Genomic DNA, 55,438 nt, shown 5'->3' on the forward strand with positions numbered 1-55,438 from the left:
TTGACAAGTGCACGCTGTTGAGTTCTCAAAGATCGGACGCACCCACGCTCCGGCTTCACAACCATCACCGCAGGGCAACTTCACTATCTTATCCCGCCCGACCCGTCTGTCAAACCGACACGCCGTGATCTTCAGATCATCTGGCTCGTCGGTGACCGCGGTCTCCGAGGCAGGAACCCCATCCTCGACCCGCATGCGGGACGCTCGAACGAGCGTGTAAGGAAGGGGGTTGGTTCTCCACTTGAGGGGGGTAAGGCTCTCGGCCTCTCCGCTTCCCTGTGGGGCGAACAAGTAATACTTTACGTGCGTCCCGGTGTCTCGTCGAATCGGGGTCGCGCCCCGGGCGTGTCGCATGCCCGCACCCGCGGAATCACGCGGGAATCGTCACTCCCGCGGTGCGGCGCCGGAGTACCTGCACCACAACGCACAGCGCGATGGTGATCGCGCCCCACACCGCGCACGCCGGCGGAAGCACGCGATAGCCCAGGTGGGCGACGGTGAACTCCGCGTCGAGCGGGCCGAAGACGGCGAGTCCCCACACCCACATCGCCAGCAGCATCACCGGCAGCGACACCCACCACGCCCAGCGAACCCAAGAGGGGATCACACGCGCAGCGGGTGCCTCGGGGTCCCGGCGCACCAGCCACACCAGCATCCAGATCCCGATGATCGCCAGTCCGATCGCGCTCGAGCCGTGCTGCAGCCACTTGTAACCCGGGAGCGGTCCCCACTCGGACTCCAGTGCGGGGATCGCGGTCATCCCCCATCGCCCCTCATGGGTGAACAGGTCCCACACGATGTGGCTCATGACACCGAGCGCCAGTGAGAGGACGAGCAGCAGCATCCCGCTCCACGACACCCGCGCGGGTGATCCCGAGATCGCGAGCGTCTCCCGGAGGGCCGGGCCGGCGCCGGCGTCCCACTCCCCCGGCAGCCGCGCCGCCAGCCACCGCGGCGAGAGCTCGCGGACTGCCGGCCGCAGCAGCACACGCCAGACCAGGAGCAGCCCGAATGCCAGCATGATCGTGGCCGGCAGCCACCCGAACGCATGCGTGACGCCGTAGTGCAGCGGCAGTCCGCGGACGAACAGCGGCAGGTCCGGCGCCATCGCGCCGATCGCGATCGCCGCCGGCACCAGTGGGGTGCGCACGAACGGCAGCGCGACGACGGCGTGACTGGGGGTGAACGGCATCCGTCAGCCGCCCATCCGCAGAGCCACGCCGCTCGTCACCGCGCGTCAGCCGACGAACACGCCCGCGAGCGTCTTCTTGCCGCGCCGCAGCACCGAGACTCCGCCGGGCAGGGCGCCGGACACGGTCGCCGACTCGTCCTCGACCTTGGAGCCGTCGAGCGAGACACCGCCCTGGGCGATCGCCCGCCGGCCCTCCGACAGGCTCGAGACGAGGCCGGTGTCGACGAGCGCCTGCACCACGTTCGTCCCCGAGGCGACGGTGGCGTTGGGCAGCTCTTCGAGCGCGTGACGCAGTGTGATCGCGTCGAGCGCGGCGAGGTCGCCCTGGCCGAACAAGGCCTCGGAGGCGGCGATGACGGCGGCCGCAGCATCCGTCCCGTGCACGAAAGCCGTGACCTCGAGAGCCAGGCGCTTCTGCGCGGCGCGGCGGAACGGCTCGTCGGCGACCAGGCGCTCGTAGTCCTCGATCTCGGCGCGCGTGAGGAACGTGAAGATCTTGAGCCGCTGGATCACATCGGCGTCGTCGGTGTTCAGCCAGAACTGGTACATGCGGTACGGGCTGCACATCGCGGCGTCGAGCCAGATCGCGTTGCCCTCGCTCTTGCCGAACTTCGTTCCGTCGCTGTTGGTGATCAGCGGGGTGCCGATCGCGTGCACCGACACGCCCTCGACGCGGTGGATGAGGTCGGTGCCGCTGGTGAGGTTGCCCCACTGGTCGCTGCCGCCGGTCTGCAGCACGCAGCCGTACTGACGGTAGAGCTCGAGGAAGTCCATCCCCTGCAGGATTTGGTAGCTGAACTCGGTGTAGCTGATGCCGGCCTCGGAGTTCAGGCGCGCCGCGACGGCGTCCTTCTTGAGCATCGTGCCGACGCGGTAGTGCTTGCCGATCTCGCGCAGGAAGTCGATCGCGCTCATCGGCGCGGTCCAGTCCAGGTTGTTCACGATGCGTGCGGCGTTGTCGCCCTCGAAGCTCAGGAATCGCTCGACCTGCGAGCGCAGGTAGCCGACCCACTCGGCCACCGTCTCGCGTGTGTTGAGCGTGCGCTCGGCGGAGGGACGCGGATCGCCCACGAGTCCGGTCGAGCCGCCGACGAGTCCGAGCGGCTTGTGGCCCGCGAGCTGCAGGCGGCGCATCGTCAGAAGCTGCACGAGGTTTCCGAGGTGCAGACTCGGCGCGGTCGGGTCGAAGCCGCAGTAATACGTGATCGGGTCCCCGGCGAGAAGGGCGCGCAGCGCCTCCTGATCGGTGGACACATGCACGAGCCCACGCCACACGATCTCGTCCCACACGTTCTCGAACGTCGGGTCGATCGCAGGCGCAGTCGCGCTCACGACGGTTTCAGACACGCCCGCCAGGCTATCAGCGACGGATGCCTCGCCCCGCCCGCGCACGGTCGGCGCGGCGGTCCGCCCGCCTGACGGGAGACACACATCAGTGTTCGAGCTTCTGGGCTAAATACCGAGCATATTTAGCCTACAGGCTTGTGTTACTGAGGCCCTCAACCTAAACTTGGTCTCACTTAAGCTCTCACGCATAAGGAACGCCCCATGTTTGTGATCACCAGCGACCAGCGCGACAGCCGGAGCAGCGCAGACCTCGTACCTGCGGCTCTGGCATCCGTCCACGCGAAGGGACACCAGGGCCTCGCGCTGGCTCCGGAGCGGACCGCGGGCGACGAGGTCCAGGTCGCGGTGGCCGACGCTGCAGCGCTGCTCGAGATCGTGCTCGACCTGACCCGCTCAGGTACATGGAGCGTCGGGGTCGGCGCCGGCGAGGTCGAATCACCGCTGCCCGACAGCGTCCGGGCCGCGCGCGGCGAGGCCTTCGTGAACGCGCGCGATGCGGTCGACCGCGCGAAGAAGGCCGCCACCCGCGTCGCGATCACCGCGCCGGAGGGCGGGGCCGACGCCGAGGCGCTCGTGCGACTGCTGGTCGAGCTGCGCGATCGACGCACCGCCGAGGGGTGGGAGATCTACGACCTGCTCGCCGAGGGGATCACGCAGCGCGAAGCCGCCGCGCGCCTGGGCATCTCGGAGGGCGCGGTCAGCCTGCGCGTGAAGTCGGCGGGGCTTCGGACCGAGGAGGCAGCGGTGCCCGCGCTCGTCCGCGTGCTCGCGCGGCTGAGTCCGGGGCCCGTGCCAGACTGACGCCATGGTCTCCCCGGACGTGATCCTCGTCGCCGCGCTCACGATCTTCCTGTTCCTCGCGCTCTGCGGCGCACTCGTGCTGGTGGTGATCAGCCTCCGCAAGCCCTCGACCATCCCGCTGGTGGTCGCGGGCGTGCTCGTCGTCCTGTGCCTGCTCGCGGTGACGGTGTCCCCCGTCAACGTGCCGCTGCTCCTCGGGCTGGGCATCGCCATGCTCGGCACCGCCCTCGGAGTACTGGGCGGCAACCCGATCACGCGGCGCATCCTCGAGATCGCGAGCCACGGGCGCGTCGAGGAAGGCGACAACGGAGGCATCCTCCTGCGCGCGCCGTCGCTGCCGGGAGCCGTCGCCGGCGAGGGCGCCGTCCGCGAGGTGATGCGCGGCGGCACGACGATCGGCTATCTCGAGCGTCTCGCGGTGACGCTCGGGATCGTCGCCGGATTCCCCGAGGCGATCGCCGTGGTGGTGGCGCTCAAGGGCATCGGCCGGTTCTCGGAGCTCGCGACAGCCGAGGCGCGCGAGCGCTTCATCATCGGCACGCTCTCGAGCCTCGTGTGGGCGTGCGTCGTCGCGGCCTTGGTGCGCCTCGCCATCTGGTGATCGCGAGGGCTTTCGCTGCTGAGGCTCAGAGTCCGAGGGCGTGTGCCGCGTCCTGGACGCGCTGGACCAGCTCGGCCCGCTGCTCGGCGACCCGGACGGGCGCCGTGCCGCCGACGCCGGTGCGGCTCGCGACCGAGCCCTCCACGCTCAGCACCTCGCGGACCTCGGGCGTGAGGTGCTCGGAGACGCCGGCGAGCTGAGCGTCGGAGACCTCGTGCAGCTCGAGGCCGTTCTCCTCGCACACGCGGACCAGGTGCCCCGAGATCTCGTGAGCGTCGCGGAACGGGACGCCCCGCTTCACGAGCCACTCGGCGACGTCGGTCGCGAGCGAGAACCCCTGCGGAGCGAGCGCCGCCATGCGGTCGGTGTGGAAGCGCATGGTCGCGACCATGCCGGCGAATGCGGGCAGCACCGTCTCGAGGGTGCGGACGGAGTCGAACACCGGCTCCTTGTCCTCCTGCAGGTCGCGGTTGTACGCGAGCGGGAGGGCCTTGAGGGTCGCGAGCAGTCCGCTGAGGTTGCCGATGAGGCGGCCCGCCTTGCCGCGTGCCAGCTCGGCGATGTCGGGGTTCTTCTTCTGCGGCATGATGCTCGAGCCGGTCGAGTAGCCGTCGTCGAGGGTCACGAAGCCGAACTCGCGCGTGTTCCAGAGGATGATCTCCTCGGCGAAGCGCGAGACGTCGATCCCGATCATGGCCGTGATGAACGCGAACTCGGCGACCACGTCGCGCGAGGACGTGCCGTCGAGCGAGTTCTCCGCCGGACGGTCGAGCCCGAGCTCGCGTGCGACGAGCTGCGGGTCGAGGCCGAGCGTCGAGCCGGCGAGCGCTCCGCCGCCGTACGGCGACACCGCCGCGCGGGCCGACCAGTCGCGCAGGCGCTCGAGGTCGCGCACCAGCGGCCACGCGTGGGCCTGCAGGTGGTGCGCGAGGAGCACGGGCTGTGCGTGCTGCAGGTGGGTACGGCCCGGCATGATCGCCTCGGGGTGGGCGTCGGCCTGGGCCACGAGCGCGTCGACGAGGCGGAGGATCTCGCGCGCGATCGTGCGCGAGTGGTCGAGCAGATACATCCGCACGAGCGTCGCGATCTGGTCGTTGCGGCTGCGACCGGCGCGCAGCTTTCCGCCGAGCTCGGCACCGACGACGCCGATCAGCGCCTGCTCGAGAGCGCCGTGGACGTCTTCATCGGATGCCGCGGGCCGAAGGGTCCCGTCGGTCACGCCCCGTGCGAGCTCATCGAGGCCCTCGTGCATGGACTGCTCTTCGTCGGCCGTGAGATACCCGGCCGCGGCGAGCGCCTTCGCGTGGGCGTGGGAGCCGGCGATGTCGTACAGCGCGAGATCCCAGTCGAAGTGGGTCGATCGACTCAGCTCGGCGAGCGCCGGGGACGGCCCCGATGCGAAGCGGGCCCCCCACAGTGCGCCTTCGTTGGTCCCGCCGTCGCCCTTCGATTCACTCACCCGACCAGCCTACCGACGCGCCGCCCGCCCGACCGCCGCCATGTCATCGTCTCCGATCGGCGGGAACGGCGAAGCGCGCGGCCGAATCGAGCAGCGTCTCGAGCGGGCCGCGGCCGACGAGGAGCGCCCACGCGGTGCACAGGAGGACGGTGCCGATGGAGAGCGGCCAGAAGGGCAGCAGCGCGCGGAAGCCGATGAGGTCGCCGACCCGGTCGAGCACCGCGGCGGCGACGGCGGCCCACACCAGGAGCTGCAGCGTGTACGCGGTCAGCGGCATCGCTCCGACGGCCCGCAGCGGCAGCACCACCCACACGAGGAAGGTGCGGCACGCGAGCAGGCACACCCCGAGGACCGCGAGCGCGAAGCCGCCGGAGCCGATCACCTCGAGCAGACCGGTGGAGTGCGGGCGAACGGTCCAGAGCGCTCCGAGATACGTCGCTGCTTCGGCCTCGGGGTCTGCGCCGGTCGCGGCACCGAGCCCATAGCCGACCGCGGCGAGCAGCGTTCCGACGACGACGAGCCGCAAATGCACCCGCAGCCGGGTCACGCCCGCGCGCGCGACGCCGAGGCCGGCCACGACGAACACGATCCAGGTCGTGAACGGGTAGTGCCACCCGAGTCCGAGCGACACCGGGCCCCCGATCGAGGTGCTCCAGAACGGGAGCGCGTCGAGGACGACCTGGACGAACGGCATGACCAGTGCCAGCCCCGCGGCGAGCGGCAGCAGCACACGCGCCGGCAGGGACGTCAGCGGCAGCGCCAGCAGGAACATCAGCGCATAAGCCGGAAGGATCACGAACACGGGCACGCCGGTGGCGATGAGCAGGATGCCGAGCACCCAGAGCAGTCCCGCCCGGACGGCGAGCCGCCCGCGCGCCGTGCTCATCGCGTTGCCCGTGAGCGGCGCCCGCGCTCCGGTGACCAGGCCGATCGACACCCCGGCGAGCGTCGCGAACAGGATCGACGACCGGCCCGAGACGACGGCGACCCAGGTATCGGGCTCGAGCACGTCGAACGGCTCGGTGATCCAGAGCAGGTGCGCGGCGAACATGCCGAGCACCGCGAGACCGCGCGCGAGATCGACCCCGCCGATGCGAGCGGGACCGTTCAGGCGCTCCCAGCGCGTGGCGAGCCAGCCGTCGGCGCGCGGCACGGAGCGCTCGGTGTCACTCAGCTCCCGCCCGCTCACCGACCGGGCGCTCTCAGCCCTGGCGGAGGAGCCAGACGAGCAGTGCCTTCTGTGCGTGGAGCCGGTTCTCGGCCTCGTCCCACACGACGCTCTGCGGACCGTCGATCACCTCGGCGTCGACCTCGTAGCCGCGGTCGGCAGGCAGGCAGTGGATGAAGATCGCGTCGTCCTTCGCGAGCCCCATGAGCTCCTGGGTCACCTTGTACCCGCCGAGGTCGCGGAGGCGCTCGAGCTTCTCCTCCTCCTTGCCCATCGACACCCACGTGTCGGTGACGATGACGTCGGCACCGGCCGCCGCCTCGTTGGCGTCGGTGTAGAGGGTGACCGAGCCGCCGGTCTCGGCCGCGCGGCGGTCGGCGTCGGCGATCACGTCGTCGCGCGGGGCGTACGCCTCGGGTGACGCGACGCGCACATGCATGCCGGCGGTCACGCCGGCCAGCACGTACGAGTGGGCCATGTTCGACTTGCCGTCGCCGAAGAACGAGAGGGTGAGCCCGGCCAGGTCGCCCTTGTGCTCCTTGATGGTGAGCAGGTCGGCGAGCAGCTGGCACGGGTGGAAGTCGTCGCTCAACGCGTTGACGACCGGCACACGTGTGCCCTCGGCCATCTGCTCGAGGCCGGCCTGCGCGTACGTGCGCCACACGATGGCCGCCACCTGGCGCTCGAGCACGCGGGCCGTGTCGGCAGGGGTCTCCTTGCCGCCGAGCTGGCTGTTCGCGGTCGAGATGATGAGCGGCGAGCCGCCGAGGTCGGCGATGCCGACCGCGAACGAGACGCGCGTGCGGGTCGACGACTTGTCGAAGATGACGGCGACGGTCTGCGGACCCTCGAGGGGCTTGAGCTTCCAGCGGTCCTTCTTGAGCGAGACCGCGAGGTCGAGGATCTCGTCCTGCTCGGCCTGCGTCAGATCGTCGTCGCGCAGCAGGTGGCGGGTCATGCGGGAACCTCCGTGGGGGTGTCGAGCACGAGCGCATCCTCGACGGTACGGAGCGTCGCGGTGAAGAGCTCGACGAACTCGTCGATCTCGACGTCGCCGATCGTGAGGGCGGGGACGAGGCGGATGGTCTCGTCGTTCGGGGCGTTGATCACGAGACCGTGCTCCTGCGCGGCGGCCACGAGGGCCTTCGAGACGGGATGCGCCAGCCCGATGCCGATCAGCAGGCCCGAGCCGCGGCATCCGTCGATCAGATCCGAGTCGATGCCCTCGATCGCCGCGCGCAGCTGGGCACCGCGCTCCGCAGCGTTGCGCACCAGCTCCGCCCGCTCGATCTCGCCGAGCACGGCGCCGGCGACCGCGGTGCCGAGCGCGTTGCCGCCGAACGTCGAGCCGTGCGTGCCCGGGTAGAACAGCTCGCTCGCGGCGCCGAAGGTGATGAGCGCGCCGATCGGGAAGCCCCCGCCGATGCCCTTGGCGACGGTGATCGCGTCGGGGGTGATGCCCTCGTGCTGGAAGGCGAACCACTCCCCCGTGCGACCGGCGCCGGTCTGGATCTCATCGATGATGAGGAGCGCCCCGTGGCGTTCGGTGATCTCGCGCGCGGCGGCGAGGTAGCCCTCGGGCAGCGGGATCACGCCGGCCTCGCCCTTGACGGGCTCGACGAACAGGGCGGCCACGCGGTCGTCGATCGCCGCCTCGAGCGCCTCGACCGTCGAGTCGATGAACTCGACGCCCGGCGTCATCGGCAGGAAGGGCTCCTGCATGTACGGCTTGCCGGTGAGGGCGAGCGTGCCCATCGTGCGGCCGTGGAACGCGTCCGTGAGCGCGAGGATGCGCGGGCGCTCGGTGCCGCCGTGGAGGCGGGCGAGTTTGAACGCCGCCTCGTTCGCCTCGGCGCCGGAGTTGCCGAAGTACACGCGACCCTCGTCGCCGGTGCCGGCGAGACGCTTCAGCGTGGCCGCGAGTTCGAGCTGCGGCGGGGTCGCGAAGTAGTTCGAGACGTGCGCCAGCGTCGCGGCCTGCGTGGCGATCGCGTCGACGAACACCGGGTGGGCGTGGCCCAGCGAGTCGACCGCGATCCCCGCAAGGAAGTCGAGGTAGCGCTTGCCGTCGGCGTCCCACAAGTACGAGCCCTCGCCCCGCACGAACATCTGCATGCGAGCACCGAAGCTCTTCACGAGGTCGCGCCCCGCATCGTCCTGCCACGTCATCCGAGCACCACCTCTGTTCCGATTCCCTTGCTGGTGAAGATCTCCACGAGTACCGAGTGCGGCACCCGCCCGTCGATGATGGCCGCGGTCTCGACGCCGCCCTCGACCGCCTCCAGGCACGCCGCCATCTTCGGGATCATGCCCGACTCGAGCGTCGGCAGCATCGCCTTCAGCTCCGTCGAGGTCAGGTGCGACACGAGCGAGTCGCGGTTGGGCCAGTCGGCATAGAGCCCCGCGACGTCGGTGAGCACCACGAGCTTCGCCGCACCGAGTGCGACGGCGAGAGCGGATGCTGCAGCATCCGCGTTCACGTTCAGCGAGTGTCCCGGGTGGTCGAGGTCGGGGGCGATGCTCGAGACGACGGGGATGCGCCCCGCCTCGATCTGATCGAGCACCGGCTGCGGATCGACCTCGACGACGTCGCCGACGCGCCCCAGGTCGTGCTCGACGCCCTCGATGACGACGCCGCGGCGACGGCCGCCGAAGAGGCCCGCATCTTCGCCGCTGAGGCCGGTCGCGACCGGGCCGTGCGCGTTGATCTTCGACACGAGCTGCGGGTTGATCTGACCGGTGAGCACCATGCGCACCACCGAGATCGCCTCTGTCGAGGTGACGCGGTAGCCGCCCTTGAACTCGCTCGGGATCGCGAGGCGGTCGAGCATCGATGAGATCTGCGGGCCGCCGCCGTGCACCACGACGGGCTTGACCCCGACGTAGCGGAGGTAGGCGATGTCGGCGGCGAAGGCGTCCTGCAGCTCCTCGCTCACCATCGCGTTGCCGCCGTACTTCACGACGACAATCTGGTCGCGGAAGCGCTTGAGCCACGGCAGCGACTCGATGAGGGTCACCGCCCGGGCGCTGGCTTCGCCGGGATCGGTCTCTTGCAGGTCGGTCATGAGGAGTACGCGCTGTTCTCGTGGACGTAGTCGTGGGTGAGGTCGTTCGTGAGGATCGTCGCCGTCGCCGCGCCGACCTTCAGGTCGATCACGAGGTGCGTCGCGCGCGGCGTCAGGTCGACCGCCTCGCGCGGCGCGTCGGGACCGCCGGCGCTGCACACGCGCACGCCGTTCATCCACACGTCGACGTCATACGGGTCGAACGCGGCCTCGGTCGTGCCGATCGCGGCGAGCACACGACCCCAGTTCGGGTCGTTGCCGAAGATCGCCGCCTTGAACAGGTTGTTGCGCGCGACCGACCGGCCGACCTCGACCGCGTCCTCCTCGGACGCGGCGCCTGCGACCTCGATCGTGATGTCGTGGCTCGCGCCCTCGGCGTCGCCCTGCAGCTGCTGTGCGAGGTCCTGGCAGACCTCGGCGAGCGCCGCGGCGAACGCGTCCGGGTCGGGGGTGACACCGGAGGCACCGCTCACCATCAGGGTGACCTGGTCGTTCGTCGACATGCAGCCGTCCGAGTCGAGCCGGTCGAAGGTGCGGCCGGTGGCGGCGCGCAGCGCCGCGTCGGCCTGTGCCGAGTCCAGCACGGCGTCGGTCGTGATCACCACGAGCATCGTGGCGAGGCCGGGTGCCAGCATCCCGGCGCCCTTCGCCATGCCGCCGATGGCCCAGCCGTCGCCGGTCGCGACCGCACGCTTCGGCTTCGAATCCGTCGTCATGATGGCGAGGGATGCTGCCTCCCCGCCGTCGGCGGAGAGCTCAGCGATGCCCTGCTCGGTGCCGGCGAGCACCTTAGCGCGGAACACCTCGTCGCCGGTGCCGATGAGCCCCGTGGAGCACACGAGGATGTCGCCGGCGCTCACATCGAGCAGCTCGGCGGCCTTCTCGGCCGTCTGGTGGGTCGTCTGGAAGCCGAAGGACCCCGTGAAGCAGTTCGCCCCGCCGGAGTTGAGGACGATCGCCTCGACCACGCCGTCGCGGATGACCTCCTGCGACCACATGATCGGGTTCGCCTTCGCCCGGTTGCTCGTGAACACCGCGGCGCCGACCTTCAGCGGGCCTCGGTTGACGACGACCGCCACATCGGGCTTGCCGGTCGACTTGAGGCCGACGGCGACGCCTGCCGCCTCGAATCCCTGGGGCGCGGTGACGCTCACGGCGCGACTCCGTTCACGGTGAGCGCGGTGCCCTCGGCGAGCCCCAGCGCGATGTTCATGGACTGCACGGCGGCTCCGGCCGTGCCCTTGACGAGGTTGTCGACCGCCGTGACGACCGTCACGCGGTTCGCGGCACGGTCGATGGCGAGGCCCATCAGCGCGGTGTTCGCACCCAGGACGTCGGCCGTGCGGGGGAAGTGGCCCGCCGGCAGCAGCTGTACGAACGTCTCGTCGCCGTATGCGGACTCCCACGCGGCGCGGATCTCCTCGTCCGTCGCGCCCGGCGCGATCGGCGCCGTCGACGTCGCGAGGATCCCCCGCGACATCGGCACCAGGACCGGGGTGAACGAGATGCGGATGCCTTCGTCGGCGGTGGCGCCGGGGGCGGCGCCCGAAGCGCGCGCCGCGGCGAGCGCCTGGCGGATCTCGGGGATGTGCCGATGCGATCCGCCTACCGCGTAGGGGTTCGCCGACCCCAGGATCTCGGCGGCGAGCAGGTTCGTCTTCAGGCTCTTCCCGGCACCCGAAGGACCGACGGCGAGCACCGTCACGATGTCGGACGGATCGATGACACCCGCGGCCACGCCCGGCGCGAGGCTCAGGCTCACGGTGGAGGCGTTGCAGCCGGGTGCCGCGATGCGGGACGCTCCGACCAGCCGCTCGCGCTGCTTCGAACCCGCCACCGGAAGCTCGGGGACGCCGTAGACCCAGGGGTCGTGGAAGTCGCCGCCGTAGAAGCGATCCCAGTCGGCGACCGACTCGAGCCGGTGATCGGCGCCGGCGTCGATGACCAGCGGCGTGTCGCCGAGGGCGTCGGTGTACTGCCCGGACTGGCCGTGCGGCAACGCCAGGAAGACGATGTCGTGACCGGCGAGCACCTCGGGCGAGGTCGCGGCGAGGGTCAGGTGCGCGAGGGAGCGCAGGTGGGGCTGGTGCTGGATGAGCGGCTGTCCCGCGTTGGAGTGCGCGGTCACGGTGCGGATCTCGACGTCGGGATGCGCGGCGAGGATCCGCAGGATCTCGCCGCCCGCATAGCCGGATGCGCCGGAGACGGCGACCGAATATGTCATGGATTCCACCTTAGAGTCTGGGCGCTTCGACGAAGCTCAGCAGAGGGCCGGAGACGGCGACGCCCACTCGCGACGGTCCATGACAGGACGGCGTGCGGGGTCGCCTAGAGTCGGCGCTCGCCCAGACGGCGTCGGCGCGCGGGAGCGGCGCTCGGAACGAGCGTCGAGAGTCCCTGGGTCGCCGAAGGCATGCGCCGACGATAGCCGCCGTGTCGCAGCATCCGCAAATCGGTCCGTCATGATGACCCTTGACGCAAAGTACTTTGTGTTACAAACTACTTTGCATGAACGAGGAATTGGATGCCGCGAACGATCCGCGACAGATGCTCGACCTCATCGACACGACACGTCGTGAGGCCGTCCGTCGCATCACGGGTCGTTACGCCGGGCTGCTGGTGCTCTGGGCGGTCGCCTGGGGCGTCGGGTTCGCCGCACTCTGGCTGACCCGCGGGGTCGGAGGCGTCGACCTCCTGCCCACCGCTGTCGGCTGGTGGATCTTCGCGGCTGCGCTCGTGATCGCGATCGTGTGGTCGGCTGTGGTCGGCATCCGCGCGGGCAGCGACGGGATCCGCGGGCGCAGCCAGCTGCAGGGGGCGCTGTACGGCTGCTCGTGGACGATCGTGATAGTGGCGGCGTGGGGGCTGATCTCAGGCCTGCAGAGCAACGGTCTGTCGCAGGAGCTGTCGCAGCTGCTGTACCCGAGCCTGTACATCTTCCTCGTGGGGGTGCTCTACCTGTCCGGCGGCGCCCTCTGGCGCGCGGTGCCGATGTACATCCTGGGCGGCTTCCTCATCGTGATCGCCGTCGTCGGGCTCTTCTTCGGCGCGCCGACCCACTTCCTCGTCTACGCGATCGCCGGGCCCGTGGCGATGCTCATCGTGGCCGCGTTCATGTACTGGGGCCCGATCGCACCCAGCGGCGCGGAGCGGTCATGAACGAACTCGACCCCGTCATCCACGCTCCGGCACGCCTACGGATCATGACGACCCTGGCCGAGGTGCTCGAGGACGGCGACACGATCACGTTCCCGGCCCTGCAGAAGCTCCTGGGCATGACAGCGGGCAACCTCACCACCCACCTCACCAAGCTGTCGGATGCCGGGTACGTCGAGGTCGCGAAGTCGTTCGCCGGCCGCAAGCCGGTCACCGAGATCTCGCTGACCCACGCCGGGCGCGGGGCGTTCCGCTCCTATCGCTCACAGCTGCTCGCACTCCTCGGAGGATCCGCATGACCGCATTGGTACACACCGAAGACCTCACGAGGCGCTTCGGCGACACCGTCGCCCTCGACGGTGTCACGCTCGACATCCACGCCGGCGAGTGCGTCGGACTCCTCGGCCCGAACGGGGCCGGCAAGACGACCCTCCTGTCCCTCATCGAGGGTCTTCGGGTGCCGACATCCGGTCTGGTGCGCCTCTTCGACGGCGACCCGCGGACACCTGCGAGCCGGTCCCGGCTCGGATCCACGCCGCAGGCCACCGCACTGCCGGAGGCGCTCAAGGTGCGAGAGGTGCTGCGGTTCGTGGCATCCCATTACCCCGCCCCAGGACCGGTGGATCGCGTCATCGCCGAGTTCGACCTCGGGCCTCTCCTCGCGAAGCAGTGCGGAGCGCTCTCAGGAGGCCAGCAGCGTCGCGTCGCGGTCGCGCTCGCCTTCGTCGGCGACCCCCGGCTCGTCCTCCTCGACGAGCCGACGACCGGTCTCGACGTCGACGCCCGACGCTCGCTCTGGGACGCCGTGCGCACCCGTCATCGCGAAGGCACCGCCATCGTCGTGACGAGCCATCACCTCGAGGAGATCGAGCAGCTGGCCGAGCGCGTCGTCGTCATCGACCACGGCGTGGTGCAGGCCGACGACACGCTCGCCGCCGTGGTCGCGGGCGTCAGCCGCCGTCGGGTGACGCTGCGCGGGGTCTCCGCCGAAGACGTCCTCGCGCTCGATCCCGACGCGACCGTCAGCACCGATCCTGTCGACGGGGTCGTGACCGCCGTCGTCTCGGACTCCGACGCGCTCATCAGGGCGCTGGTCGCGTCCGGCGCCCCGTTCACCGACCTGACGGTGCGCGGAACATCCCTCGAAGAGGCCTTCCTCACCATCACGAAGGGAGCGATGGTCTGATGTCCACGCTGACGCTCGCCGCAGTCCACACGAAGTACAACCTGCTGGAGACCATGCGCGTGCCGATCGCCGTGATCGGATCGCTCGTGTTCCCGACGCTCGCGTTCTGCCTGTTCGTCCTGCCGCAGCGCATGGTCGTCGACGAACCCGAGTTCGCGACGGCCGCCATCGCGTCGATGGTCGTGTTCGCCTTCATGTCGGCCAGCCTCTTCAGCATCGGTCTCGACATGGCAGATCAGCGCTCCAAGCCCTGGTGGCCGTACCTGCGCACGCTCCCGGGCTCGCCCGCGGCGCGCCTCATCGGGCTCATGGCGGCGACTCTCATCATCTCGATCCTCGCGATGATCCCGCTCCTGATCGTCGGCGGCATCTTCACCGCGGCCACCGTGCAGGCCGGGGATCTGTTCGCGGCGATCGGGCTGGCGATCCTCACGGCCGTGCCCTCGGCATTGCTCGGGTCGATCATCGGCACGACCGCCGGACCCAAGGCCGCGATCGCCATCACGCAGGTGGCGATGTTCCTCCTCGCGTTCGGCGGCGGACTGTTCCTTCCCCCGATCCTGTTCCCCGAATGGCTCGACCTCGCCTCGAAGTTCCTGTGGGTGCGCGAGGCCCGTGAGATCGTCATCGCGGCCGCCCTCGGCGAGAGCGCGCCGATGTGGGCGGTGGTCGGGATCCTCGCATGGACGCTGGTGCTGGGCGCCTTGGCGGTGTGGCTGTACCGCCGCGACGAGGGCCGCCGCTACCGCTGAAGCTGGCCGAGCAGCGCCAGCTCGTCGGGCCGGGTCAGCCCGGCCCGACGATCGCGGTCGAGGCCGCGGGAGCGCTCGTCGGCGAGGGTGCGGTCCAGCGTCTCGCTCACGGGACGGAGGCGGCCGCCGAGCAGGCGGTAGGCGGCGTTCGAGCGGGTCCAGAACCCCGGCATGTCGGCCGGCAGCCAGAGCGGCAGCGAACGCGCACCCATCCAGTACGCGACCTCGTGCGCCGTAAGCCACTCGTCGTTCGCCGCGGCGAGCGCGCCGGTGTGCCCGGCGACCTCACGCGCGTCCGCGAAGAGCCGGTCGAGTGCGACCGGATCGCCGACGGCGTTGACGACGCCCGTCCATCGCTCGCGGCCGACGGCCTGCACGAACTCCGCGAGGTCGTCGACGTCGATCACCTGGGCGCCCCGATCGGCGGTGTCGGGCACCAGCACGTCGTCCGATCCGGCGAGGGCGAAGCGGCCCACCCAGTAGCCGAACCGGTCGGTCGGGTCACCGGGCCCCACGATGAGCCCCGGACGCACGATCGCCGCGCGGAATCCGAGGGCGGAGCGGACGGATGCCTCGGCCCGCGCTTTCGCGCGACCGTAGTCCTCGTCCTCGTCGGGGCCGGCAGGCGTCAGCAGCTCGGCGGTCTCGTCGGCGCCCGGCACGTCGTCGGCGGCGTACACGGACACGGTCGAGATGTAGGCCCAGTGCCGCGCGCGCTCCCCCAGCGCCGCCACCGCGGCGGCGACGTGCACCGGGTTCGACGACACGTCGACGATCTCGTCCCACTCGCGCAGGGCGACCTCGTCGTATGCGTCCGTGTCGTTGCGGTCGGCGACGACGAGCGTCGTCCCGTACGGCGCGTCGCGTCCGCCTCGGGCGAGGCACGTCACGGCGGCTCCGGCATCGGCCCACCGCTCGGCGATGCGCCCGCTCAGCCAGCCCGTCCCGCCCAGCACCAGTACGTCGGTCATGGCTCCACCCAACCAGACGCCCCGGGTCGAGGCGTCCCTTCTCCGCCGACGGCAGAGCGTCAGACCCGGTCGCGGAGGAAGGCGGTCACGCGCTCCCAGGCGTCGGCCGCGTCGGTCGGGTTGTACCGGCGGCCGGTGTCGTTGAAGAACGCGTGCGCCGAGTCGGGGTACACGACGGCCGCGAACTCGACACCGGCCTCCGCCATCGACTCGGTCACGGCAGGAAGCGCGTCGATGAGGGCGGGGTCGTGCTGCCCGTAGATCGCCAGCACCGGCGCGGAGATGTCGGCGATGCGGTCGACCGACGGCGCCGTGCCGTAGAACGGTGCGACCGCGCGCACGCGGTCGTCGTGCGCGGCGAGCAGGAACGCGTACGTCCCGCCGAAGCAGAAGCCGGTCGCGGCGATCCGATCGTCGACCCCGGGCTGCGCGGCGAGCCAGTCGACCACCGCGCGGAGCGCGGCGACCGCCCAGCCGGCGTACTCGGGCGCCCGCATGCCCGACAACGCCTCGCGCATCCGCGGCTGCGCCGCAGTGCGGGCCTCCTCGTCGTCGCTGTTCACCAGCGCGAAGAGCTCCTCGCCGAGCGCGGGGGCCACGCCGCCATGGGTCAGGATGTCCGGCGCAGCGACCAGCCACCCTTCGGCGGCGAACCGGTCGGCCACGTCGGTGATGTGGCCGACCAGGCCCCAGATCTCGTGGATGAGCACGAGCCCGCCGATCGGGTCGCCCGCGGGGCGGGCGACGTAGACGTCGATGACCTCGCCATCGGCGAGCGGCACCGTGATCATCTCGGGCATCCGGGCACCTCCGATACGGATGCTACTCGCGCAGCGTCGCCCCGAACCGCTCGGTCGCGACGGCCACACCCGCGAGCTTGGCCTCGGTCGCCTCGGCGGCCGTGAGCGTGCGGTCAGGGGCGCGGAATCGGAGCGCGAAGGTGAGGCTCTTCTCGCCCGCGGGCACGCCCTGTCCGCGATAGTCGTCGACCAGGCGCACCGACTCGAGAAGATCGCCGGCGCCTGAGACGAGCGCTCCGCGCACCTCGGCGGCCGGGACGTCGGCGCCGAGCACCAGCGACACGTCCTGCGTCGCGGCCGGGAAGCCCGACAGCGAGGCTGCGACGACCTTGTCCCCCGCGAGCGAGAGGACCAGGTCGAGATCGAGCTCCGCGACGATGACGCGACCCGGAAGATCGGATGCCTCGGCCACGGCCGGCAGCAGCTCGCCGACGTAGCCGACCTCGGTGCCGTCGACGGAGAGCACACCGGTACGGCCCGGGTGCAGCGCGGCGCGTTGCCCCTGAGCGACATCGATCGTGACGCCTGCGGCGGCCGCGATCGTGCGGACCGCATCGAGCGCGTCGGCGAGGTCCGCGGTCACCGGCGCCGCGATGCCGGGCTGCTTCACGACGAGGCTGCCGGTGAGCAGCACGGCGACGTGGCGGTGCTGCGGCGGGATCGAGGCGTCGAGCTCGGCAAGGGTCGCGGCATCCGGTCGCACTGCCAGCGGCGGCACGAACGATGTTCCGTACTGCGCGCCGGCCTTGGGGAGGAAGACGACGCCGGTCTCGAAGAGCGACAGGTCGGTGAAGCCGCGCGACACGTTGCGGTGTGCGACCTGCAGGAGGCCGGGCACGAGAGAGCGGCGCAGGAACGGGGCCTGCCCGTCGAGCGGGTTCGCGAGCTTCACGCTCGGGAGGTGCTCCCCCGCGGCAGAGCCGTGGAGGTCGTTCTGGTCCTCGGTGGTGAACCCGAACGACGGCGTCTCGACGAAGCCCGCAGCGGCGAGCGCGTTCGCCACGCGACGGCGGCCCTGCTGCGCGGCGGTGAGACCGCGGCCCGACGGCGGCAGCGGCAGTACCGACGGGATGCGGTCATAGCCCTCGATGCGGGCGACCTCCTCGGCGAGCGTCCATTTGTCGGTGAGGTCCGGGCGCCACGACGGCGGGATGACCTGCCATCCTTCGCTGCCCTCGGCGCCGACGACCTCGCAGCCGATGAGCCGCAGTGCGGCCTCGATCTGGCCCGGCGTGTAGTCGACGCCGATGAGGCGCTGCACGAACGTCGGCGGCAGCTCGATGCCGGGGATGAACACCTCGGCGAACAAGGCCGCGCCGTACGCGTCGTCGCTGGTGCCGCCGGCGTACTCGACCATGAGGTCGGCCACGCGACGTGCGGCGACGAAGGGCACGAGCGGGTCGACGCCGCGCTCGAAGCGGCGGGATGCCTCGCTCGGCAGCTTGTGCCGACGGGCCGTGCGCGCGATCGACACGGTGTCGAACGTCGCGGCCTCGATGAGCACGTTGCGCGTCGCGTCGCCCATCTCGGTCGTGCCGCCGCCCATGACGCCGGCCAGGCCGATCGGGCCCGAGTCGTCGGTGATGAGGAGGTCTTCGACATCGAGCGTGCGGACCTTGCCGTCGAGCGTCTCGAGCTTCTCGCCCGGAGTCGCCCGGCGCACGGTGATGCCGCCCTGCAGCTTGTCGAGGTCGTAGCCGTGGATCGGCTGGCCGAGCTCGAGCATCACGTAGTTGGTGATGTCGATGAGGATGCCGAGCGAACGGATGCCCGCGAGCGACAGACGCGAGATCATCCATGCGGGGGTCGGCTTCGTGGGGTCGACGTCGCGCACGACCCGGGCCACGAACTCGGTCACACCCGCGCGGCCTCGGATGGGGGCGAGGTCGTCGGCGCTCACCGGGAAGCCTGCGCCCGGCGCGACGTCTTCCCACGTGCGCTCTGCCGGGTCGCGGAACGCGGCGCCGGTGGAGTGCGAGTACTCGCGCGCGACACCGCGGATCGACAGCGCGTAGCCGCGGTCGGGCGTCACGTTGATCTCGACCGCGACGTCGTCGAGGCCGAGGAGGGTAATCGCGTCGGTGCCGACAGGTGCGTCGATGCCGAGCTCGACGAGCCGGAGGATGCCGTTGTGCTCGTCGCCGAGTCCCAGTTCGCGGGCCGAGGCGATCATGCCGTCCGACACATGGCCGTAGGTCTTGCGCGCGGCGATCGGGAACGGGCCCGGCAGCACCGCGCCCGGAAGCGTCACCACGACCTTGTCGCCGACGAAGAAGTTGCGGGCGCCGCACACGATGCCGTGCACCGCGTCGCCGCCGTCCGCCGCGGTCTCGCCGTCGGGCGCGACGCGCACCTGGCACCAGCGAATCGTCTTGCCGTTGGACTGCGGCTCCTCGACGAACTCGAGGACTTCGCCCACGACGATCGGACCCTGCAGCTCGAAGCGGTGGACGTCCTCCTCTTCGAACCCGACGCGCACGAGCGCCGCGAGGACGTCCTCGGGCGCGGCATCCGCGGGGACGTCGACGTACTCACGAAGCCATGAGAGCGGAACGCGCATCAGACCACCATTCCGAACTGCTCACTGAAGCGGACATCGCCCTCGGCCATGTCGCGCATGTCCTGGACGTCGCTGCGGAACATCAGCGTCCGCTCGATGCCCATGCCGAACGCGAAGCCCGAGTACTCCTCCGGGTCGATCCCCGCCGCGCGCAGCACGTTCGGGTTGATCATGCCGCAGCCGCCCCACTCGATCCATCGGGCGCCGCCCTTGAAGGTGGGGTGCCACAGGTCGAGCTCGGCCGACGGCTCGGTGAACGGGAAGAAGTTCGCGCGGAAACGCGTCTTCGCCTCGGCGCCGAACAGCACCTTGGCGGCGTGGTCGAGCGTGCCCTTGAGGTGCGCCATCGTGATGCCCTTGTCGACGACGATGCCCTCGAACTGGGTGAAGACGGGCAGGTGCGTCGCGTCGAACTCGTCGGTGCGGTACACGCGCCCGGGGCACAGGACGTACAGCGGCAGGTCGCGCTCGAGCATCGAGCGCACCTGGACCGGGCTCGTGTGCGTGCGCATGACGAGGTGACGCTCCACCGGGTCGACGAAGAACGTGTCCTGCATCTGGCGTGCCGGGTGGTCGACGTCGAAGTTCAGCGCGTCGAAGTTGAACCACTCGTGCTCGAGCTCGGGGCCCTCTGCGATCTCCCAGCCCATGCCGACGAAGATGTCGGCGATCTGCTCCTGCAGGAGGGAGATCGGATGCCGCGCCCCCACGCGCGCGCGAGCCGCGAGCGCGGTGATGTCGACGCGCTCCGCCTCGAGCTTCGCGGCGGTCTCGGCCGCGGCGAGCTCCTCCTCGCGGGCGGCGAACGCCTGGTTCACCCGGCCGCGGGCCTGACCGACGAGCTTGCCGAACTCGGCCTTCTTGTCGTTCGGCACGTCGCGCAGCCGCGCGTTGAGCTTCGCCAGCGGCGAGCCCTCCGCGGAGTGCGTGGAGCGCGCGGCCTTCAGCGCTGCGGTGTCGCCCGCGGCCGCGATGGCCTCGAGGGCGGCGTCGACGGCGGCGTTCACCGCCTCAGGCGTGATCTCGGTGGTTTCGGGAGCGTCGGACACGAGAGACGAGTCTACCGACGGCGCATGACGACGCCGCGCCGCGTCACTGCCCGGATGGCCCCTCGGCGGCCGAATCCGCCTTCGCCTCCGCGTGGAGGAGCGTGGCGGGGTTCGTCGGATCTTCGACGACCCTGCCACGACCACCCTTGCGGCCGCCGCTTGCCGTGCGGCGTGCGAGCCAACGGGCGAACCACGACAGCAGCAGGTTGATGGTCAGGTAGATCGCAAGAGTGACGACGAACAGCGAGAACAGGTAGCGGTTGCCGTAGAAGCTGCCCAGGTTGTTGATGTTGTTCCGGATGATCTCGTTGTAGCCGACGATGTAGCCGAGTGACGTGTCCTTCAGCAGCACGACCAGCTGCGCGACGATGATCGGCAGCATCTGACGGAACGCCTGCGGGAACTCCACGAGCATCTTCGATTGGAACTCGCGCATGCCCACACTGAGCGCCGCCTCGCGCTGGCCCTTCGGCAGCGCGGCCAGGCCGGCGCGCAGGATCTCTCCGATCAGGGTGCCGTTGTAGAGGATGAGCGCGATGACGACGGCCCAGAAGGCACCCGTCGAAGCCACGAGGAGGATGAACAGCATCATCAGCAGCACCGGCATGCCGCGGAAGAACTCGATGACCCAGGCCGTCGGGACGCGCACCCACGGGATGAGCGAGCTGCGCAGCAGCGACAGCAGGATGCCGAGGGCGATCGCGCCGACCGCGGCCACGGCTGCGGCTTGCAGCGTCGCCACGATGCCCTCGGCGATGAAGCCCCACACGGCGGGATCGGTGAAGATGTTCCACCGCGACCCGTCGAACATGCCGGGGAGGTTGATACCGCCGGACGTGCGCGGGGCGGCGAGGGTCATGATGACCCACACCCCTGCGGCGAGGATCAGCAGCGCAGCGACGATCGAGAAGATGAGTGACAGCCGGCGCGCCCGAGGGCCCGGGGCATCGAAGAGAACGCTCGAGCCGGTCATCGCCGCACCACCCAACGCTTCTCGAGCTGCCCGGCGACAAAGCCGAGCGGCACGGTGATGACGAGATAGAGGACGGCCGCGGTCAGCAGGATCTGGATCACGATGTTCCCGTTGTCGTTGGCGAGTTGACGCGTCGTCGCGAACAGCTCGACCACGAAGAATCCGCCGGCCACAGATGTGTTCTTTGTGAGGGCGATGAACACGTTGATCAGCGGCGGGATCGTCATGCGGAACGCCTGCGGCAGGACGACCAGCGAGACCGTCTGCCCGAAGCCGAGGCCGATGCTGCGTGCGGCCTCGGCCTGGCCGACCGGGACTCCGTTGATGCCCGATCGCAGAGCTTCTGCCACGAAGGGCGACGTGTAGTAGGTGAGCGCGATGAACGCGAGGATGATGTACGGCAGCCTGACCCCGAGCATGGGCATCACGAACGCCGTGAAGATGAAGACCAGCGTCAGCGGGGTGTTTCGCGCGATCTCCGTCCAGAACGCACCGAAGACGCGCAGCGCCCCGACCGGTGAGATGCGCATGGCCGCGATGAGCGTGCCCAGAACGAGCGCGCTCACGCCCGACACCGCGAGAAGGATGAGCGTCACGCGGAAGCCTTCGAGGAAGGTCGGCATCAGCGACCAGAGCTGCTCCATGCGCCTCTTTTCGGGGACGGGATCGGGCGGGGATCGGATGCCTCGGGTCGACGCGTGCGGCCGACCCGAGGCATCCGTCTTCGATCAGTAGCGGTCGGGGGTCGGCGGCTCGACGAACGGCAGCACCGTTCCGGCCGTCGCGTTCCACGCCTCTTCGTAGCGACCGTCCTCGTACGCCTTCTCCAGCACGTCGTTGATCCACATGCGGAAGTCGGTGTCTTCGAGGGCGAGGCCGATGCCGTAGGGCTCCTCCGTGAACGGCTCGCCGACGACCTTGAACTCACCCTCGTTCTGGGCCGCGAGGCCCGCAAGGATCACGTTGTCGGTCGACACTGCGACGACGGCACCACTGCGGAGCGGCTCGAGGCAGTTCGAGTACGTGTCGGTGAGCACCGGCTCGGCGCCGATCTCGGCGAGCTTCGCCGCCGGAGTCGAACCCGTCACCGAGCAGACCGGCTGGCCGACGAGGTCGTCCTCGCTCTTGATGTCATCGTTGTCGGCGAGCACCAGGATCGATTGACCCGCCATGTAATAGGGCCCAGCGAAGGAGACGACCTCCTTGCGCTTGTCGTTGATCGTGTACGTGGCGACGACGATGTCGACCTCGCCGTTCTGGATGAACGGCTCGCGGTTGGCCGACACGGCCTCCTTCCACTCGATGTCGTCCTCGGCGATGCCGAGCTCGGACGCGATGATCTTGCCGATCTCGACGTCGAAGCCCTCCGGCCCGTTGGGACCGTTGAGTCCGAACAGCGGCTGGTCGAACTTGGTGCCGATCGTGATCGTGCCCGCCTCGGCGAGCGCGGCCATCGTGGTGCCCTCCTCGAAGGTCGGGGCGGGCTCAGGAGCCGTCGTCTCCTCGCCGGCCGGTGTGCCGCCGGAGGCGCACGCCGACAGCGCCAGCGCGCCGGCGGCCGCCAGCGCGATCAGCGGAAGTCGCATTCGCTTCATGTCTTCGTCCTTTGCTGTGCACGGACCGCTCGTGACGGTCCTCTCGGATCCCGACCCGCGTGGGGAGGCGGACGGGAGTGTGTCTCAGTGCTCGAGGATCTTGGACAGGAAGTCCTTCGCCCTCTCGCTCTGCGGATTCGTGAAGAACTCGTCGGGCGCCCCCTCCTCGACGATCGCGCCGTCGGCCATGAAGAGCACACGATCGGCCGCCTTGCGCGCGAAGCCCATCTCGTGGGTGACGACGATCATCGTCATGCCGTCGGCGGCGAGACCGATCATGACGTCGAGGACCTCGTTGATCATCTCGGGATCGAGCGCGCTCGTCGGCTCGTCCATGAGGATGAGCTTCGGGTTCATCGCCAGTGAGCGTGCGATCGCGACACGCTGCTGCTGACCGCCCGACAGCTGGTTCGGCATCTTCTTCGCCTGATTGGCCACGCCGACGCGGTCGAGCAGCTGCATCGCCTTCTCGTCGGCGTCCTTTTTCTTCAATCCCCTCACGCGGATCGGCCCGAGGGTGACGTTCTCGAGCACCGTCTTGTGGGCGAACAGGTTGAACGACTGGAACACCATGCCGACGTCAGCGCGCAGATGGGCGAGCGCCTTGCCCTCTTCCGGAAGGGGCACCCCGTCGATCGTGATCCTGCCCGAGTCGATGGTCTCGAGCCGGTTGATCGCGCGGCACAGTGTGGACTTGCCGGATCCGGACGGACCGATGACGACGACGACCTCGCCGCGATTCACCGCGGTGTTGATGTCTTTCAGGACATGAAGATCACCGAAGTGCTTGTCGACGTGGTCGACGACGACGAGCGGCTCACCGCGACGTACATTGATGTTCGAAGTCCGGGGCGCCGGCGCCGGGGCATCAGGTGTCGCCATGCCCTCACCCTATGGGCGAGTCACGACACTCGGCCAGGGGGTCGATCGAGCCTTTACCGTTCCGTAACAGGGTCGGAACGGGAGCGGCTCAGCGGGCCGCGCGCTGCGCGAAGGCGGTCTCGTACAGGCAGACGCTGGCCGCGGTGGCCAGGTTCAGCGACTCGGCCGCGCCGTAGATCGGCAGCCGCAGCGAGAGGTCTGCCAGCGCGAGCGCGTCCTCCTCGAGGCCGCGTGCCTCGTTGCCGAAGAGCCACGCCGTCGGCTCCGCGAGGACGTCGCGCGACGCGAGGAAGTCCCCTCCCCCGACATCGGCGGCGATCACGCGGACGCCCGCCTCGTGCGCTTTCGCCACGGCGGTCGCGAGATCGACTCCGACCGCGACAGGCACGTGGAACAGGGACCCGGTCGTCGCGCGCACGACCTTGGGGTTGTACGGATCGACGGTGCGTCCGGTGAGCACGACGGCGTCCGCGCCGGCGGCGTCGGCCGCGCGGATGATCGTGCCGAGGTTGCCGGGGTCGCGAACCTCCTCGCAGATCGCGACGAGACGCGGCGAGGCGGCGAAGACGTCGCGCAGGGACGTCGGCGACTGACGGGCGACCGCGACGATGCCCTGCGGGGTCACGGTGTCGGCCATCGCGTCGAGCACCGGCTCGGTCGTGTAGACCACCTCGAGTCCGGCGTCCTTCGCGGCGTCGCGCACGTCGGTGTGCTTCTCGAGCGCGGTGGGCGTGGCGAAGATCTCGACGAGCGTGTCGGGCCGGTACGCCAGCGCCTCGCGGGCGGCCTGCGGACCCTCCAACAGGAACAGGCCGGTCTCCTGACGGGCGCTGCGCTTCGTCAGCTTCGCGACGGCGCGGACACGCGGAGAGCGAGGGTTCTCGAGCACGGCTCTCAGTCTAGAGTCGCGGCTGGGCCCACGCGCCCAGAGGCTCCGGACGACGCGCCAGCGGAGTCTGGAGAGGGCGTGGGGACCCGTCTCCGGCATGCGTTTCTCGTCGGCCGGGCATGCGAAAGGGGCGCCCTCCGTGAGGAGGACGCCCCTTTCGAGACAACGGATGCCGAGGTCAGGCGCTCTTGGGAGCGTTGACGTTCTCGGGCAGCGCCTTCTTGGCGGTCTGGACGAGCGACGCGAACGTCTTGGGCTCGTTCACCGCGAGCTCGGCGAGCATGCGACGGTCGACCTGCACACCCGCGAGGCCCAGGCCCTGGATGAAGCGGTTGTACGTGATGCCGTTCTGACGGGCAGCGGCGTTGATGCGCTGGATCCACAGGCGGCGGAAGTCGCCCTTGCGCTTGCGACGGTCGCGGTACGCGTAGACGAGCGAGTGGGTGACCTGCTCCTTCGCCTTGCGGTACAGGCGCGAACGCTGGCCACGGTAACCCGAGGCACGCTCGAGGATGACGCGACGCTTCTTGTGGGCGTTGACGGCCCGCTTGACTCTAGCCATTTCTTGATGTTCCTAACTTGCGTCGGCGCGCGTCAGCGGCCGAGGAGCTTCTTCGCGACCTTGGCGTCGCCCGGGGCGAGGACCTGCTCCTGCGACAGGCGGCGGGTGCGGCGGCTGGACTTGCCCTCGAAGTTGTGGCGCAGGTTCGCCTGCTGCTTCATGAGCTTCCCGCTGCCGGTGACCTTGAAGCGCTTCTTGGCGCCCGAGTGGGTCTTCTGCTTCGGCATCTCTTCTTCCTTCGTTTCACTTCCCGCCCAGGCGGGAGTCGGTATCCCGCGGTGCGGGAGTCTGTGGGGCCTTACTCGGCCGTGGCTGCCTCGGGGGCTGCGGCCGGCGCGTCGGCCGCGGGGGCCTCGGTCGCCTCGGCGGCGTCGGCCGGCGTGGCGCCGCCACTCCGGGCGGAGCGGGCGGCTTCTTTGTTCGCGGCGCGCTGAGCGTTCTGCTCGGTCTTCACCTCGGACTTGTTCTTGTGCGGTGCGACCACCATCACCATGTTGCGGCCGTCGATCGTGGGGTTCGATTCGACCGTGCCGAACTCGGCGACGTCCTCCGCGAACTTGCGGAGCAGGCGCACGCCCTGCTCGGGACGCGACTGCTCGCGACCGCGGAACAGGATCATCGCCTTGACCTTGTCGCCGGACTGGAGGAAGCCCTCAGCGCGCTTGAGCTTGGTGATGTAGTCGTGGGCCTCGATCTTCAGACGGAACCGGACCTCCTTGAGGACGGTGTTCGCCTGATTGCGACGCGCTTCCTTGGCCTTCTGCGCAGCCTCGTACTTGAACTTGCCGTAGTCCATGATCTTGACCACGGGCGGCTTCGAGTTGGGGGCCACCTCGACGAGATCGAGGTCGGCCTCCTGGGCCAGGCGCAGCGCCACCTCGATGCGGACGACGCCGACCTGCTCTCCGTTCGGACCGACGAGGCGGACCTCGGGGACCCGGATGCGGTCGTTGGTGCGGGGATCGCTGATGCGGAACTCCTTGGGTATATGGGCTGGACCACCGCGACACGCAGTCGTATCGCGGGCGGAGGAAGATCCACTCCACCCGTCAGACGCTTCGAGCGCCGACTTCCTGCACCCTCTCCGGTGATGGAGTTCCCGTCCGGTCGCCCCGACGGCTACCCCGGCCGCAGAGCGGTCGGGGCGGAGTGCATGACCCGGTAGCCTGGAACGGCAAGCGCGGGTGGGATGTGATCCACTTTCCGATCCGGTACAGAACGCACCGGAGACCGCAGCAGTCTATCAGAGAGAACGGCGTGGACACGATTCGAGACCAGGACGGCGATCAGACGAGCGCGACGGCAGTGGATGCTGAGCGTCAAGCGCGCTGGGAGGAGCAGGAGCGGGCGGCCGCCTCGGCCTCGCGCGACATCGCCGATGTGCCGGCCGTCGAGGTCATCACGACAGCCGCGGTTCACCTGATGAGCGCCGCCGCGGTCAAGGTCGGGCTCGCCGACGACCCCGAGACGCAGACCGACCTCGACGAGGCCCGCAAGCTGATCAACGCCCTCGCAGGGCTCATCACCGCCGGCGCGCCCGAGATCAGCGACATGCACGCCCGCTCGCTCCGCGACGGCCTGCGCTCGGTGCAGCTCGCCTTCCGCGAGGCCTCGGTCATCCCCGACCCGATCGGCAAGGGCCCCGGCGAGAAGTGGACCGGCCCGGTCACCTGACCGGCGACACCCTCCGGGTCGCGGGGCTCACGCCTCGAGTCCCAGGGCCGCCGCGCCGCGCGCGACCGCGTCGACCGTGCGGCGGACCGCCTCCGCATCGGTGCCGTGGTTGCTCACCGAGAACCGCACCACCGTGCGTCCGTGCCAGGTCGAGGATGAGGCCCACACCGTCCCCTCGGCGCGCAGCCACTCCCCCAGCGCCGCGGTCGATGCATCGTCCCTCGCGGCGAGGCACACCTGCGTGAACACGACGTCGTTGAGCACCTCGAGCCCGGGAATCGTCCGGAACCCCGCGGCGAGGGCGGTGGCAGCATCCGTCAGTCCGTCGACCAGTCGGGCGACCCCCTGACGGCCGAGCGACCGCAGCGCGGCCCAGACCGGAACCCCGCGCGCCCGGCGCGACATCTCGGTGACGTGGTCGTAGGGGTCGGCGACGCCGGCCATCTCGGGGAGATAGGCCGCGTGCGCGCCGAGGGCCGCGGTCATCGCCGTCTCGTCGCGGACGATCGCGACCCCGCAGTCGTAAGGGACGTTGAGCGTCTTGTGGGCGTCCGTCGCCCACGAGTCCGCATGCGCGACCCCCTCGACCAGGTGCCGCGATCGCGGGCTCGCAGCGGCCCACAGTCCGAACGCACCGTCGACGTGCACCCACGCGCCAGCGAGATGCGCCACTTCCACGGCCGCGACGAAGTCGTCGAAGGCGCCGGAGTGCACGTCGCCCGCCTGCAGGGCGACGATGGCGGGGTCGTCGCCGTGCTCGTGCAGCGCCCGCACCAGCCCGTCGACGTCGATCCGGCCCTGCGCGTCCGCGCCGACTGTTCGGGGAGCACCGAGCCCCGACATGCGTCCCGCGAGGACGACCGACGTGTGCACGGCGTCGCCCGCGAAGAACCGGACGGGCGGCAGATCATGCAGTCCGGCAGCGGGGTCGCCCCCACGTTCGCGGACGAGGGCGTCGCGGGCGGCGATCAGACAGGCCAGATTCGCGCCCGTGGCGCCGGTCGAGAAGCCGACTCCGCTGTCGGGCGGCAGCCCGAGGACGTCGAGGAGCCACCGTGCGGCGGTCTCCTCCACGGCAGCCGTCGCTCCGGCGACCTGACGTGGCCCCGTGTTCTGGTCCCAGGCCGACACGAGCCAGTCCGCCGCGAGCGCCGCCGGGTAGGTGCCACCGGTCACAAGGCCGTAGAAGCGCGAAGAGCCCATCGCCAGGAGACCCGGTTCCGCGGCAGCCACGAGCTCCGCCACGACGGAGGTCGCGTCGCTGGGCTCATCGGGCAATTCGGCTGCGAAGCGATCGCGGACCGCATCGGCATCGAGCTCGGGGCGGATCGGGCGCTCGTCGAGCGAATCGAGCCACGCCATCGCGTGGCGGTGCGCCGTGTGCAGCGCCCGCCCGTAGTCACTCCTCGCCCCGTGCTCCATCCGCCACCTCCGCGGGGCCGATCATCCACCGGCCGGCCGGGGGCCGCAAGGGCTCGTCCGTCAGGCGCGGACGAGCTTGACCGTGAGGGAGTCGACCAGGACGGCGATGCGGTCATCGGCCGCCCACCGCTTGGCGAGGCGTGCGAGCACCGCGTCGAGCTCGGCCTTCTCGAGCCCGTCCATCAGGTGCAGGCGGACCACCAGCTCGGGGCCGCGCAGTCGCGCATCGGGGTCGCCGGCCTCGACGGCGAGGTCGATGACCGACAGCTCACCGCCGATGCTCTCGTGGAGCCCCGCCACGACTTCGGGCGACAGGAAGCTCGGCTCCCACGGGAGGCCCTGGCCGATCGCCCACACGGCGGGGCGCCGGATGACGAACTCGGTCTCGGACGCCGGATCCACCACGATGAGGTCGGTGTCGTCGGCCGCAGCAGACAGGGCGGTGCGGACGCCGTCGGCCGGAACCGGCCGGGCCGCGGCATCCCATCGCCTCATCGTGTCGACCGACGTGAAGACGGGCAGCACGCGACGGCCGTCGGGAGCGGCCACCGTGACGATGGAGAGCTCCTGCGTCTTGTCGACCTCGAGACCGTGCGCCCCGATGCCGTGGTCGCCCATCTCGGCGACGAGCGGGATCAGCAGGCGCGCCGCCCGGTAGGCGTCGACGACCTCGCGCTGACCGCCCGTTCCCGCGCGGAACGCGGTGAGCGCGGCGAGCAGCGCCGGATCGGCCGAGCCGTCGTCGGAGGAGTGCGCGTTCGCCTGGAAGCTGCGACCCTCCCACGGCACGCCGGCGGAGTCGCCGCCGTGCGCGTGGCCGTGGTGGCCGTGGGGGTCAGTGTCCGGCGACATCCAGCGCCTCGGCGAGCGTGAAGGCTCCGGCGTACAGCGCCTTGCCCACGATCGCGCCCTCGACGCCGAGCGGGACGAGGTCGCGCAGTGCCGCGATGTCGTCGAGGCTCGACACGCCGCCCGAGGCGACGATCGGCTTCGGGGTGCGCGTGGTCAGCTCGCGCAGGAGGTCGAGGTTCGGGCCCTTGAGGGTGCCGTCCTTCGTGACGTCGGTGACGACGTAGCGGCTGCAGCCGGCCGCTTCGAGGCGGTCGAGCACGGTCCACAGGTCGCCGCCCTCGCGCGTCCAGCCGCGCGCGGCGAGCGTCGTGCCGCGCACGTCCAGGCCCACGGCGATCGCGTCGCCGTAGCGGCCGATGACGTCGGCGGCCCACTCGGGGTTCTCGAGCGCCGCGGTGCCGAGGTTGATGCGCGACGCGCCGCTCTCGAGGGCCGCCTCGAGCGTGCGGTCGTCGCGGATCCCGCCTGAGAGCTCGACCTGCACGCCGCGGACCTGCTTGATGACCTTGCGGAGCACGCCGGCGTTGCTGCCACGACCGAACGCGGCGTCGAGGTCGACGAGGTGGATCCACTCGGCACCCTGCCGCGCGAAGTCGAGGGCTGCGTCGACGGGGTCGCCGTAGCTGGTCTCGGTGCCGGCCTCGCCCTGCGTCAGGCGGACGGCCTTGCCGTCGGCGACATCGACGGCGGGCAGGAGGACGAGCTTGGGTGTGGACGCGAAATCGTTCATGGATCCTGACTCAGACGTGGGGAAGCTGTGGGGCGGATCACGGAAGCACGCGCTCCCGCAGACGGCACGGTCTCAGAGGGTAGCCCCGCCGAGGCCGTCGATCCAATTCGTGAGAAGACGGATGCCGGCATCCCCGGATTTCTCCGGGTGGAACTGCGTGGCCGACAGCGGCCCGTTCTCGACCGCGGCGAGGAACGGCGTGCCGTACTCGCACCACGTCAGGACGGGCTCGGGGAACGGCGGCTGGACGTCGAGCAGCCACTTCTGCGCACCGAACGAGTGGACGAAGTAGAACCGCTCGTGCTCGATGCCCCGGAAGAGGCGCGAGCCCTCGCCCGGCTCGACGGTGTTCCAGCCCATGTGAGGCAGCACGGGGGCGTCGAGCTCGGTCACGACGCCCGGCCACTCCCCCATGCCCTCGGTGTCGACACCGCGCTCCACGCCGCGCTCGAAGAAGATCTGCATGCCGACGCACACGCCGAGCACCGGGCGGCCGCCGGCGAGCCGGCGTTCGATGAGCTCGTCGCCGCGGCTCGCGCGCAGCGCCTCGGCCACCGCGCGGAACGCGCCGACACCGGGCACGAAGAGCCCGTCGGCGTCCATGATCAGACCGCGATCGGAGGTCAGCCGCGCGTCGGCGCCCGCCGCGACCAAGGCCTTGACCGCGGAGTGGACATTGCCCGACCCGTAGTCGAGGACGGCGACGAGCGGCTTCTCCCGCTCGGCGGGAGCGCTTTCGGTCACAGGGCGCCCTTCGTGCTCGGGATGCCCTCGACGAGCGGGTCGAGCGCCTTCGCCTGGCGGAACGCGCGGGCGAACGCCTTGTACTCCGCCTCGGCGATGTGGTGCGGGTCGCGCCCCGACAGCACGCGGACGTGCACGGTCAGTGCCGCGTTGAAAGAGATGGCCTCGAAGGTGTGTCGCACGAGCGAGCCGGTGAAGTGGCCGCCGATGAGGTGGTGCTCGAAGCCGGCGGGCTCGCCGGTGTGCACCAGGTAGGGGCGGCCGCTGATGTCGACCACGGCCTGCGCGAGCGCCTCGTCGAGCGGCACCAGAGCGTCGCCGTAGCGCGAGATGCCCGACTTGTCGCCGAGGGCCTCGCGGATCGCCTGGCCGAGCACGATCGAGATGTCTTCGACGGTGTGGTGGGCGTCGATGTCGGTGTCGCCCGATGCCCGCACGGTGAGGTCGGTGAGCGAGTGCTTCGCGAACGCGGTCAGGAGGTGGTCGAAGAACGGCACCGTGGTGTCGATGCGGCTCCGGCCGGTGCCGTCGAGATCGAGCTCCAGCTCGACTGTCGACTCACTCGTCGCCCGGCGCAGCGAGGCGGTACGTGGTGCGGCGCTCATGCCGCCGATCCTACCGAGGCGAGGGCGTCGAGGAATGCGGTGGTCTCGTCCGCGGTGCCCGCGGTGACCCGCAGGTGCGACGGGATGCCGACGTCGCGGATGAGCACCCCCTCGTCGTACAGGGCCTGCCAGGTGGCCGCGGGATCGGCCACACCGCCGAACAGCACGAAGTTCGTCCAGGACTCGTGGGGCGTGTAGCCGAGCGCCTCGACCGTGGCCGAGATGCGATCGCGCTGGGAGACGATCTCGTCGACCATGCCCAGCATGACCGGAGCATGACGCAGCGCGGCGGACGCCGCCGCCTGAGTCAGCGCGCTGAGGTGGTACGGCAGGCGCACGAGCCGCAGTGCGTCGATGAGGGCGGGATCGGCGGCCAGGTAGCCGACGCGCGCCCCGGCGAACGCGAAGGCCTTGCTCATGGTGCGCGACACGACCAAGCGCTCGCGCCCGGGCAGCAGCGTCAGCGCCGAGCGCTCGTCGTGCGGGGCGAACTCGAAGTACGCCTCGTCGACGATGACGATTCCGTCGGTCGCCTCGTACACCGCCTCCACGACGTCCAGGCCGAGAGGGGTCCCGGTCGGGTTGTTCGGCGAGCACAGGAAGATCACGTCGGGCGAGGCGTCCGCGATCTGGGATGCCGCGTCTTCGGCGTCGATCGTGAAGTCGGCCGATCGGGTGCCCGAGATCCATTCCGCACCCGTGCCGCGCGTCAGCAGCGGATACATCGAGTACGTGGGCGTGAACCCGAACGCGGTACGCCCCGGCCCTGCGAAGGCCTGCAGGATGTGCTGCAGCACCTCGTTCGAGCCGTTCGCGGCCCAGATCTGGTCGCGGGTGAGGCCGTGACCGAGATAGTCGGCGAAGCCCTCGCGCAGGGCGGTGAACTCGCGGTCGGGGTAGCGGTTGACGTCGCGCAGAGCGAGTGCGATCGAGTCGAGGATGTCGTCTGCGACCTCGGCCGGAACCGGATGCGTGTTCTCGTTGACGTTCAGGGCGACCGGAAGCGGTGCTTGCGGGGCGCCGTAGGGCTTCTGCCCCCGGAGGTCGGCGCGCAGGGGGAGATCTTCGAGACGTGCACTCACCCATCCCATGGTAGGCCCGTGCGTCGGGACGCCCTCGCCGCGTGACGCCGCGCGACGCACCGCGGGATCAGCGGTCGTAGGCCGCCGGGATCGCGAGACGCTGGCCCGCCTGCACGAGGACGGTGTCGAGGGCGTTCAGCCGCACGAGCTCGTCGACGACGTCGCGCGGGTCGCGGTCGGGGGCGACCTCTTCGGCGATCGTCCACAGCGATTCGCCGGGCGCGACGGTGACGGTGCTGAACGAACCGGCGGGAGCGCCCGCGTCGCGCGAGGCGAGCGCCGCGCCGCCGCCGAGCACCGCGACGCTCAGGGCGATCACAGCCGGAAGAGCGGCCAGCACGGCGAGCACGCGACGACCGCGCATCGTCAACCGCAGACGCGTTGATCGTCCGGCCACGGCACGCGTGGCGCGCTGGGCTGCGGCGCCGGCGGCGCGGGCCGGCGACGGGACGGACGTCGTGAAGTCGATCGCGGTCATGCTCGTCTCCTCCTGATGGGGAGAGATTCGCATTCTCCACTCGGCCGGGAGTGAAGAATACGAACCTCTCTTCCGAAGCTATCTTCGAGTCTGTACGATGTCAATACCGGGTTCCGACGTCGATCTCTCGAACGCGACACGCGGCGAGGTTGCCACCTCAACGCCGGGGATCCGGATACGGTTTCGATACGAGAACCCCACCACGGGCCTCCGACATTCGAAGAAACAGCGCTCGGCGGCCGAGCGCAGGACGGAGCCGGAAGATGAGCGACGCGGCCGGGCGAGAGAAGCCCCAGACCCGCCGGCGCAAGAGCCTGAGCGAGAAGCAGCTCGCGATCCTCGAAGTGATCCAGCGCTCGATCGCCCGCCACGGCTACCCGCCCAGCATGCGCGAGATCGGCGATGCGGTCGGCCTCAAGTCGCTGTCGAGCGTCACGCACCAGCTCAACCAGCTCGAGCTGAGCGGTTACCTGCGGCGCGACGCGGGCAAGACCCGCGCCATGGAGGTCCTCATCGACCTGCCCGGGACCGCCACCGAGAGCCCCGCCGACGCCGCGCCGTCGGTCGGCGACGCCGCGCTCGTGCCGCTGGTCGGCCGCATCGCCGCGGGCGTACCCATCACGGCCGAGCAGCAGGTGGAGGAGATCTTCCCCCTCCCGCGCCAGCTCGTCGGCAAGGGCGACCTGTTCATGCTCAAGGTCTCCGGTGAGTCGATGATCGACGCCGCGATCTGCGACGGCGACTGGGTCGTGGTGCGATCGCAGGCCACCGCCGACAACGGCGACATCGTCGCCGCGATGCTCGACGGCGAGGCGACCGTGAAGACGTTCCGCCAGCGCGACGGCCACACCTGGCTCCTCCCCCGCAACTCCGCGTTCGAGCCGATCCTGGGCGACGACGCCACCGTGCTCGGCAAGGTCGTCGCGGTGCTGCGCGCTGTCTGACGCTTTCGGGTACGCGTCGGGTCACGTCTTCGACCACCGTTCAGGCACAGTTCGACACCAACCGGTGCGGTGGGTGGCGGTGGATCACGACCAGGCGCTATAAGGGGGGAATGACCGCCGCAACGCCCTCGCTCGACGTTTCCGACCTCCAGGCGCGTCTGGAGGCGCTCGAGGCCGAGAACGCGCTGCTCAAAGCGGGCACGGAACCCGCACCGGCCGCGGTCAGGGCGGCGAGCCGACCGGCCGGCAGCGGCTGGCGCGCGTTCTTCTCCGCGCTGTGCATCGTGATCGCGTCGATCCTCGTCCCGATCTCGATCGTCACCGCGTGGGCGCGGCTGGAGCTCGTCGACGAGGCCGCGTTCGTGCAGACGCTGGCCCCGCTCGCCGACGACCCCGCCGTGCAGCAGATGATCATCGTCGAGACCGTCGAGGCCGTGCAGGCCCAGGTCGATTTCGAGGAGCTGACGGCCAACGTCTTCGACGGCATCGATCAGCTCGGGCTGCCGCCGCGCGCATCACAGGCCCTCAAGCTGCTTCAGGCACCGGCCGCGGAGGGACTCCAGAACCTCCTCACGCAGACCGTCACGCGCGTCGTCGAGTCGGACGCCTTCGCCGACACCTGGACGGCGACCACCCGCGCCGCCCACCGCGCCCTGACCGCCGCGGCCACGTCCGACGGCGGCGGCATCGTGGTGATGAACGACCAAGGCCTCGGCATCCAGCTCGGGGCGATCGTCGAGCGCGTCAAGCAGAACCTCATCGATCGCGGCGTCGGCATCGCGCAGCTGATCCCGGCCGTCGACAAGGTCATCATCATCGGCACCGGCGACACCCTCGTGACCATCCGCACCACCTACGCCCTCGCCACGGCCCTGGGCTGGTGGCTGCCGATCATCACGATCGGGCTCTTCGTGCTCGGCATTCTCATCGCGCGCCGCCGGAGCACGGCGGTGCTCGGCTCGGGCATCGGGTTCGCGCTCGGCGGCGGTGCTCTGGCGATCGCGTTCGCCGTCGGATACCCGGTCATCGGGCAGACGGCCGCACAGCTCGGCCTCTCGGTCACGGCGCTCGACGTCGTGTACCAGAGCCTCGTCGGCGCGATGCAGCAGACCGCGGCCATCGCCGTGCTGCTCGGCGTCGTCATCGCGATCCTCGGCTGGTTCGCCGGACGCTGGACGCCCGCCGTGCGCTCACGCCAGGCCGTCGCGAGCCTCAACGCGTCCGCACGCCGGCAGCTGGCGAGTCACGGCTTCGGCACCGGACGCTTCGGCGGCTGGCTCTACCGCTACCGCACCCTGGTGCGCACGCTCATCATCGTCCTCGCCGTCATCTGGCTGTTCGCGCTGCGACCGCTGTCGGCCGGCGACGTCTTCCTCGTGCTCATCGTCGCGCTCGTCGTGACCTGGATCCTCGAGCTGCTGCAGGTCCGCCCCGACGAGGCGGTGGCGGTCGCGGAGGCCGTCGATGCCAAGGACGCCGACGTCGACGGCACCGCCGACACCCTCGTCATCGACGCCGACTCGGTGGTCGTCGAGGACGACAACGACACGGAGGTCATCCCCGACGCCGGGGATGCCTCGACCGGCGCATCCGCGCCCGCCGAGGCATCCGGGAAGAAGCCCCGCGCCTAGAGGCTGACGCCGACGCGCTCCCGCACGAGTCCGGTCGCCTCGACGAGATTCCGAAGCGATGCGACCGTCTCGTCGTACCCCCGCGTCTTGAGCCCGCAGTCGGGGTTGACCCAGACGCGCCGCAGGGAGAGCTCGCCGACCGTGCGGTCCAGCAGATCGGTGATCTCGTCGACCGAGGGCACGCGCGGCGAGTGGATGTCGTAGACGCCCGGGCCGATCCCGGCCGCGAAGCCCGACGCCCGGATGTCGCCGATCACTTCACCGCGGCTGCGGGCGGCCTCGATCGAGGTCACGTCGGCGTCGAGGGCCGCGATCGCGTCGATGACCACGTCGAACTCCGAGTAGCAGAGGTGGGTGTGCACCTGCGTCGCCGGCGCGGCACCCGCGGTCGCGAGGCGGAACGAGCCGACCGACCACTCGAGGTAGGCGGGCTGGTCCGCCGCCTTGAGGGGAAGGAGCTCCCGCAGCGCCGGCTCGTCGACCTGGATGACGCGGATGCCCGCGCCCTCGAGGTCGGCGATCTCATCCCGCAGCGCCAGCGCCACCTGGTTCGCCGTCTCGCCGAGCGGCTGGTCGTCGCGGACGAACGACCACGCCAGGATCGTCACCGGCCCGGTCAGCATGCCCTTCATGGGCTTGTCGGTGAGCGACTGCGCGAACGTCGACCACGCGACCGTGATCGCCGTCGGTCGTGACACGTCGCCCCACAGGATCGACGGCCGCGTCGCACGCGAGCCGTATGACTGCACCCAGCCGTTCTCCGTCACCGCGAAGCCGTCGAGGTTCTCGGCGAAGTACTGCACCATGTCGTTGCGCTCGGCCTCGCCGTGCACGAGGACGTCGAGGCCGATGTCCTCCTGGAGCGTCACGACGCGCGCGATCTCGTCGCGCAGGAACCGCTGGTACTCGTCGGCACCGAGCTCTCCGCGGCCGTGACGAGCCCGCGCCCGGCGGATGTCGCCGGTCTGCGGGAACGACCCGATCGTGGTGGTGGGCAGCACGGGCAGCGCGAGCTCGGCATCCTGCGCCGCGACGCGGGCGTCGTAGTCGCCGCGCTCGAAGTCACCGGCGTCCAGCACCGCGGCCCGCTCGCGCACGGCGCCGTCGCGCACCCCGGGTGCGCTGCGACGGTCCGCGAGGGCGGCGGATGCCTCGGCCAGCGGCTCGGCGATGGCCTCGCGGCCCTCGACCAGGCCGGTGGCGAGCGTCACCACCTGCGCGACCTTCTGGTCGGCGAACGCGAGCCACGACGCCAGCCGCGGGTCGAGCGCGGACTCGTCGGCGACGTCGTGGGGCACGTGCTGGAGCGAGGTCGAGGTACCCGCGCTGATCTCCGACGCGCCCACGGCGCTCAGCGCCTGCAGGCGCTCCCATGCGACATCGAGGTCACCGCGCCAGACGTTCCGTCCGTCGACGACGCCGCCCACGAGGGTCTTGCGGTCGAGGCCCGGAACCGCGTCGGGCACCGCGCCCCGGGTGAGGTCGATGGCGATGGCCTCGATCGGGGCCGCCGCGAGGGCCGTCCACGCCTCCGGCGACAGCTGCGCGTACCCCGCCGCGACGAGGATCGCCGGGCGGTCGCCGCGAACGCCCAGCGCGGCATACGCGCGGGCCGCGGCATCCGCCAGCACGACCGCGTCCGCAGGCAGGCTCTCGCTCACCAGGGCGGGCTCGTCCAGCTGCACCCACTCGGCGCCCGCGGCGCGAAGGGCGGACAGCAGCTCGGCGTACACCGGCAGCAGGTCGTCGAGACGGCTGAGCGGGTCGAAGCCCTGGGGGGAGGCATCCGTTGCCTTCGCGAGAGCGAGGAGCGTCACCGGGCCCACGATCACGGGTCGGACGGTGAAGCCGTCGGCCTTGGCCTCGGCCACCTGGCGCGCGAACCGGTCGCTCGAGAGGGAGAAGACCGTCTCGGGGCCGATCTCGGGCACGAGGAAGTGGTAGTTCGTGTCGAACCACTTGGTCATCTCGAGGGGGGCATCGTCGCCCGCCCCGCGTGCGGCGGTGAAGTACGCGTCGATCCCGATCGCGCCGTCGGCGTCGCGCAGCGCGGCGAACCGCTCGGGCAGCACCCCGACGGTCACGGCCGCGTCGTGCACCTGGTCGTAGAACGAGAAGGACTCGGGGATCGACGAGTCGTCGCGGCCGAGGCCGAGGCCTGCGAGGCGCTCCCGCGTCGCGCGGCGCAGACCGGCCGCGGTCTGCTCCAGGGTCTCCGCGTCGGCGGTGCCGGCCCAGTACGCCTCTACCGCGCGCTTGAGCTCGCGGCGGCGCCCGATCCGGGGATAGCCCAGGATCGTGCCGTGGGGGAAGGTGCTGCGAGGTTCGGTCATCGTGCTCTCTCTTTCGCTTCGTTCATCTCGGAGTGGGGGGTTTCGGGGTCGCCGAAGAGACCCGTCGGGCATCCGACGGATCGCGGCGTCCGGGTCAGCGGACGGCGTCGGGCATTCGCGCGGCGGGGTCGAGCACCCCGGCTTGGCTCAGCACGTCGAGGACCGTCTCATGGTTGTTGAACGCGTACAGGTGGACGCCGGGGGCGCCCCCGTCCACGACCTGCCGCGCGAGTCGCGCGGCGTGCGCGACCCCCACCTCCCGCTGCCCTTCGACGGTGGGCTCGATGTCGAGCGCGATGGCGAGGTCCGCCGGCAGCTGCTCCCCCGTCAGCTCGAGCACCCGGCGCAGCCGAGTGGGCGAGGTGATCGGCATGATGCCGGGGAGGATCGGGATCGTGACGCCTGCTTCGCGCGATCGCTGCACGAATGCCAGGTAGTCGTCGGCGTGGAAGAACAGCTGCGTGATCGCGAGCGTGGCGCCGGCCGCCTGCTTCGCGAGCAGCGCGTCGATGTCTTCGAACGGATGCCTCGACCGCGGGTGGCCGTTCGGGAACGCCGCCACGGCGATGTCGACGCGGGGGCGCTCCGCCAGCCGCACCGCGCCCGGCACGCCGGGGATGGGCGCTTCGCTGTAGGGCTCACGCTCCGCCTGCACGCAGTCGATCAGCTGCACGAGCTGCGCCGCGCTGTCGAGATCGCCGAGGAAGACGTCGTCCTCCGATACGCCCGCCGGCGGATCCCCTCGGAGTGCGAGGAAGCTCGTGATCCCGGCATCCAGGAATTCCCGGATCAGCGCGTTCGCGCCGGCGTAGGTGTTCCCGACGCACGTGAGGTGGGCGAGGGGCTCGACGTGGGTCTCGCGCAGGATGTGGGTCAGCAGCTCGAGGGAGCGGCCGCCGGTGGAGCCGCCCGCTCCGTAGGTCACCGAGATGAACCGCGGGTCGACTGACGCCAGGTGGCGGATCGTCTCGTGGAGGGCGGCGACCCCCGCGTCGGAGCGCGGCGGGTACACCTCGAAGGAGATCGGCACGGGAGGAGTGCTCAGGTCGATCGACATGGCCTGCTTCTCAGGGATCGGCGGACAGGGCTGAGCCGTACGGGAAGGCCCGATCGGCCGCGGCACCTCCACCGCCGGACGGCGGAAGGGGTGTCATTCGCGGGCGGGTGCCGGGCTCGGCTGTCGCTCCTGCCCGGGCCCCGAGGTTCGGGGCGTCCGTGAGGACGACCGGGCGACGATTCGTCCACGGTAGCGGAGCGCGCCCCCGCGGTGTCGCCTGTGACGTTCTGTTTCGATCGCGGCTTCCGGGGGCTTCGTCGTACCGTGGTGTGCGTGACGACACCCGACGTGCGCCCCTACGGCAGCTGGCCCTCCCCCATCTCCGCCGCGGAGGTCTCCGCGGCCTCACCGCGTCTGGAGGGCGCGCGCTTCGTCGGCGCGGACGAGCCGGAAGTGTGGTGGGGCGAGTCCGTGCCCGAAGAGGGCGGCCGCTCCGCAGTGCGCCGGAGGGCGGCATCCGGAGCCGTCGTCGATGTGCTCCCCGCACCGTGGAGCGCCAGATCGCGCGTGCACGAGTATGGCGGCGGCTCGTGGACGGCCGACGACGACGGCGTGCTGTACTTCGTCGAGAAGACCGACCAGCGCGTCTGGCGGCTCGAGCCGGGCGGTGAGCCGCGCCCGCTCACGCCCGAGGCCGGCGACGTCCGCTTCGGCGGCCTGACGCTGCAGCACGGCCGCCTGCTCGCCGTGCGCGAGGACCACACCCGGGGCACCGCGGTTCCGGCTCGCGACATCGTGGACGTCCCACGCGACGGCAGAGCGGATGCTGCGCGCCTGAGCTCGCTCGCGAGCGGCAGCGACTTCGTCGCCCACCCCGCGCTGTCGCCCGACGGCTCGCGTCTCGCCTGGATCGCGTGGAACCACCCCCACATGGCCTGGGACCGCGCGGAGCTGCGCGTCGGCCGACTCGATGGCGGGGACGGCCCGGAGTGGACCACGGTCGCCGGCGGCGGCTCCTCGCCGCTGCAGCCCGAGTGGGTCGACGACGACGATCTCGTCTACGCCGACGACCCGACGGGCCGCTGGAACCTGTGGCGGCTGCGGCTCACGGCCGACCTCCACTACGAGCCGATCGCTGCCGTCGATGCCGACACCGGCGGGCCGCTGTGGGTGCTCGGCACGCGGTGGTTCACGCTGCTCGCCGACGGGCGCATCGCTGCAGTGCAGACGAACGGCGCGGAGGAGCTCGTCGTGCTCGACACCGCCGACGGGCGCCGCGCGCTGCCCGTCGACGCGGTGACGCGCCTGTCGATCGAGGACGCCCGCGGCACTCGGGTGCTCCTCTCGGGCGCCGGCTCCGGCGGCGCAGGGCTCTGGGAGGTCGACGTCGACGATCCCGCGGCGGCACAGCTCGTCGTCGGTGGTGCGTCACCGTGGGGAGCCGCGTGGATGCCGCGCTCCCGCCCGATCACCGTGCCCGGGCCTCACGGGCCCGTGCACGCCTTCGACTACCCGCCGACGAACCCGGGAGTCGTCGGACCCGACGGTGAGCGGCCCCCGTACGTGGTGTTCGTGCACGGCGGTCCGACCGATCACGTGGGCGGCGCAGCATCCGGGAAGATCGCGTACTTGACCAGCCGCGGAATCGGCGTGCTCGACGTCAACTACGGCGGCTCCAGCGGCTACGGCCGCGCCTATCGTGAGCGCCTGCTCGGGCAGTGGGGCGTCGTGGACGTCGACGACGTCGTGGCCGCCGCCCGCGGACTCGCGGAGGCGGGCACCGCCGACGGGGCCAGGCTCGCGATCGCGGGTGGCTCGGCGGGCGGCTGGACGGTGCTGTGCGCACTGACGAACTCCGACGTGTTCGGCGCCGGCATCAGCCGGTACGGCGTGGCGGACCTCCGCAAGCTCGCCGAGGACACGCACGACTTCGAAGCCCGCTATCTCGACGGTATGGTCGGGCCGCTGCCCGAGGCCGAGGAGCTGTACGTCCAGCGGTCGCCGCTGTCGCACCTCGATCGACTCCGCACACCGCTGCTGATCGAACAGGGCCTCGACGATCGCGTCGTGCCTCCGTCGCAGTCCGAGGCCGTGCGCGACGCCCTCGCGGCGAACGGCGTCGCCCACGCCTACCTCGCGTTCGAGGGCGAGGGGCACGGCTTCCGCAGCGCGACGACACTCGTACGGACCATGGAGGCCGAGCTCGGGTTCCTCGGCCAGGTGTTCGGCTTCGAGACGCCGGGAGTGCCGCCGCTCGAGCTGGCATAGCGGCTCGAGCGGCGGCTCGCGTTCTCAGACCGCGAAGGGGGCGAGGCGTGCAGCGAGGTGCTCGCCCACACGGGCGTGCACGGCGGTGCCGCCCTCCTCGTGCTCCTGCGCGAGGATCATCCCCTGCTCGTGGATCGCCGAGACGAGGTCGCCGCGGTCGTAGGGCACGAGCGCCCGCACCTCGACCGCCGGCAGCGGCAGCGTCTCCTCGATGAGGGCCCGCAGCTCGTCGATCCCCTCGCCGGTGCGGGAGGACGCGAACACCGCCTTGGGCTCGAGTCCGCGCAGCAGCAGGCGCGCGTCGTCGTCGATCAGATCGGCCTTGTTGAAGACGATGAGCTCGGGGATGTCGCGGGCGCCGACGTCGCCGATCACGTCGCGCACCGTCGCCAGCTGGGCGGCCGGGTCGGGGTGCGAGCCGTCGACGACGTGCACGATGACATCGGCGCCGCCGACTTCCTCGAGCGTCGAGCGGAACGCCTCCACCAGCTGGTGAGGCAGGTTTCGCACGAAACCGACAGTGTCGGTGAGCGTGTAGATCCGGCCGTCGTTCGTCTCGGTGCGCCGCACCGTGGCGTCCAGCGTCGCGAACAGGGCGTTCTCGACGAGCACACCCGCGCTCGTGAGGCGGTTCAGCAGCGACGACTTGCCGGCGTTGGTGTACCCGGCGATCGCGACCGACGGGATCGTGTTGCGCTTGCGCTCGGCCCGCTTGGCGTCGCGCGCCGGGGCGAAGTCGCGGATCTGCTTGCGCAGCTGCGCCATGCGCGTGCGGATGCGGCGACGATCGAGCTCGATCTTCGTCTCACCGGGGCCGCGCGAGCCCATGCCGGCACCGCCCGCGCCCACCTGGCCACCGGCCTGGCGGCTCATCGAGTCACCCCAGCCGCGCAGGCGCGGGAGGAGGTACTCGAGCTGCGCCAGCTCGACCTGGGCCTTGCCCTCGCGGCTCTTCGCGTGCTGGCTGAAGATGTCGAGGATCACCGTCGTACGATCGATCACCTTGACCTTGACGACGTCCTCGAGGGCGCGCCGCTGGCTGGGCGCGAGCTCGGTGTCGGCGATCACGGTGTCGGCGCCGACCGAGGCGACGATGTCGCGCAGCTCCTCCGCCTTGCCGCGACCCACGTAGGTCGCGGGGTCCGGGTGGGGACGCCGCTGCAGCACGCCGTCGAGCACGACGGCACCGGCGGTCTCGGCCAGCGCCGAGAGCTCGCGCAGCGAGTTCTCGGCATCCTCCGTCTCGCCCTGCGCGTGCACGCCGACCAGCACGACGTTCTCGAGTCGCAGCTGCCGGTATTCGACCTCGGTGACGTCTTCGAGCTCCGTGGAGAGCCCGGGGACGCGCCGGAGCGCGGCGCGCTCCTCGCGATCCCACTGCTCGCCGTCGGTGTCGGTGCGCCCGATCGTTGCCTCGTCCTGGAGCGCCTGAGCGGCTCCGAAGACGTGCACCCCCGAGCGCGCTTCGGCGCGCGCCAGCACGCGATCCACCGGGTCCACCGGCGTCTCGTCGGTGCTCTGGGGTGTCGTGGTATCCGTCATGTGTTCCTTCGCTTGTTGCGGTGGATGCCGTTTTCCGCCGCTCATCGGCCGGTTCGCGGCATCCGTGAATTCTAGCTTCCCGTTGTGCGGAGCACCTCCGCTAGGCTCGTCAGCCATGGGGAGTGACCACTATTTCAGTGCGACACCCGCCAGTCCCGAGAATCTGCGCCGCATCCGGGTCACACTGTCCGGTCGCGATCTCGAGGTCACGACTGCCGGGGGCGTCTTCAGCCCCGATCACGTGGACTCGGGAACCGCGGTGCTGCTGTCGAACACTCCCCCGCCTCCGGCGAGCGGGAACTTCCTCGACCTCGGGTGCGGGTGGGGACCGATCGCACTCAGCCTCGCGCTCGACGCGCCGCACGCGACGGTGTGGGCCGTCGACGTGAACGAGCGTGCGCTCGACCTGGTGCGTCGCAACGCGGCGGCACTCGGGCTCGACAACGTCAACGCGTCGCTGCCCGATGATGTTCCCGACGACATCCTGTTCCGCACGATCCGGTCGAACCCGCCCATCCGCGTGGGCAAGAACGAGCTGCACGGCCTGCTCGAGCGCTGGCTCCCCCGGCTCGACGAGCGCGCGGACGCGTGGCTCGTGGTGCAGCGCAACCTCGGCTCGGATTCGCTGCAGCGCTGGCTCGCCGCGACGCTCGACCGGCGCTTCACTGTGCACCGTGCGGCGACGGCCCGCGGCTTCCGCGTGCTCAAGGTGCGCCGCCACGGCTCACCGCCGAGCGAGCCGATCGACCTGCCCGAGCTGCCCGTGGGCTGAGCTGCGCTACGCGAGCGTGACCTCGCCGGTGTAGACGAGCGTCGCGGGTCCCGACAGGAGCACGTGCCGCGCACCGTCGACCTCCGGCATCCGCACGCCCAGCGTGCCGCCGGGGACCTCGACGACCCAGTGATCGGGTGCCGCGGGACCGGCCCAGTGCCGCACCGCAAGCGCCGCGGCGGCGACACCGGTGCCGCAGCTCAGCGTCTCGCCCACCCCGCGCTCGAACACGCGCATGCGGATCGAGCCGACGCCCTCGTGTACGAGCGGGTCGCTCGGGACGACGAACTCGACGTTCGCGCCGTGCGGAGGCTCAGGCTGCAGCAGAGGCTGCGCGGCGAGATCGAGTCCCTCGAGCTCCGCGTCGTCGGGCAGCGCCACGACGACGTGGGGGTTGCCGACGTCGATCCCGACACCCGGACGAGGAGCGCCCCCGCCGCGCGTGCGCACGAGCACACCGGAGTCGTCGACGACGAACGGGCCGAGGTCGACCTCGTACCCGCGGTCGCTGCGCGTGACGGTCTTGGTACCCGCGCGTGTGCCGACCTTGAGCGGGTCACCGTCGACGTCGGCCCAGCCGACGTCGACGAGGTAGCGCACGAAGACCCGCACGCCGTTGCCGCACATCTCGGCCTTCGAACCATCGGCGTTGCGGTAGTCCATGAACCATTCGGCTCCGGATGCCGCCGCCTCGGCGCCCTCGTCGATGGCGCTCGCGCGCACCACGCGCAGGATGCCGTCGCCGCCGATCCCGAAGCGCCGGTCGCACAGCACCGCGACCTGGTCGTCGCTGAGGTCGAGCGCGCCGTCGGGGTCGGGGACGATCACGAAGTCGTTGCCGGTGCCGTGGCCCTTGGTGAACGCGATCGTCTGCGGCATCGCACCAGTCTACGGGCGGGATCCGAGGCCCCGGGCCCGGGCCGGCTCAGTCGGCGATGAGGCGCTTGCCGGTGTTCCACGTCTCGAACGGCTCGTAGCCGAGCGAGTCGTAGAACCCCCGTGCGATCCCGTTCTCGGGCCGCACCATGAGCTGCACCTTCGGGCAGCCCATCTCGGTCAGAAGCTCCTCGGCTTCGGCGACCAGTTTGCGTGCGATCCCCTCGCCGCGCCGGTCCGGCGCGCTCGCGAGGTAGTAGAGCCAGCCGCGGTGGCCGTCGTAACCGGCCATGACCGTGCCGACGATCGTCCGGTCGTCGACAGCGACGAGGAACAGCTCCGGCTGCACGGAGAGCTTGCGGCGGATGTCCTGGTACGGGTTGTTCCACGGCCGCGTGAGCCCCGTCTGCTGCCACAGCGAGACGACAGCCTCGGTGTCGGGGAGATCGAAGGCCCGGATCGCGATGCTCATGACCACGAGTCTGCCAGGGCGGTGGCATCGGTCTCCGGATCCACCCACCGCAGATCGTCGTAGCGCTTGAACCACGACACCTGGCGTCGGGCGTAGCGGCGCGTCAGCGCCTGGGTCTCGGCGATCGCCTCGGCCTCGGTCATCTCGCCCGTCAGCTGCGCGAGCGCCTGCGCGTAGCCGATGGCTCGTCGCGCCGTCACACCGCGTTCGAGACCCTGCGCACGGAGCGCCCTCACTTCGTCGAGGAGCCCGTCCCGCCACATCGCCTCCACGCGCGCATCGAGGCGGACCACGAGCTCGTCGCGAGGCACGGCGACGCCGACGATGCGGGTGTCGGGGTACCAGAGGACGGGCGCGTCGGGCAGCATCGCGCCGTGCGTGCGCTCACCGAGCTCGAGCACCTCGAGCGCGCGCACGATGCGGCGGCCGTTGCGCGGATCGACCTTGGCCGCCGTCGCGGGATCCCGTTCGCGCAGGCGGGCGTAGAGGGCGCCGGGGCCGTGCTCGTCGAGCTCCGCCTCGAGCCGGGCGCGGAGCTCCTCGTCGCGTGGCGGGAAGCGGAAGTCGAAGAGCACGCTCGACACGTACAGCCCGGAACCGCCGACCAGCACCGCGTCGGCGCCGCGACCGTGGATCTCGCGGATCGCGGTGCGCGCAGCATCCTGATACCAGGCGACCGCGGCGTCATCGGTGACGTCGAGCTCGTCGAAGAGGTGATGAGGGATGCCTCGGCGCTCGGCCTCGGGAAGCTTCGCGGTGCCGATATCCATGCCGCGATAGAACTGCATCGCGTCGGCGTTCACGATCTCGGCGGGGCGGCCACCGGCCGCGAGCGCTTCGGCGAGCTCGAGGGACAGCGCGGTCTTGCCCGTCCCCGTCGCACCGACGACGGCCCACAGGCGCGGCGGCGTCACTTCGGTGTCGTCGGCCGGGGCGTCCACGGAGGGCTCAGACGCCGACGCGCAGGGTCGGCAGCCCGAGCGATACCGCGCGCGGTGCCCCTGCGGAGCCCGTCGAAGAATCGCCCGCGGGCGCCGGGATGCCGCACGACTCGGCCTGCGAGCGGTCCCACGCGTCGCCCGAGCGCGTCCGGCGGATGCGCAGCGGCGCGCCGTCGACCCCGTCGGCGAGCAGGTGGAACGGAGCGGCGTGCGTCACCACGACCGAGACGACGTCGCCGGGGCGCGGGATCTCGGAGCCCTCGGGCACCTCGAAGTGCACGAGGCGATTGTCTTCGGCCCGGCCGGTGAGGCGGTGGGTCTCGGCGTCCTTCTTGCCTTCGCCGGTCGAGACGAGCACCTGCAGCTCGCGGCCGAGCTGCTTCTCGTTCTCTTCGCGCGAGATGCGCTCCTGCAGGGCGGCGAGGCGCTCGTAGCGCTCCTGCACGATCTCCTTCGGCACCTGATCGGGCATGGTGGCCGCCGGGGTGCCCTCGCGGATCGAGTACTGGAACGTGAAGGCGCTGGCGAACCGCGCCTGCTCGACGACGCGCATCGTGTCCTCGAAGTCCTCGTCGGTCTCGCCCGGGAAGCCCACGATGATGTCGGTCGTGATGGCGGCGTCGGGCATCTGGGCCCGCACGCGATCGAGGATGCCGAGGAACTTCTCGCTGCGATACGACCTGCGCATCGCCTTGAGGATGCGGTCGCTGCCCGACTGCAGCGGCATGTGGAGCTGCGGCATGACGGCCGGAGTCTCGGCCATGGCCTCGATGACGTCGTCCGTGAACGCGGCGGGGTGGGGGCTCGTGAAGCGGATGCGCTCGAGGCCCTCGATCTCGCCGGCGGCGCGCAGCAGCTTGCCGAACGCCTGACGGTCGCCGAACTCGACGCCGTACGAGTTGACGTTCTGGCCGAGGAGGGTGACCTCCATCGCTCCGTCGTCGACGAGGAGGCGGATCTCGTTCAGGATGTCGCCGGGGCGGCGGTCCTTCTCCTTGCCGCGCAGGCTCGGCACGATGCAGAACGTGCAGGTGTTGTTGCAGCCCACCGAGATGGACACCCAGCCGCTGTAGACGCTGTCGCGCTTGGTGGGGAGCGTCGACGGGAAGATCTCGAGCGACTCGAGGATCTCGAGCTCGGCCTCGCCGTTGTGGCGCGCACGCTCGAGCAGGCTCGGCAGCGATCCCATGTTGTGGGTGCCGAAGACGACGTCGACCCAGGGCGCCTTCTGCTGGACGACGTCCTTGTCCATCTGCGCGAGGCAGCCGCCGACAGCGATCTGCATGCCCTCGTGCTTGTCCTTGCGGGACTTGAGGTGACCGAGTGTGCCGTACAGCTTGCCGGCGGCGTTGTCGCGCACGGCGCACGTGTTGATGACGACGACATCGGCCTCTTGGCCCGCCTCGGCGCGGACGTAGCCGGCGCTCTCGAGCGAACCGGAGAGGCGCTCGGAGTCGTGCACGTTCATCTGGCAGCCGAACGTGCGCACCTCATAGGTGCGCGCACGCCCGTCGACATCGTGCGCGGCCTCGGAGGGCGCGATGAGAGTCGGGGTGGCGGAAGGGGAAGACATGATCCCGCCATTCTACGAGCCGTCCGCATGCACGGAGGCTGGCAGTGGTCCCCACGCCCCCTCCCGGCGGCGCTGGCGCGCCGGCGGGAGCCTCCGGGAGCGTGGGCCCAGCTGCGTCCCCGGCCGGTCAGGAAGCGGTCGAGGTCGCCGCGAGCCGATCCAGCGCGAGGGCCAGGTTGGAGCGCGCTCCGTTCTCGTATCCGACGGCCCACTCCCCTTCGTAGCCGCGCATCGTGGGCTCGACCGCGAGCACGAGCGAGAAGTACAGCCGCGACAGCTGGAGGCGCGTCGGACCGGTCGGCGTGGCGAGCTCACGGCTGAGGACACCGCCGGCTGCCGCGTCGCCCGCGAGCAGGTCGGCGTTCGGCTCGCCAGTGCCGAACTGATCGGCGCCGACGAGCTCGTGCAGCGGGTCGCCCCAGAGCGTCCGCTCGGTGTCGATGATCCCGACGACGTCGAGGGTATCGGGATCGATGAAGACGTTGCCCTCCCACAGATCGGTGTGCACCACCGCGGCGCGCGTGACGGTGTCGAGGGCGTCGGCGTGGGCGGCGACCACCGCGCGCACGCGCTCCGCCGGAAGCACGACCTGCCACCGCTCCGCGTCGGCGAGCACGGCCTCGATCATCAGGACGAAGGCCTCACGCCAGGTGGCGGCGCTGAGCCCGGCATCCGCCGCCGGGTAGCCGAACGACGGTGCGTCCACCCGATGCAGGCTCGCCATGACCGCGCCGAGGTTGCGCCGCACGACCGCGGTCTGCGCCTCGTCTAGCTCGCGCCCGAGCCACGGCACACCGGGAAGGTGCTCGGCGACGACCAGATCAGCGTCGAGCAACTCGCGCGTGAAATCGGTGTGGAGCACACGCGGCACGGGCACTCCGCTTCTCTCGAGCATGCGGTATGTGAGGGCTTCCGTGCCGAGCAGTCCGAGCTCGTAGGTCAGGAACCGGGATGTGTCGGCACCGACGATCTTCGCGACCGCACGGCGGCCGTCGTCGAAGTGGAGCCGGAACGCGGTCGCGAACATCCCGCCCGACAGCGGTTCCGCCCACGACAGACGCCCCACGGGCGCGACGAGGTCGGTCAGCTGCGCCTCATCGACGAGGAACTTCGTGAGCATCCGCTTACCCTAGCGGCGCGCGCGGGCCTCCTTCGCGGCATGACACGGGCGGGCTCGAGCGGTGGCCGTCAGTCGAATCGCACGCGCCCGGTGGGACGCATCGATTCGTCCAGCGCCTGCCGGGCAGCGTTGAGCGCCGCCGAGCCTCCGTAGCCGCGTCGCGCCAGCTGGCCTGCGAGACGACGAAGCGCGACGTCGCGCTCGAGCCCGCGCATGGAGCCCGCCTTGGATCGCGCGAACTCGAGCGCCCGTTCTGCGTCGTCGTCGGGCAACTCCGCCAGCGCCGCATCGGCGATGTCGCGCGGAATACCCCGCTTCGCGAGGCTCTGCGAAAGCGCCTGGCGTCCTTGTCCCTTGCGATCGACGCCGGCGTGCACCACCTGCTCCGCGAGCCGGGCGTCGTCGAGGTAGCCGCGTTCGAGGAAGGAGTCGAGGATCGCCTCGACGCCTTCGCGGCCGAGCTCGTACTGGCCGAGGTACGTCTTCGCCTCCGATACGGAGACCTGCCGAGCACGCAGCCTCTTCAGCAGGCCGAGCTCGGCCGCATCGGCCGGATCGGTGGCCTCCAGCGCACTTCGCCGACTCGCCCCGGAACGAGCCCGACCGGCGCGCTCGGCGTCGAGGTCGATGGGGCGCTCATCACGCTCATCGCGCTCGGGTGTGTTGTGTGCGGTCGTGTTCGCGCCGCGGCCGTCGTTCCACTCGGTCCGCCACTCAGCCGCAGCAGGTGCCGACGGCGCGGGAGCGGGCGCGGCCCACGAGTCCTGGTTTGCTCGACCCGCGGGGATGCGGTTTTCGAGCTCTTGCCGGACGTCCGCCGCGGTCTTCGGGTACGCCTTCGCGCTGCGGTCGCCGAAGAGCGATGTCACGGGGGCGAGTCCGTCGCTGTTCTCCGCGTCGGACTCGCCGCCGCTGTCGACGAAGCGGACCATCAGGCCGGGCGGCGCGCCGCCAGCTCGTCCGCGACCTCGCCCGTGGCCTTGGGCACGCCGATGCCGAGCTTCGTCTTGATCTTCGTCTCGATCTCGGCCGCGACATCCGGGTTCTTCAGGAGGAAGTTGCGGGCGTTCTCCTTGCCCTGCCCGAGCTGCTCGCCCTCGTAGGTGTACCAGGCGCCGGACTTCTTGACGATGGCGTGCTCCACGCCGAAGTCGATGAGGCTGCCCTCGCGCGAGATGCCCACGCCGTAGAGGATGTCGAACTCCGCCTGCTTGAACGGCGGCGCCATCTTGTTCTTGACGACCTTGACGCGGGTGCGGTTACCGACCGCCTCTGCGCCGTCCTTCAGGGTCTCGATGCGCCGGATGTCGAGACGGACCGACGCGTAGAACTTGAGCGCCTTACCGCCGGCGGTGGTCTCGGGCGAGCCGAAGAACACGCCGATCTTCTCGCGCAGCTGGTTGATGAAGATCATCGTGGTGTTGGTCTGGTTGAGACCACCGGTGAGCTTGCGCAGCGCCTGCGACATGAGGCGCGCCTGAAGACCCACGTGGGAGTCGCCCATCTCGCCTTCGATCTCGGCCTTGGGCACGAGGGCGGCGACGGAGTCGATCACGATGAGATCGATCGCGCCGGAGCGCACGAGCATGTCGGCGATCTCGAGCGCCTGCTCACCCGTGTCGGGCTGCGAGACGAGAAGCGCGTCGATGTCGACGCCGAGCTTCTGCGCGTAGTCGGGGTCGAGCGCGTGCTCGGCGTCGATGAACGCCGCGATGCCGCCGGCGCGCTGCGCGTTGGCGATCGCGTGCAGGGTCAGCGTCGTCTTACCCGACGACTCCGGTCCGTAGATCTCGATGATGCGGCCGCGCGGGAGACCGCCGATGCCGAGCGCGACATCGAGGGCGATCGAGCCGGTGGGCACGACCTCGACGGGAGCGCGCTCGTCGCTGCCGAGGCGCATCACCGAGCCCTTCCCGAACTGCCGGTCGATCTGGGCGAGGGCCGATTCCAGGGCCTTCTCGCGGTCAACGGGTGATGGCATGACGTGCTCCTCAGTGCTCGCGTTCCGTCGCCTGTAGGCTGTCGCGCTCCGCCCCGGTGGGACGGATGCTGCGACAAGGCGTGAGGTGTCGTTCGACGCTGTTCACGTTAGGGAGGGGCTCCGACATCCGTCTTCGCTCCTTCCCGCTGCGTGGAAAACACGCTCTCGACACCTGCTGTGCAGGAGCCTACGCGGATCTCGAACACTTCTTCGATGACACGCCGCGTCGCGGCAGCGGAAACGCGTACCGCCGCGCAGGTCAGCGGCGGCGCGGCTCGAGTCGGCCGACGCCGTACCGGCGGTCGGCGGGAACGTCGAGCTCTTCGCACAAGGCGAGCCACACCTCGCGCGGATCGACCCCGGCATCGATCGCCTCGGCGGCGGTACGACCGCCCACCTTCGACAGATACAGATCCGTCACGACGGCGTTCGCGCGCGCGCCGAACTCGTCGCTCACGGCACGTTGGAACTCACTGCGACGCATATTGGGGAGAGCGGCGTGGTCAGCGCAGCGACAACTCGGCGTCGACCGAGGCCACGAGGTCGTCGGGAACCACGTCGGGGAAGGGCTGGATACCCTCGAGCACCGAGATACGATCGCCCACCTCGCGCATGATCGTCGAGATGGGGACGTCCAGGGCTTCGGCGACCGACGCGAGGATCTCGCTCGACGCCTCCTTCTGGCCGCGCTCGACCTCGCTCAGATAGCCCAGCGCGACGCTTGCACGACTCGCCACCTGGCGGAGGGTGCGCCCCTTCTGCTGGCGGAAATCACGAAGCACTTCGCCGATCTCTTGACGTACCAGGATCATCAGGGCCCCTCCTCACTTCTGATTCCACCGTCGTCCGGGTGCCCAACAGTACAGCACCGGATGATGCCAATCTAATCCCGACAACTGGGCAATGGGTGGGAATCACGGAATGTAACCGAGACGAAACACCATCTGTTCCCGGATCGGATGTCACCATTCGCGGATGCCTCACAGCAGGTTGAGGGCCAGCTCCAGCACGCTCTGCACCGTCGCGGTGCGGATCTCGTCGCGCGTTCCCGACAGAGCGAGCGCCGACACGATGGCCGTCTCGGGCGTGGCGACCGCGATGTAGACCGTGCCCACGGCGTGCCCGTCCTGCGGGTCGGGCCCGGCGACACCCGTCGTCGAGACGCCCACGTCCGCGCGCAGCACACGGCGTGCGCCCTGCGCCATCTCCTCGGCGACCGTGGGGTCCACGGCACCGCGGGCCGCCAGGAGGTCCGCTTCGACACCGAGCGCGGTCGTCTTGAGATCGGTGGCGTAGGCGACGATCCCGCCCCGCACATGCGCGGACGCACCCGGCACATCGATCAGCGTGGCGATGACCCGGCCGCCGGTCAGCGATTCCGCCGCGGCGATCGACCAGCCGCGGAGCTGGAGGACGCGCAGCACGGCGGCTGCGGCATCTGTTCCGTCCGAAGGCTCCTCCGTCACGCATCTCTCCGCTTCGCGCGCGCGGCACGCATCTCGGTCACGATGTAGTCGATGCCGCTCGCGATCGTGAGGATCACCGCGATCGTCATGAGCACCCCGTTGACCCAGAAGATCCAGTCGCCCACCAGGGTCCACAGCGGCAGCAGGGCGAACGAGAGGGCGAGCCCCTGCGCGAGGGTCTTGAGCTTGCCCATCCAGGCTGCGGCCAGCACATGATCGCTCACGACCATGAACCGGTACACCGTGATCCCGATCTCGCGGATGAGCACGATGATCGTGATCCACCACGGCAGCTCGCCGAGGATGGACAGGCCGATGAAGGCGAAGCCGGTGAGCACCTTGTCGGCGATGGGGTCGAGGAGCTTGCCGAGGTCGGTGACGATCTCGTACTTCCGCGCGAGGTAGCCGTCGATCCCGTCGGTCGCGATCGCCACGATGAACAGCGCCGCCGCCCACCACCGCAGGGCGCCGTCCGCTCCCCCGTCGGCCAGGAGCATCCACAGGAAGACCGGCGCGCACAGGATGCGCACGATCGTGATCGCGTTGGGCAACTGCCGGGGGATCGCCATGGACCCGAGCCTATCGGCGCGCCCCGGCCGGGCGGAGCCGGGGGTCAGTCGCGACCGGTGAGACCCCACGCGTCTTCGGAGCCGTCGTCGTCGCCCTCGACCACGGGGTAGCCGTCGTACTGCGAGGCCACGGCATCCGTTCCGTAGCGGTCGTCTTCCGCCGCAGCGGGGGCCGCCGGAGCGGGCGCCGCGTCGGGTACGTCCTCGCCGCGCAGGCGCGCCAGGACGGACGGCAGCTGCTCGACGGTCACGAGCACATCGCGGGCCTTGGAGCCCTCAGACGGGCCGACGATCTCGCGGGACTCCAGGAGATCCATCAGACGGCCGGCCTTGGCGAAACCGACGCGGAGCTTGCGCTGGAGCATCGACGTCGAGCCGAACTGGCTCGACACGACGAGCTCGGCCGCCGCCAGCAGCAGCTCGAGGTCGTCCCCGATGTCGGCGTCGATCTCCTTCTTCTCGGCCACCGCCGCGACGTCGGCGCGATACTCCGGCCGCGCCTGGTGCGTGACGTGCTTGACGACCTCTTCGATCTCCTTCTCGCTCACCCAGGCGCCCTGAACGCGGAGCGCCTTCGAGGCGCCCATCGGCAGGAACAGGCCGTCGCCCTGGCCGATGAGGCGGTCGGCGCCGGGCTGGTCGAGGATGACGCGGGAGTCGGTGACGCTCGTCACGGCGAACGCGAGGCGCGACGGCACGTTGGCCTTGATGAGGCCCGTGACGACGTCGACCGAGGGTCGCTGCGTCGCGAGAACGAGGTGGATGCCCGAGGCGCGCGCGAGCTGCGTGATGCGGACGATCGAGTCCTCGACGTCACGAGGCGCGACCATCATGAGGTCGGCGAGCTCGTCGACGACCACGAGCAGGTACGGGTACGGCTTGAGCACGCGCTCGCTGCCCGGCGGCAGCGTGATCTCACCGGCCACGACCGCCTTGTTGAAGTCGTCGATGTGACGGAAGCCGAACGACGCGAGGTCGTCATACCGCATGTCCATCTCTTTCACGACCCACTGCAGCGCCTCGGCGGCCTTCTTGGGGTTCGTGATGATCGGCGTGATGAGGTGCGGCACGCCCGCGTACGACGTCAGCTCGACGCGCTTGGGATCGATGAGGACCATGCGCACGTCGGCGGGCTTCGCGCGCATCAGCAGGCTCGTGATCATCGAGTTCACGAAGCTCGACTTGCCCGAGCCGGTGGAGCCGGCCACCAGCAGGTGAGGCATCTTGGCGAGGTTCGCGATGACGTAGCCGCCGCCGACGTCCTTGCCGACGCCGATCGTCATGGGGTGCGTCTGGCTGGTCGCCGTCTGCGAGCGCAGCACGTCGCCGAGCGTCACGATCTCGCGGTCGGTGTTCGGGATCTCGACGCCGATGGCGCTCTTGCCCGGGATCGGCGCGAGGATGCGCACCTCGTTGGAGGCGACGGCGTAGGCGAAGTTGTTCGTGAGCGCGGTGATGCGCTCCACCTTCACGCCGTGACCGACCTCGATCTCGTACTGCGTGACGGTCGGGCCGCGCGAGAAGCCGGTGACGCGTGCATCCACATTGAACTGCTCGAGCACACTCGTGATCGCGCGCACCGTGTCGTCGTTGGCCTGGGAGCGCGCCACGTGGGGCGATCCTGCGGCCAGAGAGTTGACGGACGGCAGTCGGTACGGCGCGGACGGCGAGTCGACGGCGGTGGCCGAGCCGATGCCGTCGAGGCCGGGAAGCGTGCCATCGTCCTCGATGACCTCGGCGTCGTCGCGCAGCGACGTGCGCGACGAGGTCGCGGCCTTCGCCGCCGACAGCACGGCGGGGTCGATGACCTCGGTGAGCGCGTCGGTCGCGGGCGCCGGCGGAGGGGTCACCGGCGCGGCAATCGCCTGCTCGAATCCGCCCTGCGACGTGCCGGGCGTCAGCAGCTCTGTGAGGTCCTGCGAGCCGAGGCCGCCCTCGGGGTCCTTCTCACGGCCGGTCTTGTTGCGGCGCCAGAACGGCAGGGAGGAGTCGCCTTCGTCTTCCGCAGCGGCCGGGGCCGCAGCATCCGCCGTCGCCTTCTCTTCCCGCGGCTCGGCGCCGAACATCCAGGTGTACAGCTCGCCCAGGCGGCGCCCGATGCGGTTCGGGGGCGTCTTCGTGATGATCAGGATGCTGAGCACGGCCAGCAGCGACAGCACGATGTAGGCGCCGACGTCGGTGAGGACCATGGCGAGCGGCTCGCCGAGCATCCAGCCGAAGAGGCCGCCCGCCTCGCTCAGGGCGGGAAGCCCCTGGTTCGGCTGGGGGCGCCCGCCCGCGACGTGGCAGAAGCCCGCGATCGTGAGGACGAGCAGGCCGAAGCCGATGCCCACGCGGCCGTTGTCGTGCACGGACGACGGATGACGGAACATCCAGCCTGCGAGCAGCAGCAGGAGCACCGGCATGACGAACGCCTCACGGCCGATCAGCATTCCGACGGTGTACGCGCTGATCGTCTTCGCGACCTCGTTGCCGATGAAGAACCACTCGTTCACGGCGCCGGCGATCGCCAGCAGCACGAGCAGGAACGGGAAGCCGTCGCGGCGCTGGTCCTTCTCGAGCGCCTCGGGACCGAACGCGCGGAACAGACTGCCGGTGGCGTGCGCGAGACCCATCCAGGCCCGCGCGATGACCGGCGGCCTGTCGGGTTCGTTCACGTAGCGCTTGGGTGCGGGTGCCGGCTTGGCGGCCGCGGGCTTGCGCGCCGACGAGGACGCGCTCGAGCGCGCGTTCGTCGACGCGCTCGAAGACGCGCGCGACCGGCTGGTCGGGCTTGAGCTCCTGGCCATTCCCCCACGGTAGGCCGACACCCCGACATTTGCCCGCAACCACGCCGCCGTGCGGCCGCAGGCCCGGCGCGTCGCGAAGTCCGCCTCGCCGGATGCCTCAGCGCAGGCGCTTCACCATCGTGTCGCGGCCCGATCCGCTCTGCGTGACGGCGAAGCCCTCGCTGCGATACAGCGTCGAGGCGAAGTTGCCCCGCTCCACGCTCAGGCTGATGCGCGCGAACCCCTGCGCTCCCGCGTGCTCGCACAATCTCTGCAGGAGTGAGCGACCCACCCCATGGGCGCGCCAGATCGGGCGCACGCCGATGATGAGCTCGGGCACCCCCGTGCCGACGTACCCGAAGCCCGGGTCGTCACGAGGGAGCATGCGGTACCAGGCGGCGCCCACCGGCTCGCCGTTGGCGTCCTCGGCCACGAAGCCCGCATCGCCCGGCCGCATCCAGCCCGCCACGTAGCGCCGGTGCTCGGCGCCGCCGATCACCTCGTGGCGGGGCCGCGCGCCGCCCTGGCGCCAGTTCGCCGCTTCGACGACCATGTCGCCGAGGAAGGCGCCGTCGGCCGACACGGCGGGA

At 70.7% G+C, this 55,438-nt stretch carries 55 protein-coding genes (1 of these 55 cut by a window edge); 11 read left to right on the forward strand and 44 right to left on the reverse strand.

Annotation, left to right across the window (positions count from 1 at the left end; genetic code table 11):
• Nucleotides 1-370: 370 nt before the first annotated feature.
• Nucleotides 371-1,192 carry a DUF4184 family protein gene (locus ACFC1K_RS18665; RefSeq protein WP_375872762.1) on the reverse strand — a complete coding sequence of 274 codons (822 nt, stop codon included), beginning with the start codon at nt 1,190-1,192 and terminating at the stop codon, nt 371-373.
• A gap of 45 nt (nt 1,193-1,237) precedes the next feature.
• On the reverse strand, nt 1,238-2,539 hold the full coding sequence (tyrS, locus tag ACFC1K_RS18670) for a tyrosine--tRNA ligase (protein WP_311294512.1): 1,302 nt from the start codon (nt 2,537-2,539) through the stop codon (nt 1,238-1,240).
• Nucleotides 2,540-2,740: 201 nt separating this feature from the next.
• On the opposite strand from tyrS, the gene ACFC1K_RS18675 reads away from it, so the two are divergent.
• Entirely contained in the window at nt 2,741-3,340 is a 600-nt protein-coding gene (locus ACFC1K_RS18675) for a winged helix-turn-helix domain-containing protein (RefSeq protein ID WP_310289974.1), read from the forward strand.
• A gap of 4 nt (nt 3,341-3,344) precedes the next feature.
• Nucleotides 3,345-3,941 carry a hypothetical protein gene (locus ACFC1K_RS18680; protein ID WP_310289971.1) on the forward strand — a complete coding sequence of 199 codons (597 nt, stop codon included), beginning with the start codon at nt 3,345-3,347 and terminating at the stop codon, nt 3,939-3,941.
• A gap of 25 nt (nt 3,942-3,966) precedes the next feature.
• Here the strand turns inward: ACFC1K_RS18680 and argH are convergent, their stop codons facing one another.
• From argH to argC, 7 genes are read right to left on the reverse strand one after another with little or no spacing between them, the layout of a single operon-like run.
• Entirely contained in the window at nt 3,967-5,400 is a 1,434-nt protein-coding gene (gene argH / locus ACFC1K_RS18685) for an argininosuccinate lyase (protein WP_375872763.1), read from the reverse strand.
• A 43-nt stretch (nt 5,401-5,443) separates the two neighbouring features.
• Entirely contained in the window at nt 5,444-6,553 is a 1,110-nt protein-coding gene (locus tag ACFC1K_RS18690; protein ID WP_375872764.1) for a heparan-alpha-glucosaminide N-acetyltransferase domain-containing protein, read from the reverse strand.
• Between the two features lie 49 nt (nt 6,554-6,602).
• Nucleotides 6,603-7,526 carry an ornithine carbamoyltransferase gene (argF, locus tag ACFC1K_RS18695; RefSeq protein ID WP_310289963.1) on the reverse strand — a complete coding sequence of 308 codons (924 nt, stop codon included), beginning with the start codon at nt 7,524-7,526 and terminating at the stop codon, nt 6,603-6,605.
• Nucleotides 7,523-8,737, reverse strand: coding sequence for an acetylornithine transaminase (locus ACFC1K_RS18700; RefSeq protein ID WP_375872765.1), 1,215 nt, complete (start codon nt 8,735-8,737; stop codon nt 7,523-7,525). The genes argF and ACFC1K_RS18700 overlap by 4 nt, the downstream gene beginning before the upstream one ends.
• Nucleotides 8,734-9,633: an acetylglutamate kinase gene (gene argB / locus ACFC1K_RS18705; protein ID WP_310289958.1), complete on the reverse strand. Its 900-nt coding sequence runs from the start codon at nt 9,631-9,633 to the stop codon at nt 8,734-8,736. Before argB ends, ACFC1K_RS18700 begins: the two co-directional genes overlap by 4 nt.
• Nucleotides 9,630-10,787: a bifunctional glutamate N-acetyltransferase/amino-acid acetyltransferase ArgJ gene (argJ, locus tag ACFC1K_RS18710; protein WP_375872766.1), complete on the reverse strand. Its 1,158-nt coding sequence runs from the start codon at nt 10,785-10,787 to the stop codon at nt 9,630-9,632. Before argJ ends, argB begins: the two co-directional genes overlap by 4 nt.
• Entirely contained in the window at nt 10,784-11,857 is a 1,074-nt protein-coding gene (gene argC, locus ACFC1K_RS18715) for an N-acetyl-gamma-glutamyl-phosphate reductase (protein ID WP_375872767.1), read from the reverse strand. Before argC ends, argJ begins: the two co-directional genes overlap by 4 nt.
• A 284-nt stretch (nt 11,858-12,141) precedes the next feature.
• Here argC and ACFC1K_RS18720 point away from each other — a divergent pair, with 284 nt between their 5' ends.
• Genes ACFC1K_RS18720 through ACFC1K_RS18735 form a run of 4 tightly spaced genes read left to right on the forward strand, consistent with a single transcriptional unit; the run spans nt 12,142 to nt 14,727 of the window.
• Nucleotides 12,142-12,792: a hypothetical protein gene (locus tag ACFC1K_RS18720; protein WP_375872768.1), complete on the forward strand. Its 651-nt coding sequence runs from the start codon at nt 12,142-12,144 to the stop codon at nt 12,790-12,792.
• Entirely contained in the window at nt 12,789-13,088 is a 300-nt protein-coding gene (locus ACFC1K_RS18725) for a transcriptional regulator (protein WP_310289947.1), read from the forward strand. Before ACFC1K_RS18720 ends, ACFC1K_RS18725 begins: the two co-directional genes overlap by 4 nt.
• Nucleotides 13,085-13,975, forward strand: coding sequence for an ABC transporter ATP-binding protein (locus ACFC1K_RS18730; protein ID WP_375872769.1), 891 nt, complete (start codon nt 13,085-13,087; stop codon nt 13,973-13,975). Before ACFC1K_RS18725 ends, ACFC1K_RS18730 begins: the two co-directional genes overlap by 4 nt.
• Nucleotides 13,975-14,727 (forward strand): ABC transporter permease, encoded by a 753-nt coding sequence (locus tag ACFC1K_RS18735; RefSeq protein WP_375872770.1) that lies wholly within the window; start codon nt 13,975-13,977, stop codon nt 14,725-14,727. The genes ACFC1K_RS18730 and ACFC1K_RS18735 overlap by 1 nt, the downstream gene beginning before the upstream one ends.
• On the opposite strand, the gene ACFC1K_RS18740 is transcribed toward ACFC1K_RS18735, so the two are convergent.
• The 12 genes from ACFC1K_RS18740 to infC all read right to left on the reverse strand — a co-directional run bounded on the left by ACFC1K_RS18740 (nt 14,718) and on the right by infC (nt 25,996).
• Nucleotides 14,718-15,698: an NAD-dependent epimerase/dehydratase family protein gene (locus tag ACFC1K_RS18740; RefSeq protein WP_375872771.1), complete on the reverse strand. Its 981-nt coding sequence runs from the start codon at nt 15,696-15,698 to the stop codon at nt 14,718-14,720. The genes ACFC1K_RS18735 and ACFC1K_RS18740 overlap by 10 nt on opposite strands.
• A gap of 59 nt (nt 15,699-15,757) precedes the next feature.
• On the reverse strand, nt 15,758-16,498 hold the full coding sequence (locus ACFC1K_RS18745) for a dienelactone hydrolase family protein (RefSeq protein WP_375872772.1): 741 nt from the start codon (nt 16,496-16,498) through the stop codon (nt 15,758-15,760).
• 22 nt (nt 16,499-16,520) lie between these two features.
• Entirely contained in the window at nt 16,521-19,058 is a 2,538-nt protein-coding gene (pheT, locus tag ACFC1K_RS18750; RefSeq protein WP_375872773.1) for a phenylalanine--tRNA ligase subunit beta, read from the reverse strand.
• Nucleotides 19,058-20,107 carry a phenylalanine--tRNA ligase subunit alpha gene (pheS, locus tag ACFC1K_RS18755; protein ID WP_375872774.1) on the reverse strand — a complete coding sequence of 350 codons (1,050 nt, stop codon included), beginning with the start codon at nt 20,105-20,107 and terminating at the stop codon, nt 19,058-19,060. Before pheS ends, pheT begins: the two co-directional genes overlap by 1 nt.
• Before the next feature lie 43 nt (nt 20,108-20,150).
• Nucleotides 20,151-21,080 carry an ABC transporter permease subunit gene (locus ACFC1K_RS18760; RefSeq protein ID WP_375872775.1) on the reverse strand — a complete coding sequence of 310 codons (930 nt, stop codon included), beginning with the start codon at nt 21,078-21,080 and terminating at the stop codon, nt 20,151-20,153.
• Nucleotides 21,077-21,724: an amino acid ABC transporter permease gene (locus ACFC1K_RS18765; RefSeq protein WP_375872776.1), complete on the reverse strand. Its 648-nt coding sequence runs from the start codon at nt 21,722-21,724 to the stop codon at nt 21,077-21,079. The genes ACFC1K_RS18760 and ACFC1K_RS18765 overlap by 4 nt, the downstream gene beginning before the upstream one ends.
• An 84-nt stretch (nt 21,725-21,808) precedes the next feature.
• Nucleotides 21,809-22,675 (reverse strand): glutamate ABC transporter substrate-binding protein, encoded by an 867-nt coding sequence (locus ACFC1K_RS18770; protein ID WP_375872777.1) that lies wholly within the window; start codon nt 22,673-22,675, stop codon nt 21,809-21,811.
• An 84-nt stretch (nt 22,676-22,759) separates the two neighbouring features.
• Entirely contained in the window at nt 22,760-23,557 is a 798-nt protein-coding gene (locus ACFC1K_RS18775; protein WP_375872778.1) for an amino acid ABC transporter ATP-binding protein, read from the reverse strand.
• A gap of 88 nt (nt 23,558-23,645) precedes the next feature.
• Entirely contained in the window at nt 23,646-24,446 is an 801-nt protein-coding gene (locus ACFC1K_RS18780) for an RNA methyltransferase (protein WP_310289923.1), read from the reverse strand.
• 178 nt (nt 24,447-24,624) lie between these two features.
• Complete coding sequence (gene rplT / locus ACFC1K_RS18785; protein WP_045297244.1) at nt 24,625-25,008, reverse strand: 50S ribosomal protein L20; 384 nt, start codon at nt 25,006-25,008, stop codon at nt 24,625-24,627.
• Nucleotides 25,009-25,040: 32 nt separating this feature from the next.
• Complete coding sequence (gene rpmI, locus ACFC1K_RS18790) at nt 25,041-25,235, reverse strand: 50S ribosomal protein L35 (protein ID WP_018172232.1); 195 nt, start codon at nt 25,233-25,235, stop codon at nt 25,041-25,043.
• 71 nt (nt 25,236-25,306) lie between these two features.
• On the reverse strand, nt 25,307-25,996 hold the full coding sequence (infC, locus tag ACFC1K_RS18795; RefSeq protein ID WP_375872904.1) for a translation initiation factor IF-3: 690 nt from the start codon (nt 25,994-25,996) through the stop codon (nt 25,307-25,309).
• Nucleotides 25,997-26,265: 269 nt separating this feature from the next.
• On the opposite strand from infC, the gene ACFC1K_RS18800 reads away from it, so the two are divergent.
• Nucleotides 26,266-26,682 carry a DUF1844 domain-containing protein gene (locus ACFC1K_RS18800; protein ID WP_375872779.1) on the forward strand — a complete coding sequence of 139 codons (417 nt, stop codon included), beginning with the start codon at nt 26,266-26,268 and terminating at the stop codon, nt 26,680-26,682.
• Nucleotides 26,683-26,709: 27 nt separating this feature from the next.
• Here the strand turns inward: ACFC1K_RS18800 and ACFC1K_RS18805 are convergent, their stop codons facing one another.
• The 7 genes from ACFC1K_RS18805 to ACFC1K_RS18835 form a co-directional block, all read right to left on the reverse strand.
• On the reverse strand, nt 26,710-28,104 hold the full coding sequence (locus tag ACFC1K_RS18805; protein WP_375872780.1) for a pyridoxal phosphate-dependent decarboxylase family protein: 1,395 nt from the start codon (nt 28,102-28,104) through the stop codon (nt 26,710-26,712).
• A gap of 60 nt (nt 28,105-28,164) precedes the next feature.
• On the reverse strand, nt 28,165-28,956 hold the full coding sequence (locus ACFC1K_RS18810) for an SseB family protein (RefSeq protein WP_375872781.1): 792 nt from the start codon (nt 28,954-28,956) through the stop codon (nt 28,165-28,167).
• Nucleotides 28,940-29,686, reverse strand: a complete 747-nt coding sequence (gene priA, locus ACFC1K_RS18815) for a bifunctional 1-(5-phosphoribosyl)-5-((5-phosphoribosylamino)methylideneamino)imidazole-4-carboxamide isomerase/phosphoribosylanthranilate isomerase PriA (protein WP_045297251.1) — start codon at nt 29,684-29,686, stop codon at nt 28,940-28,942. Before priA ends, ACFC1K_RS18810 begins: the two co-directional genes overlap by 17 nt.
• Before the next feature lie 72 nt (nt 29,687-29,758).
• Nucleotides 29,759-30,430, reverse strand: coding sequence for an imidazole glycerol phosphate synthase subunit HisH (gene hisH, locus ACFC1K_RS18820; RefSeq protein WP_375872782.1), 672 nt, complete (start codon nt 30,428-30,430; stop codon nt 29,759-29,761).
• A complete protein-coding gene (gene hisB, locus ACFC1K_RS18825) occupies nt 30,427-31,035 on the reverse strand; it encodes an imidazoleglycerol-phosphate dehydratase HisB (RefSeq protein WP_310289914.1) in 609 nt (202 codons plus the stop codon). The genes hisH and hisB overlap by 4 nt, the downstream gene beginning before the upstream one ends.
• Entirely contained in the window at nt 31,032-32,126 is a 1,095-nt protein-coding gene (locus ACFC1K_RS18830; protein WP_375872783.1) for a histidinol-phosphate transaminase, read from the reverse strand. The genes hisB and ACFC1K_RS18830 overlap by 4 nt, the downstream gene beginning before the upstream one ends.
• Before the next feature lie 58 nt (nt 32,127-32,184).
• Nucleotides 32,185-32,595, reverse strand: coding sequence for a LysM peptidoglycan-binding domain-containing protein (locus ACFC1K_RS18835; RefSeq protein WP_375872784.1), 411 nt, complete (start codon nt 32,593-32,595; stop codon nt 32,185-32,187).
• Nucleotides 32,596-32,858: 263 nt separating this feature from the next.
• Here ACFC1K_RS18835 and lexA point away from each other — a divergent pair, with 263 nt between their 5' ends.
• A complete protein-coding gene (gene lexA, locus ACFC1K_RS18840; RefSeq protein WP_310289909.1) occupies nt 32,859-33,539 on the forward strand; it encodes a transcriptional repressor LexA in 681 nt (226 codons plus the stop codon).
• Between the two features lie 110 nt (nt 33,540-33,649).
• Complete coding sequence (locus tag ACFC1K_RS18845; RefSeq protein WP_375872785.1) at nt 33,650-35,170, forward strand: hypothetical protein; 1,521 nt, start codon at nt 33,650-33,652, stop codon at nt 35,168-35,170.
• Here ACFC1K_RS18845 and metE read toward each other — a convergent pair.
• Together metE and ACFC1K_RS18855 are read right to left on the reverse strand one after the other, a co-directional pair.
• The gene (metE, locus tag ACFC1K_RS18850; RefSeq protein ID WP_375872786.1) at nt 35,167-37,503 is read right to left on the reverse strand and encodes a 5-methyltetrahydropteroyltriglutamate--homocysteine S-methyltransferase; all 2,337 of its coding nucleotides are present in this window, start codon (nt 37,501-37,503) and stop codon (nt 35,167-35,169) included. The genes ACFC1K_RS18845 and metE overlap by 4 nt on opposite strands.
• A gap of 94 nt (nt 37,504-37,597) precedes the next feature.
• Nucleotides 37,598-38,560: a methylenetetrahydrofolate reductase gene (locus tag ACFC1K_RS18855; protein WP_375872787.1), complete on the reverse strand. Its 963-nt coding sequence runs from the start codon at nt 38,558-38,560 to the stop codon at nt 37,598-37,600.
• A 273-nt stretch (nt 38,561-38,833) separates the two neighbouring features.
• On the opposite strand from ACFC1K_RS18855, the gene ACFC1K_RS18860 reads away from it, so the two are divergent.
• On the forward strand, nt 38,834-40,768 hold the full coding sequence (locus tag ACFC1K_RS18860) for a prolyl oligopeptidase family serine peptidase (RefSeq protein WP_375872788.1): 1,935 nt from the start codon (nt 38,834-38,836) through the stop codon (nt 40,766-40,768).
• A gap of 24 nt (nt 40,769-40,792) precedes the next feature.
• Here ACFC1K_RS18860 and hflX read toward each other — a convergent pair whose 3' ends face one another.
• Entirely contained in the window at nt 40,793-42,310 is a 1,518-nt protein-coding gene (gene hflX, locus ACFC1K_RS18865; RefSeq protein ID WP_375872789.1) for a GTPase HflX, read from the reverse strand.
• Nucleotides 42,311-42,425: 115 nt separating this feature from the next.
• On the opposite strand from hflX, the gene ACFC1K_RS18870 reads away from it, so the two are divergent.
• Nucleotides 42,426-43,082 (forward strand): class I SAM-dependent methyltransferase, encoded by a 657-nt coding sequence (locus ACFC1K_RS18870; RefSeq protein ID WP_375872790.1) that lies wholly within the window; start codon nt 42,426-42,428, stop codon nt 43,080-43,082.
• 6 nt (nt 43,083-43,088) lie between these two features.
• Here the strand turns inward: ACFC1K_RS18870 and dapF are convergent, their stop codons facing one another.
• The 13 genes from dapF to ACFC1K_RS18935 form a co-directional block, all read right to left on the reverse strand.
• A complete protein-coding gene (dapF, locus tag ACFC1K_RS18875) occupies nt 43,089-43,961 on the reverse strand; it encodes a diaminopimelate epimerase (protein WP_310289889.1) in 873 nt (290 codons plus the stop codon).
• 46 nt (nt 43,962-44,007) lie between these two features.
• The gene (locus tag ACFC1K_RS18880; protein WP_310289887.1) at nt 44,008-44,430 is read right to left on the reverse strand and encodes a GNAT family acetyltransferase; all 423 of its coding nucleotides are present in this window, start codon (nt 44,428-44,430) and stop codon (nt 44,008-44,010) included.
• Nucleotides 44,427-45,344, reverse strand: a complete 918-nt coding sequence (gene miaA, locus ACFC1K_RS18885; RefSeq protein WP_375872905.1) for a tRNA (adenosine(37)-N6)-dimethylallyltransferase MiaA — start codon at nt 45,342-45,344, stop codon at nt 44,427-44,429. Before miaA ends, ACFC1K_RS18880 begins: the two co-directional genes overlap by 4 nt.
• A 34-nt stretch (nt 45,345-45,378) precedes the next feature.
• Entirely contained in the window at nt 45,379-46,944 is a 1,566-nt protein-coding gene (gene miaB / locus ACFC1K_RS18890) for a tRNA (N6-isopentenyl adenosine(37)-C2)-methylthiotransferase MiaB (RefSeq protein ID WP_375872791.1), read from the reverse strand.
• A 127-nt stretch (nt 46,945-47,071) separates the two neighbouring features.
• The gene (locus ACFC1K_RS18895; protein WP_375872792.1) at nt 47,072-48,064 is read right to left on the reverse strand and encodes a phosphotransferase family protein; all 993 of its coding nucleotides are present in this window, start codon (nt 48,062-48,064) and stop codon (nt 47,072-47,074) included.
• Between the two features lie 68 nt (nt 48,065-48,132).
• A complete protein-coding gene (locus ACFC1K_RS18900) occupies nt 48,133-48,996 on the reverse strand; it encodes a regulatory protein RecX (RefSeq protein ID WP_375872793.1) in 864 nt (287 codons plus the stop codon).
• Nucleotides 48,996-50,045, reverse strand: coding sequence for a recombinase RecA (recA, locus tag ACFC1K_RS18905; RefSeq protein WP_045297268.1), 1,050 nt, complete (start codon nt 50,043-50,045; stop codon nt 48,996-48,998). Before recA ends, ACFC1K_RS18900 begins: the two co-directional genes overlap by 1 nt.
• Nucleotides 50,046-50,304: 259 nt before the next feature.
• Entirely contained in the window at nt 50,305-50,529 is a 225-nt protein-coding gene (locus ACFC1K_RS18910) for a DUF3046 domain-containing protein (protein WP_310289874.1), read from the reverse strand.
• A gap of 19 nt (nt 50,530-50,548) precedes the next feature.
• Complete coding sequence (locus ACFC1K_RS18915) at nt 50,549-50,857, reverse strand: helix-turn-helix domain-containing protein (protein WP_167039351.1); 309 nt, start codon at nt 50,855-50,857, stop codon at nt 50,549-50,551.
• Nucleotides 50,858-51,025: 168 nt separating this feature from the next.
• Complete coding sequence (locus tag ACFC1K_RS18920) at nt 51,026-51,511, reverse strand: CinA family protein (protein WP_375872794.1); 486 nt, start codon at nt 51,509-51,511, stop codon at nt 51,026-51,028.
• Nucleotides 51,508-52,080: a CDP-diacylglycerol--glycerol-3-phosphate 3-phosphatidyltransferase gene (pgsA, locus tag ACFC1K_RS18925; protein ID WP_375872795.1), complete on the reverse strand. Its 573-nt coding sequence runs from the start codon at nt 52,078-52,080 to the stop codon at nt 51,508-51,510. Before pgsA ends, ACFC1K_RS18920 begins: the two co-directional genes overlap by 4 nt.
• 44 nt (nt 52,081-52,124) lie before the next feature.
• Nucleotides 52,125-54,869 (reverse strand): DNA translocase FtsK 4TM domain-containing protein, encoded by a 2,745-nt coding sequence (locus ACFC1K_RS18930; protein WP_375872796.1) that lies wholly within the window; start codon nt 54,867-54,869, stop codon nt 52,125-52,127.
• Nucleotides 54,870-54,966: 97 nt separating this feature from the next.
• Nucleotides 54,967-55,438, reverse strand: partial view of a GNAT family N-acetyltransferase gene (locus ACFC1K_RS18935; protein ID WP_375872797.1) — the 3' portion only. It continues 23 nt past the right edge of the window; the window shows 472 of its 495 coding nt (coding positions 24-495); its start codon lies off the right edge, out of view — the gene reads right to left on this strand; its stop codon occupies nt 54,967-54,969.

The sequence above is a fragment of the Microbacterium sp. NPDC056057 genome (assembly GCF_042266945.1).
Lineage (GTDB): Bacteria > Actinomycetota > Actinomycetes > Actinomycetales > Microbacteriaceae > Microbacterium > Microbacterium trichothecenolyticum_C.

What these genes read in the sequence shown, in the direction of transcription:
- ACFC1K_RS18665 (WP_375872762.1), bottom strand. Translation starts at nt 1,192, where the DNA reads ATGCCGTTCACCCCCAGTCACGCCGTCGTCGCGCTGCCGTTCGTGCGC.
- ACFC1K_RS18675 (WP_310289974.1), top strand. Translation starts at nt 2,741, where the DNA reads ATGTTTGTGATCACCAGCGACCAGCGCGACAGCCGGAGCAGCGCAGAC.
- ACFC1K_RS18680 (WP_310289971.1), top strand. Translation starts at nt 3,345, where the DNA reads ATGGTCTCCCCGGACGTGATCCTCGTCGCCGCGCTCACGATCTTCCTG.
- argF (WP_310289963.1), bottom strand. Translation starts at nt 7,526, where the DNA reads ATGACCCGCCACCTGCTGCGCGACGACGATCTGACGCAGGCCGAGCAG.
- ACFC1K_RS18700 (WP_375872765.1), bottom strand. Translation starts at nt 8,737, where the DNA reads ATGACGTGGCAGGACGATGCGGGGCGCGACCTCGTGAAGAGCTTCGGT.
- argB (WP_310289958.1), bottom strand. Translation starts at nt 9,633, where the DNA reads ATGACCGACCTGCAAGAGACCGATCCCGGCGAAGCCAGCGCCCGGGCG.
- argC (WP_375872767.1), bottom strand. Translation starts at nt 11,857, where the DNA reads ATGACATATTCGGTCGCCGTCTCCGGCGCATCCGGCTATGCGGGCGGC.
- ACFC1K_RS18720 (WP_375872768.1), top strand. Translation starts at nt 12,142, where the DNA reads ATGAACGAGGAATTGGATGCCGCGAACGATCCGCGACAGATGCTCGAC.
- ACFC1K_RS18725 (WP_310289947.1), top strand. Translation starts at nt 12,789, where the DNA reads ATGAACGAACTCGACCCCGTCATCCACGCTCCGGCACGCCTACGGATC.
- ACFC1K_RS18730 (WP_375872769.1), top strand. Translation starts at nt 13,085, where the DNA reads ATGACCGCATTGGTACACACCGAAGACCTCACGAGGCGCTTCGGCGAC.
- ACFC1K_RS18735 (WP_375872770.1), top strand. Translation starts at nt 13,975, where the DNA reads ATGTCCACGCTGACGCTCGCCGCAGTCCACACGAAGTACAACCTGCTG.
- ACFC1K_RS18740 (WP_375872771.1), bottom strand. Translation starts at nt 15,698, where the DNA reads ATGACCGACGTACTGGTGCTGGGCGGGACGGGCTGGCTGAGCGGGCGC.
- ACFC1K_RS18745 (WP_375872772.1), bottom strand. Translation starts at nt 16,498, where the DNA reads ATGCCCGAGATGATCACGGTGCCGCTCGCCGATGGCGAGGTCATCGAC.
- pheT (WP_375872773.1), bottom strand. Translation starts at nt 19,058, where the DNA reads ATGCGCGTTCCGCTCTCATGGCTTCGTGAGTACGTCGACGTCCCCGCG.
- ACFC1K_RS18760 (WP_375872775.1), bottom strand. Translation starts at nt 21,080, where the DNA reads ATGACCGGCTCGAGCGTTCTCTTCGATGCCCCGGGCCCTCGGGCGCGC.
- ACFC1K_RS18765 (WP_375872776.1), bottom strand. Translation starts at nt 21,724, where the DNA reads ATGGAGCAGCTCTGGTCGCTGATGCCGACCTTCCTCGAAGGCTTCCGC.
- ACFC1K_RS18770 (WP_375872777.1), bottom strand. Translation starts at nt 22,675, where the DNA reads ATGAAGCGAATGCGACTTCCGCTGATCGCGCTGGCGGCCGCCGGCGCG.
- ACFC1K_RS18775 (WP_375872778.1), bottom strand. Translation starts at nt 23,557, where the DNA reads ATGGCGACACCTGATGCCCCGGCGCCGGCGCCCCGGACTTCGAACATC.
- rplT (WP_045297244.1), bottom strand. Translation starts at nt 25,008, where the DNA reads ATGGCTAGAGTCAAGCGGGCCGTCAACGCCCACAAGAAGCGTCGCGTC.
- rpmI (WP_018172232.1), bottom strand. Translation starts at nt 25,235, where the DNA reads ATGCCGAAGCAGAAGACCCACTCGGGCGCCAAGAAGCGCTTCAAGGTC.
- ACFC1K_RS18805 (WP_375872780.1), bottom strand. Translation starts at nt 28,104, where the DNA reads ATGGAGCACGGGGCGAGGAGTGACTACGGGCGGGCGCTGCACACGGCG.
- ACFC1K_RS18810 (WP_375872781.1), bottom strand. Translation starts at nt 28,956, where the DNA reads ATGTCGCCGGACACTGACCCCCACGGCCACCACGGCCACGCGCACGGC.
- priA (WP_045297251.1), bottom strand. Translation starts at nt 29,686, where the DNA reads ATGAACGATTTCGCGTCCACACCCAAGCTCGTCCTCCTGCCCGCCGTC.
- hisB (WP_310289914.1), bottom strand. Translation starts at nt 31,035, where the DNA reads ATGAGCGCCGCACCACGTACCGCCTCGCTGCGCCGGGCGACGAGTGAG.
- ACFC1K_RS18830 (WP_375872783.1), bottom strand. Translation starts at nt 32,126, where the DNA reads ATGGGATGGGTGAGTGCACGTCTCGAAGATCTCCCCCTGCGCGCCGAC.
- ACFC1K_RS18835 (WP_375872784.1), bottom strand. Translation starts at nt 32,595, where the DNA reads ATGACCGCGATCGACTTCACGACGTCCGTCCCGTCGCCGGCCCGCGCC.
- lexA (WP_310289909.1), top strand. Translation starts at nt 32,859, where the DNA reads ATGAGCGACGCGGCCGGGCGAGAGAAGCCCCAGACCCGCCGGCGCAAG.
- ACFC1K_RS18845 (WP_375872785.1), top strand. Translation starts at nt 33,650, where the DNA reads ATGACCGCCGCAACGCCCTCGCTCGACGTTTCCGACCTCCAGGCGCGT.
- metE (WP_375872786.1), bottom strand. Translation starts at nt 37,503, where the DNA reads ATGACCGAACCTCGCAGCACCTTCCCCCACGGCACGATCCTGGGCTAT.
- ACFC1K_RS18855 (WP_375872787.1), bottom strand. Translation starts at nt 38,560, where the DNA reads ATGTCGATCGACCTGAGCACTCCTCCCGTGCCGATCTCCTTCGAGGTG.
- hflX (WP_375872789.1), bottom strand. Translation starts at nt 42,310, where the DNA reads ATGACGGATACCACGACACCCCAGAGCACCGACGAGACGCCGGTGGAC.
- ACFC1K_RS18870 (WP_375872790.1), top strand. Translation starts at nt 42,426, where the DNA reads ATGGGGAGTGACCACTATTTCAGTGCGACACCCGCCAGTCCCGAGAAT.
- dapF (WP_310289889.1), bottom strand. Translation starts at nt 43,961, where the DNA reads ATGCCGCAGACGATCGCGTTCACCAAGGGCCACGGCACCGGCAACGAC.
- ACFC1K_RS18880 (WP_310289887.1), bottom strand. Translation starts at nt 44,430, where the DNA reads ATGAGCATCGCGATCCGGGCCTTCGATCTCCCCGACACCGAGGCTGTC.
- miaB (WP_375872791.1), bottom strand. Translation starts at nt 46,944, where the DNA reads ATGTCTTCCCCTTCCGCCACCCCGACTCTCATCGCGCCCTCCGAGGCC.
- ACFC1K_RS18895 (WP_375872792.1), bottom strand. Translation starts at nt 48,064, where the DNA reads ATGCTCACGAAGTTCCTCGTCGATGAGGCGCAGCTGACCGACCTCGTC.
- ACFC1K_RS18900 (WP_375872793.1), bottom strand. Translation starts at nt 48,996, where the DNA reads ATGGTCCGCTTCGTCGACAGCGGCGGCGAGTCCGACGCGGAGAACAGC.
- recA (WP_045297268.1), bottom strand. Translation starts at nt 50,045, where the DNA reads ATGCCATCACCCGTTGACCGCGAGAAGGCCCTGGAATCGGCCCTCGCC.
- ACFC1K_RS18910 (WP_310289874.1), bottom strand. Translation starts at nt 50,529, where the DNA reads ATGCGTCGCAGTGAGTTCCAACGTGCCGTGAGCGACGAGTTCGGCGCG.
- ACFC1K_RS18915 (WP_167039351.1), bottom strand. Translation starts at nt 50,857, where the DNA reads ATGATCCTGGTACGTCAAGAGATCGGCGAAGTGCTTCGTGATTTCCGC.
- pgsA (WP_375872795.1), bottom strand. Translation starts at nt 52,080, where the DNA reads ATGGCGATCCCCCGGCAGTTGCCCAACGCGATCACGATCGTGCGCATC.
- ACFC1K_RS18930 (WP_375872796.1), bottom strand. Translation starts at nt 54,869, where the DNA reads ATGGCCAGGAGCTCAAGCCCGACCAGCCGGTCGCGCGCGTCTTCGAGC.